42 protein-coding genes, 5 tRNA genes, 1 rRNA gene and 1 other annotated feature (1 of these 49 only partly in view) are annotated in these 44,234 nt (G+C 41.3%); of the genes, 4 read left to right on the plus strand and 44 right to left on the minus strand.

Features of this window, described 5'->3' with window-relative positions:
- The 19 genes from rplL to C4S54_RS05720 all read right to left on the minus strand — a co-directional run.
- On the minus strand, positions 1–180 hold the 5' end (the start) of the coding sequence (gene rplL, locus C4S54_RS05630) for a 50S ribosomal protein L7/L12 (protein ID WP_022774674.1). Its footprint begins 195 nt before the window's first position; 180 of the gene's 375 nt are visible here — the first part of the coding sequence; the start codon lies at positions 178–180; its stop codon lies off the left edge, out of view.
- A gap of 70 nt (positions 181–250) precedes the next feature.
- Positions 251–823, minus strand: coding sequence for a 50S ribosomal protein L10 (rplJ, locus tag C4S54_RS05635; RefSeq protein ID WP_022774673.1), 573 nt, complete (start codon positions 821–823; stop codon positions 251–253).
- Positions 824–843: 20 nt separating this feature from the next.
- Positions 844–973 (minus strand) — a sequence feature (ribosomal protein L10 leader region).
- An 82-nt stretch (positions 974–1,055) separates the two neighbouring features.
- On the minus strand, positions 1,056–2,306 hold the full coding sequence (locus C4S54_RS05640) for a CapA family protein (protein ID WP_103868654.1): 1,251 nt from the start codon (positions 2,304–2,306) through the stop codon (positions 1,056–1,058).
- 129 nt (positions 2,307–2,435) lie between these two features.
- Positions 2,436–3,125 (minus strand): 50S ribosomal protein L1, encoded by a 690-nt coding sequence (rplA, locus tag C4S54_RS05645; protein WP_022774670.1) that lies wholly within the window; start codon positions 3,123–3,125, stop codon positions 2,436–2,438.
- A 13-nt stretch (positions 3,126–3,138) separates the two neighbouring features.
- The gene (rplK, locus tag C4S54_RS05650; RefSeq protein WP_022774668.1) at positions 3,139–3,564 is read right to left on the minus strand and encodes a 50S ribosomal protein L11; all 426 of its coding nucleotides are present in this window, start codon (positions 3,562–3,564) and stop codon (positions 3,139–3,141) included.
- Positions 3,565–3,787: 223 nt separating this feature from the next.
- Positions 3,788–4,411, minus strand: coding sequence for a transcription termination/antitermination protein NusG (gene nusG / locus C4S54_RS05655; RefSeq protein ID WP_022774667.1), 624 nt, complete (start codon positions 4,409–4,411; stop codon positions 3,788–3,790).
- Positions 4,412–4,426: 15 nt separating this feature from the next.
- On the minus strand, positions 4,427–4,723 hold the full coding sequence (gene secE / locus C4S54_RS05660; protein WP_103868655.1) for a preprotein translocase subunit SecE: 297 nt from the start codon (positions 4,721–4,723) through the stop codon (positions 4,427–4,429).
- Positions 4,724–4,755: 32 nt separating this feature from the next.
- On the minus strand, positions 4,756–4,905 hold the full coding sequence (gene rpmG, locus C4S54_RS05665; RefSeq protein ID WP_013281689.1) for a 50S ribosomal protein L33: 150 nt from the start codon (positions 4,903–4,905) through the stop codon (positions 4,756–4,758).
- A 134-nt stretch (positions 4,906–5,039) separates the two neighbouring features.
- The gene (locus tag C4S54_RS05670) at positions 5,040–6,086 is read right to left on the minus strand and encodes a glycosyltransferase (protein ID WP_103868656.1); all 1,047 of its coding nucleotides are present in this window, start codon (positions 6,084–6,086) and stop codon (positions 5,040–5,042) included.
- Positions 6,083–7,924 (minus strand): hypothetical protein, encoded by a 1,842-nt coding sequence (locus C4S54_RS05675; protein WP_103868657.1) that lies wholly within the window; start codon positions 7,922–7,924, stop codon positions 6,083–6,085. Before C4S54_RS05675 ends, C4S54_RS05670 begins: the two co-directional genes overlap by 4 nt.
- Positions 7,925–8,066: 142 nt before the next feature.
- The gene (gene fliD, locus C4S54_RS05680) at positions 8,067–9,371 is read right to left on the minus strand and encodes a flagellar filament capping protein FliD (protein ID WP_160110690.1); all 1,305 of its coding nucleotides are present in this window, start codon (positions 9,369–9,371) and stop codon (positions 8,067–8,069) included.
- A 183-nt stretch (positions 9,372–9,554) separates the two neighbouring features.
- Positions 9,555–10,754, minus strand: coding sequence for a UDP-galactopyranose mutase (gene glf / locus C4S54_RS05685; RefSeq protein ID WP_103868659.1), 1,200 nt, complete (start codon positions 10,752–10,754; stop codon positions 9,555–9,557).
- 141 nt (positions 10,755–10,895) lie between these two features.
- Positions 10,896–11,231: a hypothetical protein gene (locus C4S54_RS05690; RefSeq protein ID WP_022774658.1), complete on the minus strand. Its 336-nt coding sequence runs from the start codon at positions 11,229–11,231 to the stop codon at positions 10,896–10,898.
- Positions 11,232–11,602: 371 nt separating this feature from the next.
- Positions 11,603–12,175: a hypothetical protein gene (locus C4S54_RS05695; protein WP_146059964.1), complete on the minus strand. Its 573-nt coding sequence runs from the start codon at positions 12,173–12,175 to the stop codon at positions 11,603–11,605.
- Positions 12,176–12,343: 168 nt separating this feature from the next.
- A complete protein-coding gene (locus C4S54_RS05700) occupies positions 12,344–13,888 on the minus strand; it encodes a glycosyltransferase (protein WP_103868661.1) in 1,545 nt (514 codons plus the stop codon).
- A gap of 3 nt (positions 13,889–13,891) precedes the next feature.
- Positions 13,892–14,815: an NAD-dependent epimerase/dehydratase family protein gene (locus C4S54_RS05705; protein WP_160110691.1), complete on the minus strand. Its 924-nt coding sequence runs from the start codon at positions 14,813–14,815 to the stop codon at positions 13,892–13,894.
- Positions 14,815–16,164, minus strand: a complete 1,350-nt coding sequence (rfbH, locus tag C4S54_RS05710; protein WP_103868663.1) for a lipopolysaccharide biosynthesis protein RfbH — start codon at positions 16,162–16,164, stop codon at positions 14,815–14,817. Before rfbH ends, C4S54_RS05705 begins: the two co-directional genes overlap by 1 nt.
- Entirely contained in the window at positions 16,164–17,201 is a 1,038-nt protein-coding gene (rfbG, locus tag C4S54_RS05715; RefSeq protein WP_103868664.1) for a CDP-glucose 4,6-dehydratase, read from the minus strand. The genes rfbH and rfbG overlap by 1 nt, the downstream gene beginning before the upstream one ends.
- Positions 17,201–18,223 carry a glycosyltransferase gene (locus C4S54_RS05720; protein WP_103868665.1) on the minus strand — a complete coding sequence of 341 codons (1,023 nt, stop codon included), beginning with the start codon at positions 18,221–18,223 and terminating at the stop codon, positions 17,201–17,203. Before C4S54_RS05720 ends, rfbG begins: the two co-directional genes overlap by 1 nt.
- Positions 18,224–18,351: 128 nt before the next feature.
- Here C4S54_RS05720 and C4S54_RS05725 point away from each other — a divergent pair, with 128 nt between their 5' ends.
- Positions 18,352–19,491, plus strand: a complete 1,140-nt coding sequence (locus tag C4S54_RS05725) for a hypothetical protein (RefSeq protein ID WP_103868666.1) — start codon at positions 18,352–18,354, stop codon at positions 19,489–19,491.
- Here the strand turns inward: C4S54_RS05725 and C4S54_RS05730 are convergent.
- The 9 genes from C4S54_RS05730 to C4S54_RS05770 all read right to left on the minus strand — a co-directional run bounded on the left by C4S54_RS05730 (position 19,488) and on the right by C4S54_RS05770 (position 30,378).
- Positions 19,488–20,582, minus strand: a complete 1,095-nt coding sequence (locus C4S54_RS05730) for a hypothetical protein (RefSeq protein ID WP_103868667.1) — start codon at positions 20,580–20,582, stop codon at positions 19,488–19,490. The genes C4S54_RS05725 and C4S54_RS05730 overlap by 4 nt on opposite strands.
- Positions 20,575–21,699 carry a DUF58 domain-containing protein gene (locus tag C4S54_RS05735; protein ID WP_103868668.1) on the minus strand — a complete coding sequence of 375 codons (1,125 nt, stop codon included), beginning with the start codon at positions 21,697–21,699 and terminating at the stop codon, positions 20,575–20,577. The genes C4S54_RS05730 and C4S54_RS05735 overlap by 8 nt, the downstream gene beginning before the upstream one ends.
- The gene (locus tag C4S54_RS05740; RefSeq protein ID WP_103868669.1) at positions 21,699–22,637 is read right to left on the minus strand and encodes an AAA family ATPase; all 939 of its coding nucleotides are present in this window, start codon (positions 22,635–22,637) and stop codon (positions 21,699–21,701) included. Before C4S54_RS05740 ends, C4S54_RS05735 begins: the two co-directional genes overlap by 1 nt.
- 1 nt (position 22,638) lies before the next feature.
- On the minus strand, positions 22,639–23,721 hold the full coding sequence (locus tag C4S54_RS05745) for a GGDEF domain-containing protein (RefSeq protein ID WP_160110692.1): 1,083 nt from the start codon (positions 23,719–23,721) through the stop codon (positions 22,639–22,641).
- 114 nt (positions 23,722–23,835) lie between these two features.
- Positions 23,836–24,978: a peptide chain release factor 2 gene (gene prfB / locus C4S54_RS05750; protein ID WP_103868671.1), complete on the minus strand. Its 1,143-nt coding sequence runs from the start codon at positions 24,976–24,978 to the stop codon at positions 23,836–23,838.
- Between the two features lie 35 nt (positions 24,979–25,013).
- Positions 25,014–27,581: a preprotein translocase subunit SecA gene (secA, locus tag C4S54_RS05755; protein ID WP_103868672.1), complete on the minus strand. Its 2,568-nt coding sequence runs from the start codon at positions 27,579–27,581 to the stop codon at positions 25,014–25,016.
- A gap of 166 nt (positions 27,582–27,747) precedes the next feature.
- A complete protein-coding gene (gene buk, locus C4S54_RS05760) occupies positions 27,748–28,812 on the minus strand; it encodes a butyrate kinase (protein ID WP_103868673.1) in 1,065 nt (354 codons plus the stop codon).
- A 34-nt stretch (positions 28,813–28,846) separates the two neighbouring features.
- Positions 28,847–29,755, minus strand: a complete 909-nt coding sequence (ptb, locus tag C4S54_RS05765; protein WP_103868674.1) for a phosphate butyryltransferase — start codon at positions 29,753–29,755, stop codon at positions 28,847–28,849.
- 116 nt (positions 29,756–29,871) lie between these two features.
- Positions 29,872–30,378: an acyl-CoA thioesterase gene (locus C4S54_RS05770; protein ID WP_022774634.1), complete on the minus strand. Its 507-nt coding sequence runs from the start codon at positions 30,376–30,378 to the stop codon at positions 29,872–29,874.
- Between the two features lie 145 nt (positions 30,379–30,523).
- Between C4S54_RS05770 and C4S54_RS05775 the strand changes: the two genes are divergently transcribed.
- Positions 30,524–31,546 carry a glycosyltransferase family 2 protein gene (locus tag C4S54_RS05775; RefSeq protein WP_103868675.1) on the plus strand — a complete coding sequence of 341 codons (1,023 nt, stop codon included), beginning with the start codon at positions 30,524–30,526 and terminating at the stop codon, positions 31,544–31,546.
- A 60-nt stretch (positions 31,547–31,606) separates the two neighbouring features.
- On the opposite strand, the gene C4S54_RS05780 is transcribed toward C4S54_RS05775, so the two are convergent.
- Together C4S54_RS05780 and C4S54_RS05785 are read right to left on the minus strand one after the other, a co-directional pair.
- Positions 31,607–32,977: a sodium-dependent transporter gene (locus C4S54_RS05780; protein ID WP_242973748.1), complete on the minus strand. Its 1,371-nt coding sequence runs from the start codon at positions 32,975–32,977 to the stop codon at positions 31,607–31,609.
- A gap of 79 nt (positions 32,978–33,056) precedes the next feature.
- Entirely contained in the window at positions 33,057–34,889 is a 1,833-nt protein-coding gene (locus C4S54_RS05785; RefSeq protein WP_160110693.1) for an acyltransferase family protein, read from the minus strand.
- Positions 34,890–35,070: 181 nt separating this feature from the next.
- On the opposite strand from C4S54_RS05785, the gene C4S54_RS05790 reads away from it, so the two are divergent.
- On the plus strand, positions 35,071–36,594 hold the full coding sequence (locus C4S54_RS05790; RefSeq protein WP_103868678.1) for an alanine/glycine:cation symporter family protein: 1,524 nt from the start codon (positions 35,071–35,073) through the stop codon (positions 36,592–36,594).
- Here the strand turns inward: C4S54_RS05790 and C4S54_RS05795 are convergent.
- From C4S54_RS05795 to C4S54_RS05825, 8 genes are all read right to left on the minus strand, one after another.
- Positions 36,531–37,637: a hypothetical protein gene (locus C4S54_RS05795; RefSeq protein WP_103868679.1), complete on the minus strand. Its 1,107-nt coding sequence runs from the start codon at positions 37,635–37,637 to the stop codon at positions 36,531–36,533. The two genes, C4S54_RS05790 and C4S54_RS05795, sit on opposite strands and share 64 nt — an antisense overlap.
- Before the next feature lie 21 nt (positions 37,638–37,658).
- Positions 37,659–38,543: a DUF6033 family protein gene (locus tag C4S54_RS05800; protein WP_103868680.1), complete on the minus strand. Its 885-nt coding sequence runs from the start codon at positions 38,541–38,543 to the stop codon at positions 37,659–37,661.
- A 126-nt stretch (positions 38,544–38,669) separates the two neighbouring features.
- Complete coding sequence (locus tag C4S54_RS05805) at positions 38,670–39,437, minus strand: hypothetical protein (protein WP_103868681.1); 768 nt, start codon at positions 39,435–39,437, stop codon at positions 38,670–38,672.
- On the minus strand, positions 39,430–39,924 hold the full coding sequence (locus C4S54_RS05810; protein ID WP_103868682.1) for an HIT family protein: 495 nt from the start codon (positions 39,922–39,924) through the stop codon (positions 39,430–39,432). Before C4S54_RS05810 ends, C4S54_RS05805 begins: the two co-directional genes overlap by 8 nt.
- 308 nt (positions 39,925–40,232) lie before the next feature.
- Positions 40,233–41,414, minus strand: a complete 1,182-nt coding sequence (locus tag C4S54_RS05815; RefSeq protein WP_103868683.1) for a MerR family transcriptional regulator — start codon at positions 41,412–41,414, stop codon at positions 40,233–40,235.
- Between the two features lie 124 nt (positions 41,415–41,538).
- On the minus strand, positions 41,539–42,018 hold the full coding sequence (locus tag C4S54_RS05820; RefSeq protein ID WP_103868684.1) for a DNA-deoxyinosine glycosylase: 480 nt from the start codon (positions 42,016–42,018) through the stop codon (positions 41,539–41,541).
- 3 nt (positions 42,019–42,021) lie between these two features.
- On the minus strand, positions 42,022–42,183 hold the full coding sequence (locus tag C4S54_RS15950; protein WP_160110694.1) for a hypothetical protein: 162 nt from the start codon (positions 42,181–42,183) through the stop codon (positions 42,022–42,024).
- A gap of 256 nt (positions 42,184–42,439) precedes the next feature.
- On the minus strand, positions 42,440–42,811 hold the full coding sequence (locus C4S54_RS05825; protein ID WP_103868685.1) for a hypothetical protein: 372 nt from the start codon (positions 42,809–42,811) through the stop codon (positions 42,440–42,442).
- Between the two features lie 105 nt (positions 42,812–42,916).
- Between C4S54_RS05825 and C4S54_RS05830 the strand changes: the two genes are divergently transcribed.
- Positions 42,917–43,258, plus strand: a complete 342-nt coding sequence (locus tag C4S54_RS05830; RefSeq protein ID WP_103868686.1) for a helix-turn-helix domain-containing protein — start codon at positions 42,917–42,919, stop codon at positions 43,256–43,258.
- A gap of 35 nt (positions 43,259–43,293) precedes the next feature.
- On the opposite strand, the gene C4S54_RS05835 is transcribed toward C4S54_RS05830, so the two are convergent.
- From C4S54_RS05835 to C4S54_RS05860, 6 genes are all read right to left on the minus strand, one after another.
- Positions 43,294–43,379, minus strand: a tRNA-Leu gene (locus C4S54_RS05835).
- 60 nt (positions 43,380–43,439) lie between these two features.
- Positions 43,440–43,512 (minus strand) — tRNA-Val (locus C4S54_RS05840).
- A 29-nt stretch (positions 43,513–43,541) separates the two neighbouring features.
- Positions 43,542–43,615 (minus strand) — tRNA-Ile (locus C4S54_RS05845).
- 4 nt (positions 43,616–43,619) lie between these two features.
- Positions 43,620–43,691: transfer RNA gene (locus tag C4S54_RS05850), tRNA-Glu, on the minus strand.
- 132 nt (positions 43,692–43,823) lie between these two features.
- Positions 43,824–43,896: transfer RNA gene (locus C4S54_RS05855), tRNA-Asn, on the minus strand.
- Between the two features lie 113 nt (positions 43,897–44,009).
- Positions 44,010–44,234, minus strand: a 23S ribosomal RNA gene (locus C4S54_RS05860); the annotation flags it as partial.

Raw genomic sequence — 44,234 nt, forward strand, 5'->3', positions numbered from 1 at the left:
TACGTTGAACTCTGTCTTCTCTTCACCAGCTGCTGCTGCTCCAGGAGCTGCTGCAACTACAACGCCTGCTGCTGCAGATACGCCGAACTCTTCCTCGCAAGCCTTTACGAGATCATTTAACTCAAGAACTGTTAACTCTTTGATAGCATCAATAATTTCTGCTGTAGATAACTTTGCCATTTTATATACCTCCGTATAGTATAATTAAAAATTATTTGTTTTCATTTTCTAAGCACATGGTGCAAGCAAATTACTCTGCTGCTGGTGCCTCTGCTGCAGGAGCTTCTGCCTCTGCAGGTGCTGCAGCTTCCTCAGCTGGAGCTTCCTCTGTAGCGCCTTCGCCATCCTTCTCTGCGATCTGTTTGATAACGCGAGCGAAGTTTGTAATAGGTGACTGCATAGAACCAAGCAATCTTGAAAGAAGGACATCTCTTGAAGGGATAGTAGCAATTTCTGTCATTGCTGCTGCATCATAGAACTTACCTTCTATAACACCACCTTTAATCTCGAGAGCCTTAGCAGTCTTAGCAAACTCATAAAGAACACGAGCTGGAGCTGCTGGATCTGTTGCAGATACAGCCATAGCGCTAGGACCATTAAGGAGATCCTTAAGCTGCTCGAAATCTGTTCCCTGGAATGCGAAGTTCATCATCGTGTTCTTGTAAACCTTATATGTTACGCCTTCTGCACGAAGTTTCTTACGAAGCTCAGTATCCTGTGCAACAGTAAGTCCGCGGTGATCTACAAGTACGACAGCCTGAGCGTCTTTAATCTTCTCTGAAATTTCTTCAACTACAGGCTTTTTTAATTCAACCTTTGCCATCTTTTTACCTCCTTATAGAATTAACCGCCGAAAAAAACCTCTCGAAGACATCGAGAGGTAAAAAGTCATGTTTTAACTTTTCCTCGGTAGGCGATTGCTCATTATGTTCAAAAGAACACCTACTGTCTTCGGCATATATTATCGTCTTTTTCGACGACCTTAATAAAATAACATACTCAAATATTCATGTCAACACTTTTCTACTATTTTTTGTTTATTATTTCAATTGCGCTCACCTCATAGATATATATCCATTTGTATCAAGAGTAATCCCCGGTGACATTCCGGCCATTTCATTAAGTATCCTAAGTCTCTCATCATCAGCGGGTTCATATACTGAACAACCACTCTGTATCGCCGGTACAAACTGGATATTCACAACGCCATCTTTATGCAGCGTTGTCAGGATCATTCCAGTATCCTGTGTCTTGGAGTTAAAAATGTAATTGCCAAGGCTGTATATAACCGGAACACCATTCACATAATCAATTTTTTGAAGCACATGTGGATGAGCTCCAACTATCAGATTGGCCCCTGCATCAGCAATTTCTTTTGCCTGATCCACCTGAAGATAATCTATTTCAGAAGTACTCTCTGTTCCCCAATGAATAAAAACGATAACATAAGCATTCTTTTCTCTTGCCTCTCTAACTTTTTGAAGCAACAGAGCATCATTTAGACATCTGAAAACACCGGGAGCAGACTCCGTAGCCCCTTTTGTATCAGGATTATCAAGTCTTTCTATCTGAGTTGCGCATATGATAGCGATTCTCATTCCGCTACTTGTAATGTAGTACACAGGGTGTGATGCTTCCTCTATGTTGTTACCCGCTCCTGCATAAGTAACGCTTACACTGTCAAGCGTATCCATTGTATCAAGAAGAGCCTGTTCTCCATAGTCATAGGCATGATTGTTTGCAAGGCCAACAATATCAACTCCCATCTCATTAAGAATTGAAGCTGTTTCAGGTCTAGCTCTGAAGGTATAAGTTTTTCCCTCAGTAGGAGTTCCTCCATAGGAATATGGAAATTCGTTGTTAACCATCATAATATCAGCAGCTCTCATTTTTTCAAGAAGGCTCTGACTCACAACTCCTTCAGCAGAATTCCCTGCATTCTTGAACGCATTGCCAACTGCATAATTATCATCAAACAGAATATCTCCGGCAAAACCAATAGTAACAGAATCGTCAGATGAAGTCTCAATCACATGAGTGTATGCTTTATCTTCTTCAGGAATAATCAATTCTTCTTCCGCCTGCTCACCTTCGGATACCACAACGTTTTCGACCACTCCGGCTTCAGGTATTTTTTCCCATCCACTTGCCAGCTTTACTTCTCCGGCATCATCATGCTCACCAAGTCTCTTTATGACAAACAAAGAAGGAATTCCAACTATAAGTATGATCGACAAGGTTAATAAGAATACCCTTATAGCAGAAGTTCCGTTTGTGTTTTTATCATAGTCATATTCATGTCTCATTATTTTATAATACCACAATATATTGTGGTTTTCTAATATTCCATAATCAAGAAGACTACCCTGCTCAATTCTGAATATAAAAAGAAGCGAACCGCAATGCGATTCGCTTCATACTTGCATTTATGCAAATTAATACTTGTTTGATACAACCTTTACGCCAGGTCCCATTGTTGTAGCAAGAGTAATGCTCTTGAGGTACTGACCCTTTACAGATGAAGGCTTAGCCTTTGAGATAGCATCCATAAGTGCGTTAAAGTTCTGTTCAAGCTGCTCCTCTGAGAAAGAAGCTTTTCCAACTGGAACGTGGATGATGTTAGCCTTGTCAAGTCTGTACTCGATCTTACCAGCCTTGATATCGTTAACAGCCTTTGTAACATCCATTGTAACTGTACCAGCCTTAGGGTTTGGCATGAGACCCTTAGGTCCGAGAACTTTACCAAGACGTCCTACAACGCCCATCATGTCAGGTGTTGCAACTACAACATCAAAGTCAAGCCATCCTTCGTTCTGGATCTTTGGAATAAGTTCCTCACCGCCAACGAAATCTGCACCTGCAGCCTGAGCCTCGTCAAGCTTTGTGCCCTTAGCGAATACAAGAACTTTAACAGTCTTACCTGTTCCGTTAGGAAGAACAACTGCGCCTCTGATCTGCTGATCAGCATGACGGCTGTCACAACCTGTTCTGATGTGAACTTCTACAGTCTCATCAAATTTTGCAGTAGCTGACTTCTTAACAAGAGCTATTGCATCAGCGGCTTCATACTGCTGTGTCTTATCAATAAGCTTAGCAGCTTCAACGTATTTCTTTCCGTGTTTCATCTCTCATCCTCCATCAGTCTTCTACTACGATTCCCATACTACGTGCTGTACCAGCGATCATGCTCATAGCACCATCGATGTCAACAGCGTTGAGGTCAGGCATCTTTGTCTCTGCAATCTTTCTAATTTCTTCCTTAGAAATCTTTGCAACCTTAGTCTTGTTAGGAACTCCTGAACCCTTCTGGATCTTAGCTGCCTTCTTAAGAAGAACTGCAGCAGGTGGAGTCTTTGTGATGAATGTGAAACTTCTGTCTGCATAAACTGTGATAACAACAGGGATGATAACGTCACCCTTATCTGCTGTCTGTGCGTTGAACTGCTTTGTGAATTCAACGATGTTTACACCATGCTGACCAAGTGCTGGTCCAACTGGTGGTGCTGGTGTTGCTTTACCAGCCTGGATCTGTAACTTAATGTATCCTTCGACTTTCTTTGCCATAATGGCACCTCCTGAAAATATGTGGTCGGACGCAATCCCCACAATGGTCTTGCTCCCAGCGGTTCGGTTCAACAGCCTCGAGAAAACCTCGGCTGGAACCTATCGCAGGGGCAAAACCAACATCGAGCGGAATACGCTCGATGGGTTTTGCTCCCACTCAGCGGTTACGTGCAATCTGTGATTGCTATATATTCAAATGCTCACGCATCGAATATCTAAAATATTATGAATCAATCTTTCTAACTTCTGCGAAACTGATCTCAACCGGAGTCTCGCGGCCAAACAGATCAACATTGATTGTAGCTGTCTGTTTACCAAAGTCCATTCTCTGAACAACACCGGCAGTGTCTTTCCAAACACCGGCAACAACAGCGATTTCATCACCAACTGAGAAATCAACAGAAATTGTATCAGTCTTGATTCCGAGAGGTTTAATCTCTGCATCTGTAAGCGGAACTGGTTTGCTTCCCGGTCCAACGAACCCTGTAACTCCACGTGTATTACGAACTACGTACCAAGTTTCGTCATTCATATCCATGTTGACAAGAACATAGCCAGGGAACATTTTTCTCTGCACATTCTTGCGCACACCATTCTTAACTTCAACAACATCCTGCAGAGGAACTCTAACCTCAAAAATCTGATTCTCAAGATGTCTATTAACAATAGCGCTCTCAAGATTGGCCTTTACTTTGTTCTCATATCCTGAATATGTATGAACAACATACCAATGAGCATTCTCGTTGACAGACTCTGCAACAGGTGCTTCAGCCTCCTCATTAACAGGAGCTTCTGCATTTTCTAACTGCTCATCAGATTCAAAAGACTTTTCCATTTCTTCTGACATATTATCTCCTTTAAATTAGAATATAGATGTTATGAAATTCATACCATATTCAAACACATAGTCCAATACAGCGATAAGAGCACAACAAATGATTGATACAGCAACAACTGCTGTTGTCTGTTTGATCACATCATCCTTAGTTGGCCAAATAATCTTACCAAACTCCGCCTTAACCCCAGTAAAGAAATCACCAATCTTAGTGATCACTGCACCGATCTTTCCAAGAAGTCCGTTTTTTGATTTCTTGTTTTTCTTGGCAGAAGAGCTCTTAGTCTGCTCAGACTTGTTATCTACTACCTTGGTCTCTTCCATACCCGTAGTCTCCCTCCTAATAAGGAATGAAATTACTTTGTTTCCTTGTGTAATGTATGCTTCTTGCAGAATGGGCAGTACTTCTTCATCTCAACACGATCAGGATGTGTCTTCTTATCCTTTGTTGTGTCATAGTTACGATTCTTGCAATCTGTACATGCTAATGTAATTCTTGTACGCATAATCTCACCTCCGGTGTGTTCTAATTATCTTAACTTTGCGCCTTTTATCATCATTTTTTTGCATAAAAAAAAGACGTAAATCTTTAGTCGCTTGTCTAATATATCATAGTAACTAATCTTAGTCAATGACTTTTTTATTTATAAACAATTTCTCTCTGAACGATAAAGCTAAGCAAAAACAAGACGCAGTCAACAGGCACCTTAACAACTATTTCCGGCACACCGCCAAACAATCCATGTCCTACCGTTACAAAGAAACCGCTAAGAAGCATAATGCATACTGCAAGAACAAAATATTTGACCGCAGCATTAAATTTACTTCCTTTTCCTTTGAATACAATGCCATAATTAATTGCAAAATTGTAAATCGCAGAAATAACTCTGGCCAGGATTGTTGAGAGCATAATATACCCGATTGCCATCGGAACGTTTCTGAATATGGCGCAGAATATACTGAACATCACCATGTCGACAACGCTTGACGACAAAGAAGAAAACAAAAACTTAAGGAAAATAGCATAAATCCTGATTGAATCAACTATCGGATTAAAGTGGCTGGACTTATTCTCTTCTAAATATATAGTGCTGATAGGCACCTCGATTATAGGCACTCCCTGATCCTTTGTAGCTATCAGCATATTAGTCTCGAACTCAAAGCGTTCCCCATCCTCAGTCAAAAGATATTTCATAAAGGAAGGCCCAATTCCCCTGAGCCCGGTCTGAGTATCACTGATCGATAGTCCCACAAGCAGCTTCATTATCCTGCGTGTAACCTTGTTTCCAAATACGGACCTTGCAGGTATTCCGCTTTCATCAAAATTTCTCACGCCCAGTACAAGAGCCTTAGGATCAGTCAAAAGAGCTTCCATACACTTTTTAATATCTGAAACCGTGTGCTGTCCGTCGGAATCAGCAGTGATAACTCCCGCCAGATCCTCATATTCATTAAGGCAATAGTTAAAGGCAGTCTTAAGTGCTCTGCCCTTTCCCATATTGACCGCATGCTCAAGGACAATGGCCCCGCTCTTTTTAACACTGTCAAAAATGTGGCCAAATTTTACTTTATCCGAGCCATCATTTACAACAACAACGGGGCCTACTGAAGCGCTATTTAATTCATCCACCAGCTTTATCAGCTTCTCATCCGGTTCGTAAGCCGGAATTATAATCGGTATATTCATATTGAAGTAAGAACAACTCCCTCTTCACTTATTTCAATTTTATAAACGGTGCATGGAGTAAACTCTTCTCCTTCCTTCATCAGGGGAGAAAAAAGATCTTTTGCCATTCCATCCGCATCTTCCACATATAAATATGAAGCATGGCTTGTTACTATCTTGCCCGCCATGTCCGCAGAGCTCTCCTGTTCAGCCAGATAACCGTCATATACAAGGGCCACAGGTGAAGCCTCTTTACTTATATAAGTGTCATGAACCCATGTGTATGTATGGCCGTCTCGCATGACAAGAACACGTTTTCCCCAAAGGCTCTCATTTTGCGCAACTTTATCCACTAAAATCCTGCCTTCATCACCAACCATATCATAACAATAATTTATGTTTTCCTCTACACTTTTTCTGTAGCCAAGCAAGTGCTTGTAAACGCCCGTATAATCAGCAGTCAAAAGAACAAACAAAAGAAATGCGATTCCTATCCTCATTCCACTCTTTTGCGGTATCTTACCACTCCTGTCACAAAAAGCCCCCATTAAAAGATAGAAACCTCCAAGAGCAAAGGGACAGGCATACCTTGCGATGGAAACAGCCATGGCATAAGCATCCAGGTACTGATCTTCCGTCTGAAATATAGAAATATGAGCAAGGAATATGATCCCGTAGCATAAAAGTCCAGATATCACCAGAAAAATCGCAACTTTCTTTGCCTCTGTTTTCTCAAAGATTCCACTTTTCATTAAGACAAAAAGAAATACTGCCAGAACCAGGACTGCAACGCCTGTAGAGATATCAAATGTAAGATTTGAATCCGCATGCATAGGCATTGTCCAAAATCCCTCTATGAAGTATCTTGCCTTTTCCATTGTGTTTTGTGGCGCAGTGTAGGTTCCGGATGTTGCCATACGAAGCCCCGCTCCGGTCAGCTTTGCAACTCTTCGGTTGATAAGGCAGAACAGCAGCCAGCTTACATAAAATCCACCTGATACAGCACCGGTTATCAGTATTTTCCAGCTCTTTTTCCTGGTTATAAGGTAAAAGAGAAATGCAAATATCGCCCACTCTACGCCCACAGACTTAGTCAGGAAAAGAACTGCCGAGTACAGCGTGATCCTGATATAGTAAAAATTCTCGCCAACCATTTCCTGTTCATAAATGGCAAGAAGAAGGGCTCCGTACACAATTCCCATGGTTATATCAGCAGGTGTTCCGTAATATATTATCCCATTAAATACCCCGGGCAAAAGAGCTACCGATGCAAAACAAATCAACAGAAGAGCGGCTTTTTTTGCCCCTCTGCAATTAAATCCATCCTCTGCCCACTTTTTCAGCCTGCCTGCTAGTGGCATGAGAAAAGTTAGATTTAATGCAAAATAGCCTGCAAATTGGAGGCTCTCATTATAACTTCCGGAACTTATCTGTAAAAAGAGCCATTTAAATATTGATGTAACAGGTGGATAATCCCCAAACTCAGGAGAAACATTTCCATATTTTCCCGGAAATCCATTCATATAAAAAAGCTGTTTGGCATCAGATGACCAAAAATTAATGTCATCCCACCAGGAGAAAACCTGCTGCCCTGTAAGAAGGGTAACTGCAGCCACCGTTACCACAAACATAAGCAAAAGCGGGTCAAATACATATTTCTTTAGCCTAAATACCACCACAACAAATATAAGTCCAATAACCCCAATCAGCTTCATGCCCCTAAAAAAAGCAAGAACATAAAGAAGCAGAATTGTAACCGAGCCGGAAAGGGCTATTCCATCGCCAACACTCACTTTATATCTATCAGCTATGCAGACACTTAAAAGCAGCATAGCCACAATCGTCATCACAAATATCATCAGTTTTTTACCTCACTTACGCCATTATACACGATAGAGTAAATCCCCACAAATGCAAAGAAGCGGCATACACATGATGTACGCCGCTTCTATATATTATTTCAAGTCACCTTCCTGCAGAAAAGGTAACTTAAGCGCGATCTCAGCAATAATTATTGAACATCATTCCTGAGTACTCGCTTGTAATATACGGTGATGCTGTGTTGTCCCTGCTGTCCGGATTCTTATAATTAACAACCGGCCTGTCGACATATTTCATAGGGTCAACAGCTATATCTTTTGCCTTATTTATAAGTGCATCTGTAAAGTTTCTGATCGGCTTAAGCATTTCATCATTCTGAAGCCCTGCTACCGCCTGATGCAGCATTTCGTCATCTATAGAGATGGTTCCTTCACCCTCAAGCTTAATTCCCATATCCTCTATGCCTGACATATACTGCCTTGCAATGCCTATTGCCTCACTCTTTAGCTTGTCACTCTTAAACTTCGCATCCTGCTTACCTGATGCTTCGAGCACGAACTTATTGTAATTATCAACAAGAGACGAAATATGCTTTACCAGCGCCTCGTTATCTCTTTTAACCCCTACACTTACAGGCGATGTAGTAATATCTTTTATCTGAATATCAAACTTACCGCCAACCGTAAAATGATTGGATATAGCCATCCTGTCTTCACCATTCAAGGTAAAGTGCGCGTTTGCTGCAGGTGAGGATATCTGGTCAAGTCCAAGAGCTGCAACAGAACCTGTCGCAAGTTCGCCGGAGGACTCATAAACTTCAAACTGACTGTTCTCACCGGTCCTGATACCGGTGTGGGTGCCTCCTATCTGAAGCGCCGCCCTGTTATCACCGCTCTCTACAACCTCGGCATTAAGCCCTATTCCCGCCCTGTTAATGAGCTTTTCAAGCTTCTGAAGAACATCTATATTCTTATCAGACTGATAAACACTGAACTGGAACTCATATTCCTGTTTATCAATCCTGACATCAAATGCGTAATTATCAGGTAAAAGAACTGACGAAGAATCCTTTACTATAAATTTACCGGTATTGGTCTGACCTGTAGCAAGCTGCGAAACTTCAATATCAAAACCTGCGCTGCCAACATCGTCATCCGGAGTTTTGCCAATATAAGAAGCATCCACCTTTTCGTCGTCTGACGTAAACGCAGAGGTATGATTAAGCGAAGACTTATCTTCCTGATTACTAAGGCTAAAGATATTGCCCTGAAGAAGTCTTGCTTTTTCTTTTATCTCAATCGCATCGTTGCGGGTTATATCATCGTCCGTTAACAAATACAGAGGGGACTGTTTATTGATTTTTGCAATAGATTTATACACATCCCGAAGCTCATCCTTGCGATGCGCATCAGCCTGTGTAACATCTTTAGAAACGTAATCTTGTATGAAATGGTTGTAAACGCCATTTAAAGAAACGCCTGCCATATGTAGCCCCTCCTTTCTTCCTTGATAACGTACGAGTCCTTTCCTCTGCCATTCCATTGGCATCTATCGCACGAGGGCACATCTAGCCACCTTTAGTTACTTATATATTCACCTAAAAGTGCAAATAAGTCAATAAACATATTCGAAATAAAAATTAAAAAAGCATAAATTATTGTAATATGATTACTGCTCTGCAACCATATCAAGAGCAGCCCTTATAACTTGATCCATATTGTAATACTTGTACTGGCCAAGTCTTCCGCCAAAGAGGATGTTCCTGTACTCGCCGGCAAGTTCTGTGTACTGTGAAAAGAGCTTATTATTCTTTTCATCATTCATTGGATAATATGGCTCATCGCCATGCTTCCAGTTTGCAGGATACTCTCTTGTTATGATAGTTCCTTTGCCCGTGCCGTACTCGAAGTGCTTATGCTCGATCATCCTTGTATAAGGAATATCTCTTTCTGTATAGTTGACAACCGCATTGCCCTGGTAGTTATCAACATCAGGAAGTTCCTCAGTCTCGAATCTAAGTGATCTGTACTCAAGGGTTCCAAGCTTGTAACCAAAGAATTCGTCAATCATACCTGTGAAAAGAATCTTCTCGAAACTGTCACCATTTACTGATTCAAAAGGCTGCGCAGGAAGATTGCCCTCCATCTTTACAAAGTCATAATAATCAGTATCTGTCTTAACAGTTATAGAACCTGAGACAAATGGCACTTCTCCCTCTTTTCCGATCAAAAGAAGCTTCTCAACAAGTGCAGTGTAACCTCCCATAGGGATACCCTGATATCTGTCATTGAAGTAGTTGTTGTCATAGATATATCTCATAGGAAGTCTCTTGATGATAAAGGCAGGAAGGTCCTTGCAGTCTCTTCCCCACTGCTTCTCAGTATAGCCCTTAACAAGTTTCTCATAGATATCTCTACCGGCAAGAGAAAGAGCCTGCTCCTCAAGGTTGTCAGCAACAAACTCAGTTGTGCCCTTCTCCCTGTTCATTCTCTCTATTTCTTCACCGGCCTGCTTGTCAATAATAGCCTTTGCTTCAGCAGGAGTCTTGATTCCCCACATCTTACTGAAGGTGTTCATGTTAAATGGAAGATTGTAAAGTTCATCCTTATAAGAAGCTACAGGGCAGTTAATATAGTTATTGAATTCAGCAAACCTGTTAACATAGTCCCACACCTCTTTATCTGAAGTGTGAAAAATGTGCGCGCCGTACTTATGCACATTTATTCCCATTTTGTTCTCTGTATAAATATTTCCGGCCACCTGTGACCTTTTGTCTATAACAAGGACACTCTTGCCCTTAACAGCCATTTCATGCGCGAACACAGCTCCGAAAAGCCCCGCTCCAACCACCAGATAATCGTATTTCATGATACTTCTCCTATCTCAATTTATGATTATATCTGCTACATTATAACAGAAAAAAAATAGCTATGCGACTTATGTCACATAGCTACTTAAATTTTCAATATAAAGCACTTACCTGTATATGGTCATGCGCCACTTTTGAAATCAGTCAGCCTGGTACTTATCAAGCTGTGAGAAGTCACCCATCATATCAAGGATTTTCTTGCGTCCAGCCTTGTTAAGCTTAACATACTGCTGCATAACGCGGTTCTCAACAATCTTCTTGCCAAGATCAGTTCCCTGCTCCAGTGTTGAAAAATCAACTGGATTCAAGTTAAGACGATCGCACATCTTTATAACTGTACCGTAAGCCATACCCTCGATCCCCCTATCAAGTGCTGTAACAAGTGTGCTATATGGAATAGACATATCTATTGCGAACTGTCTGACACTCTTATACTGCTGTAAGATTTCTCTTTTTAAAATTTCTGCCTTTGTCATGTCATACCTCCTATTTATTTTTTATCTTGTGAATAATCATTCTTTTGGCAAAGTAAAGTCTACCACATTAACGTTTTTTCGTCATTCACTTTTTAGGGGAATTTTCTAATAAATTTTCATCAAGTTTGACGAGGGTTTTTTGGCATTTTAACGAAAATGCATATGATAACAAGAATTTGCGAAAGTGTTCACACTTTTTTCACAATTCATTGTTACAATGATGACTTTTTTACGTTAACAGCATATTGACGCACATTCGTTAACCGAAGGAATTATCAGAACAATTGACGAAAAAACAAACAGCACCAGAGTGCTGTTTATCATCATATAATGTATGTTATTTTGTTTTGTGTCTATACCTGAATTCCGAATTATCCCCTTATTTCCTGAATTCTATTGGTTAAATATACCATAATCTCATTGTAGGTATCTTTCGGAATACTATAAATTTTATGAACATTTCCCTCACATTGAACGTCTATAGCGCCCATTTTACGCCTAACTGCGACGATTTTTATGAAGTCAGTCACATCAGTTTTATTTATCCTGTCAGGAGAAAACTCCATCCTGTCGCCGTAGATCTTAAGTTTTCCAACCATAAGTCCACTTGTAGCTTCTACATCATAGTCAGGCTCTTCCTCACCGAGGATCATCTGGAATCCCTTTTCTCCAATATCTGAAACCATTTTAGGCTCGGTAAACTGCTCAGCCGCAATCTCTTTAGGAGTATGGCCAGCTCCTGTTCCCTCCAAAGGATTCACATTTGTCTCAATAAGGCTTGTGAGAGAATTGAAATAAGCCCTGATCTCAAAGTCAGAATCTATAAGGATCTGTATTACTTTAGTCCTCACACCGCTTCTGAACTTGATAGTATGAAAGCCTCCGTTGATATTAAAAAAAACACCATTTCCGGGCGTAGCCTCATAGAGAATTCTCTCATCCACAAAGATAAGCATCTCCCCGGCAACATTTTCTCTTTGCCCCACACTGTAAATAGTGATAAAAAATGTTTTGCTCTCGTCAAAGAGGCGAGTCCCGCAAAGGGGACAAAAATTTAGTTTTGAACTTATTTTATCATCTAAGATCTGCTTGCAATTATGACAACGCATTGACTACTCTTCGTCTCCTTTGAAAAATTCCTCATCTATAATGATACCATTTTGTTTGACAAATTGTGAAGCCCTCACCTTGCACACGTCAGTCCTGTCTATTAAAGCCACGTCAAAAGAATGATTCTTCCAGGGCAGTCTGCAGAGATTTAGATCCCCCCAGGCGACCGAATCGGCCATATTTCTTGCGATGCTTGCTGCAAAAGGCACCCTGCAAACGCCCGCCACATATATATCAGGAATTTCATGTTTTAAAAACGATGCAGTAGCCCCAAATCCGCAGGTAAAATCAATTACTCTCAGTGGTTCTTTTCGCTCATTATATAGCTCCACTATTGCCTTACAGGCTTCATCCCAGTGAAGGCTGTAGCCCCAGACATCAAATCCCCACTTGTCTATAAACTTCTGTCGTCCTTTTTCCATGGCGTCATTATGCCCCTCAAAACCGCTGCCTCCATGGTGATAGATAAAGCTGTTATCGCAGACAAGCTGCATAAATCCCGCTCTTGCAAGCCTCATTCCAAGGTCATCATCCTCAAAATACCCCGGGGAGAAGAGTCCGTCAAACACATCCCTTCCAGGTGCCACCACATCAAGGGCTTCTTTGGAGACCATAAGTGCAAAGCCTGTAAGTCTAAAACGCCTGATATAAGGATCATGCTTTGGTATACTCATATCCTTTGAATAGCTATTAAAGATCCTAAGGCTCTCCTCAAGAGGAAGTTCCTTGTGCCACAGCTGTCCCAGGTCTCTCCCTGCATACTTTTCAAAATTCTTTGGCTCTATTTCCTGAAGTGATGCGCTGTTTGACAAAGCCGACACTGCGCCGACATTTCTGTCCTCATAAAGTCCCATTCTAAGGAAGAACACAGCGTTTGGCATAAGTACCGCATCATTATTTAAAAAGAAAATATCCCTGTCCTTATCACAGTTTTTGGCTCCTAGGTTGCAGCCTAAGGGAAAGCCCATATTTTCTTCATTCTCAATAAGCCTAAAGTCATATGAAGCAGAGCCTTCCTTTTCTCTCAGATACTCTTTTACCATTTCATCAGTGGAATTATTATCCACGACCACAACCTCTGTATCCTCAAGAAAACAGGTATTTTCAATGCTCTCAATGCACTTTTTCAAAAGCTCAGGATCATTGTAAGAAAGTACCATTATACTTAGCTTTTTTACCCTGAGCGAGCAGTCTTTTTCCAATTCAAAAAGCATATCTCTGATAGCCGCAGCATCCTCGGGCACCTCACAATAAAGAAGTGCCTGCTGCACACAAAGATATGCTTTATTAATGTTTACGTCCTTATAAAAAAGTCCCAACATGTAAAAGAGCTCATAGTTTTGGGGATCATACTTCATCCCCCTTGCTATAGCATCAAATTCTGCAAAACTGTCCTCAAGCGCCTCCCAGAGAGAGGCCTCAAGAAGGCAAAGTCTGGCCGCATCCTCATCAGTCTGCCGGTCAATATGAAGAAACTCCTCCTGGAACTCGTAGAGGGCCTCCTTGTAATCTCCGCTTGAAATCAGCTCCTGCAGTCTTTCGTACATGTCTCACCTTACAGTTTGATCATAGTTATCGATAGAATCCAAAAATGAAGTCTCAGCTCTAAATCCGGTATCTTCCATGAGCTTTTTCACCGATGGTTTAAAAGAAACATAGGGCATTGGATCATTTCCAAAGTGCAAAAGCTTTTCATCTGCCCCAAGATGATCTGCTGCCTCTTTTACAAAGGCTTTCAGCTCCTTATAATCGCCGCTTGCAATATTGTAAACTTCGCCATCTCTTCCTTTTTCTCCAAGAAGCATAATGGCCCTGGCTGCATCTTTTGCATCCAGATAGTCCCAATACTGTCTGCAGGAACTTAAGAATACATCTTCGCCTCTTTTTAGTTTCATCACCAGATCCGGCAGCATTCTGCCAGATGGCTCATACTTTCCTATGAGGCTGAAAATTCTGCCCCACACAAAGTGTATTTCGGCTTTTTTCGCTTTATTCTTTAGAAGATGGTAAGCTGCTGCCTTTGCAGCTCCATAGGCGGAAAACGGCTCTAAAAGCGCATTTTCATCAAGCTCTTTTGAATCAGTCTTAACACCATACTCCGCCTGAGATCCAATGCCGACAAAGGCCACTTTAGCCCCTTTTTTAGCAAAAGAAATAGCGCTGTCCATAGCTTTAAGGCTTCCGTCTATGTTTTTTAGCTGAGCATCAAAGTCATCCCTTCCACCGCCCCAGGACAGGTGAAAAAAGATAACCTCTTTATCCTTAACATCCTCTTCATCAATAAGAGTCCCAATCTTGTCGTAGTCCTCCATATTGATGAAGCGTGATTTCAAATTTTGAACATTTCCAAATCTGTCATTGTGGAGTGAACCTTCTCTTCCAATGGCATAAACAACATAGTCATTTTCCAAAAGTTCCTCTACAAGATTGACACCTGCAAATCCAAATGCGCCTGTTACAATAGCAGTCCTCATCATTCCCTTCCAAGGGCCTTTCTGATAATGCTGGCCATAAACTTAATCTTTTTCTCATTCATTCCCGGATAAACGCCTACCCAGAATGCATTGTTCATAACTCTATCTGTAACTTCAAGAGAACCTACAACTCTGTAGTCTGTGCCCTCTTTATACTCAGCAAAGCAAGGATGTCTCAAGATATTTCCAGAGAAAAGAAGTCTTGTCTGAATATTGTTTGCTTCAAGAGCCTTTGTTATATCATTTCTTGATACACCGCTCTCCTCTTTTACGCACATGATAAAGCCAAACCATGAAGGATTGGAGTTCTCTGCTGCCTCAGGAAGAATAAGAACATCGCTTACGCTCTCAAGCTCTTTTTTAAGCATTTCCCAGTTATTTCTGCGGGCATTTGCAAAAGGAATAAGCTTATCAAGCTGAGCACATCCAACTGCTGCCTGCATATCTGTTGCTTTGAGATTGTAACCAAGATGGCTGTATACGTATTTGTGGTCGTATCCAACAGGAAGGTCTCCAAACTTGCCGTCAAATCTGTGGCCGCAGAAGTTGTCTTTTCCGGGAGGACATACACAGTCTCTTCCCCAGTCTCTGAAGCTTCTTACCATTCTGTGCAAGAGTCCGTTGTTGGTATAAACGCATCCGCCTTCTCCCATAGTGATATGGTGTGGCGGGTAAAAGCTTGATGTTCCGATATCGCCCCAGGTTCCTGTAAATCTTGTTTCACCGTCGATCTCATATTTTGAGCCGAGAGCATCACAGTTATCCTCAATAAGCCATAAATTATGCCTGTCGCAGAACTCTCTTACATGCTTTAAGTCGAAAGGATTACCTAAGGTATGCGCGATCATAACTGCCTTTGTCTTTTCACTCAAGGCCTCTTCAAGCCTGTTCACATCAATGTTGTACTGAGGAATTGTAACGTCAACAAATACAGGAACTGCGCCGTACTGGATGATAGGTGCGATAGTTGTAGGGAATCCGCAGGCAACTGTTATTACTTCGTCGCCTTTTTTCACTCTTCTGTCCCCAAGTTCAGGAGCTGTAAGAGCCATAAATGCGATGAGGTTAGCTGAAGATCCGCTATTTACAAGGCTTACGCCCTTTACTCCAAGGAGCTTTCCAAATCTCTCTTCAAATTCATCTGTATATCTTCCAGCTGTAAGCCAGAAATCAAGGGATGAATCCACAAGGTTTTTAACTTCTTTCTCATCGAAGACTCTTCCTGAATAGGGAATCCTGTCACCTTCTTCAAAGCCTGTATTATCTACCTTCAAAAATTTATCATAGTAATCTGCCACAAGATCCAAGATTTGCTTTCTTGCAGCCTTTTGTGCTTCATTGTCTATCATTAATTAAAATACTCCTTTATTTCTTTTTCCATAACTTCTATTGCGTGCCCCTCAAGGTACCCACGGGTCCACTCAGCCGTCTTTTCAACAGCCATATCAATATCCCACTTTGGCGCCCAGCCCAGTCTGCTCTTAATTTTTGAGCAGTCGAGCTTAAGATAATTGGCCTCGTGAGGTCCATTATCAGATTTAATCTCAATATCAGGCTTGCCATATTTTTCCTTAAATAACCTGGCAATCTTAAGGGTGGTAACAGCATCAGACTCGTTGGGACCTACATTATAGTAGCCCGCATAACCACCATCTTCATACTGCTTCTGAGCGATCAAAAGATATGCTGACAAAGCCTCAAGTACATGCTGATATGGCCTTGTAGAATCAGGATTTCTAAGTGTTATCTTTTGTCCGCTTCTGGCCGCTCTTACGCAGTCAGGAACAATCCTGTCTTTTGCAAAATCACCGCCGCCTATAACATTTCCGGCTCTGGCTGTGGATGTAGCAATTCCAAGTTCCTTAAAAAAAGAATTGATATATGAATGAGTGACAAGCTCAGAACAGGACTTGCTGTTGGAATACGGGTCATAGCCGTCCAGCTTCTCATCCTCTCTGTAGCCCCATTCCCACTCATTGTTCTGATAAACCTTATCAGTTGTAACATTCAAAAAAGATCTGACAGTGCCTGACTCTCTCACGCACTCGCAGATATTTACCGTACCCATGACATTTGTTTCATAGGTATAGCGCGGTCTTTCATAAGAATCTCTGACAATGGGCTGGGCAGCCAGATGAAAAACTATCTCCGGTTTTGCCTCGTCAAAGAAACTTTTTAATTTGTCAAAATCTCTGATATCTCCAATACATGAGCAAATATCATCACCCACTTTGGAAATCTCAAATAAATTCTCATCTCCCTCAGGAGATAATGCATAGCCATAGACTTTAGCTCCGGCCATGACCAGGATCTTGGTCAGCCAGCTTCCCTTAAAGCCTGTATGCCCGGTGACAAGCACCCTTTTTCCTTTGTAAAACTCTAACATTACTCTTCCTTTTGTACTTCTAAAGCTTCCTTTTCATAATCTTCTGCAAGCTCACTGTTGCCAAGGGCTCTGTAGCATTTGGCAATCGCAAGCCTTGGAAGCTCTTTTGATTTTTTAACATCCAGAATGCTCTCGCACTCGTATGCTGCATTATAATACCACACTATAGCCTCATCATAGTCCTTTTGGCTATAGTAAAAATCACCAAGTTCGTAGCAAACCTCACTGGACATTTCAGTTATTGCGTCTTTTAAGGCATACTTCAAAAGAGCTGACACATCTCCCTCTATCACAGCAATATGCGACAGAATGCAGCTTCCCTCTTTTATCTCATCAAGACTTCTGTGGGTATCCTTTAGTGATTCTTCAAAAAAACTTTTTGCTTTCAAAAAGTCATCATCAGTTCCGGCCATCATCAGCTCTCTTGCATACATCCCATAAAGGCGCCTTGACAGGAATTTCCCATCTGCGATGGCCTTTCTGAATGTATTCAAATCTCTGGCAGAGTGATTCTCACCGGGATTGTGTATGATCTCAATCTCAGAATTAACGATAACAGGATCCAAAACCACCTGTTCATGAATAGGGTCTTCCCATGTAAAATACCTGACTCTCTTAAAGAGCTTTGGTCTTAATTCTCTATCAAAGTTATAAACCGTCCTAAAAGACAACTGGTTACAATAGTACATCTGTACGATGTCAATATCAAGCTCTTCCAGATCTCTTTTCATCTGCAAAAACCTTTCCCTGTTTGTCTCATCCAGCTCCTCATCTGCATCTGCCGAATATATGTAGTCACAGGTTGCCTTGGAAAAAGAGAAATTTCTGGCCTCACTAAAATCTCCGGTCCACTTAAAGTCGTAAACTTTAGCACCGAAGGCATTCGCAATTTCTTTTGTCCTGTCTGTAGACCCGGTATCAACCACAATCATCTCGTCAACAAGGCCTTTTAGGCTGCCAAGGCACTTCTCAAGGCAATTTTCTTCATTTTTAACTATCATACAGAGACTGATCGTAACCATACTATACCCCCTGGATATGCGATATTATTATAATAATCGTAACGTTTTATAGTATATTTTTCAATATCCTTTACCTTGAAACAAACATAATGTAAACTAAAAGGAGTTTTGAAAAGGGACATATTTTAATGAAAAAGACATTTTTACATAAAACAACAGGCCTTATCTTGGTCATTTCAATGCTCACAGGATGCCAGATTTCAGGTGCAGACTCTGTTTCAGCGCCTGCAGAAACCAGCCAGGCCTCTTTTGCTTCAACTACTCTGACTCCTTCATCACCTTTTGATGGAACAACATATATCAAGGAATCAAGCCTTACTTCACTCGGCCAGGAGCTTGCAGAGGCAGAGGACGACGTTGACATTGAAGATGCTATAGCAGGCGTAGACGTTGTACAAAACTACGACACCGAGCTCAGCGTGCCAACTTACATTACCAGGCAGGATGATACCTGGTTCATAGTAGACTGCTACCACAACAGAGTCATTTACTCAGACGATCTGAATGCTCCACTCGATGAGTGGTACATCATGTCAGGAGATGCCACACAGCCTCACACAATTGCAAGCGACGGCTCCGTCTACATGATCGATGACACAGAGAATAACAGAGTTCTCATCTATGAAAAAGTTAATGACAAATTTGTCCATACGCAGACCTTTTATGATATAGGAAACAGGCCACATTACACCGTTTACAACGATATCACCGACACCTTCTATGTATGGAGTTCTACGACCGGGGAGCTTTACTGCTTCAGACATACATCCGATTCCACAAGGATGTATCTCACAGATATAAAGAAAATCAACGAGCTTGACGGGATCTACGTCCGCTCATTCTCTATAATTGATGGCTACATATACTTTGTTTCAGGAGTTTCCGATACAGATTCCGCCGAAGCTTCCAACATCATAATGTGCGACCTCGATACCTTAGAGATAAAAGAAAAATACACCGTCCCCGCAGAAGTCGCAGGAATGGTGCAGATTACCAAGATCCAGGATTACTATTATATTTCTGTTTCAACAGACACAACAGGTTCACAGGATTACGCAACCATAATAAAAACCCCTTCCCTGTATGACCTGAGCCAGGGAAAATATGAAGATATCTACTCAGAGTACTTCATTGGAGGCGGAACTCCTTACTACATCTCGAATGTAGACGATACCTATTTTCTTACAGAGCACAGACTTAAGGGCCACTCAATCTGGTCATTTAAGGTGACTGACAACAGCATCACGGATGTCAGCTCCATATTTTAAAAATCCTGCCCCTTTACAGCTTTTTTAATATTTTTCAAATCTTCAGCGGTTACCTGATGTTCACTGTATCTAGCCTTTTCATAGATACTAAAAGCCGCAGACGCCCTTCCATTTGAAGTTTTTTCAAGTTCACTTGGCGTCTGGCTTTCCCTGACATCAGCATAGCCGCTTCCGTTTTTAATATACTTCTTAAATAGGAGCCTTACTCTCCCCTCGTTGCTGAGCCTCATCTGCAAAAAAGATCCGCTTCCGTTGCCGGATTTTCCGCTTTCTTTTTTATCAAAGGGGCTTAAATACTCAATTTTATCACGCATAAGCTTATCTTTAAGAACGTTCCTTGAGTTTTTAAGCGTCCTGTAGAGTCTGCCTATTCCCCTTATCAAAAGAACTATCGCAGCAATAAGGACAACCGTTGCCAGAACCCAGTACAGAATTTCCCAGATGCTGTGCCAAATAGAATCATCCTCATAATCTTCAGGCAAAAGACTCTGAAGCTGCCCAAATTCCTGCTTCTCCTGTAGAGGTACATATTCTTCATGCTCTTTAAACTTAAAAAATCCAAAAAGCCACCTGAGAAAGCTGATAATCAGGTACTTTGCCGCAGCCGCTATCTCTTTTCCGTAATCAAGCAAAGTACAGATAAACATTGAAAGAGCCACCGCTGCCACTGACAAGCTGACCATCTTGCCATTATTCTTTTTTACCATGTCCATAGGAACACTTGCTCCGTCTTTAAATGGAACCATTGCATCCAGTATCTGCCTGGCGTTGTAATACAAAACCGCCAGAATCCCCCATACAGCCTCACCTGCAAGAACTATGATCACGCCTTCCTGAATCTTTGCGATCCTGCAAAAGATATAGAGAACGATAAAGAAAAAAGCCTCAGAGATCTCAGGATAAAAAACAAGGTTTTCTCTCACTCTCTCAAGAGCAGTTATTATCAGCACCAAAAGTAAAGTGATCCCCAAAAATACAATGACCACTTCCTTTTTGAGGCCAAGCCCAAGTGACATAATCCCCAGAATATTCAGGCTCAGGGCTATGACTATGTTGTTTATTATCCTTAATATTTCTATTCGCTTATTCATGTATGACCACTTTGAAATCAATCTTAGAATCTGCAGGACACTCCTTCTTCATGTCCTTGGTGAGTGGACACAGCCACAAAAGTTTCCCTGCCTTTTGGGCCAAAAGACCTGCTGCCTTTAAAGAATCATCGCCTCTGGTGGTAGAAATATAGCAAAAGGTAGTATTTTCTATATCAACGTTTGCCACTTCTCTTTCCACAATTTCAGCCATAGAATTGGGAGTTGTCTTTTCAAGGTCGATCCTTGTAAGAGCTCTTTTGACGCTGACCATATGAAGTGCTGAAGCTCCCGCCATCAGAGATATGTTTTCCCCTGTAACCTTGTCTCTTCCATTAGTCAAAAGAGATACCGGCACATTTTCTGAAATAAATCTCCCAGCCAAAGACATGGTAAGCCTTATACAGTCCTCCAAAAGTTCCCTTTCGAACAAAATCCCAGGCTCATCCACATTTAAAATAAACTTCACTTCCTGAGAAGAGGTGTGATCATGCAGATTTACCTTCAGATCCCCAGTCTTGGCAGTTGCCTTCCAGTTCACCATGTTCTGTGGATCAGTCCTGGAATAATCCCTGATTCCGCGAAAAGTAAAATTATCTTCATACAAAAAACGCTTTGAAAGCACATCCCCCATAAGCTGCCTGAATGGCACTTCTGTCTTACTGACAGAAAGCGGCGCCGGATAGACATAGAGATTTGTGTGCTGTTCAAAGGTGTTGTATCTGATATCAGGGCTAAAAAGATCTGACGCCTTAAGAGAAGTCTTCAAAATGCTGTAATACCCTCTTTTTCGGCAATCAAGCTCCAGCCTTCTTGTTATCTTTTCATATAGTCCAAGACTGAACACATCCGTCACATTGACCCTGTCAGAGACAGAGGAATTGGTCCCATCGGAAAACTCAAGACCCTTATCAGTCTGGAAGCTGACCTGCAAAATGTGAAGAGGCAAAAAGTTCCTGTTCGTGATAACCTCCTGCAAATGAGCCTTATCTCCCTCATTTACCGCTTCTTCCACAAAAACAAGTCTGGCCATAAGCCCTTTGTCCCAAAAGTTGCCAAAAAGCCATTTTTCAAAACGATATAAAGCAAAAATAACTATCGGTATAAGTATAATAGGCATCAGAAATCCTCAGTCGGTACAGAGATCTCATCAAGAATGCTCTGAATTATTCCACTTGCATCAGCATTTACCCCATAGCCGGAAGAAAGAATAAGTCTATGGGCCAGAACAGGCACTGCAAGCCTCTTGATATCCTCAGGAACAACATAGTCCCTGCCCTCAGCATAGGCCAAAACCTTGGCGCAGTTAAGAAGCGCAAGACTTCCTCTTGTGCTGACACCGGAAGACACATCCCTTCTGTTTCTGGTGGCAACTATAATGTCAGCAATGTACTCTTTTATCTGAGGATGCACTTTCACCTTCATAGCCTCATCATGCATTTCTTCTATCTCTTTTGGACCTGCTACAGGGCCGATCTTTTCCAAAGATTCACTGCTTCCACTTCCGTCAAAGCGCTCTAATATCTTTATCTCCTCAGCTCTGTCAGGAAATCCTACAGACAGCTTCATAAGAAATCTGTCCAGCTGTGCCTCCGGAAGAGGGAAGGTTCCGCTGGTCTCAACAGGGTTCTGAGTTGCAATAACAAAGAAAGGCCTCTCAAGAGTTCTTGTCTGCCCATCAATTGTTACCTGCCTCTCCTCCATACACTCAAGAAGTCCCGCCTGAGTTCTGGGTGTTGCTCTGTTTATCTCATCCGCTAAAAGAATGTTACAAAAAACCGGGCCCTTGTTAAAAACAAATTCTCCCTTAGACATCTGATAAACATTAAGTCCTGTAATATCAGATGGGAGAAGGTCCGGTGTAAACTGAATTCTTTTAAAACTTCCATCTACTGATCTGGCCAGTGCCTTAGCAAGCATGGTCTTGCCGGTTCCGGGAACATCCTCTAATAGAACATGTCCACCGGCCACCATAGCAATCACTGTCAAAAGAACTGTCTCGTCCTTACCAACTAAGACCCTCGCTACATTATCTCGAATATCTTTTATGCTCCCCATATTAAACAACCACTACCTTGTTTCTTCCTGTATTTTTAGCCTTGTACAAAGCTGAATCAACGTTCTGTATACTCTTTGCAAAATCGCCCGTGTACTTGGAAACGCCCACAGATACCGTAAAGGGAACAGGTGTATCTGTAGCAGCCTCTATATCGCGCCTGAACTGTTCCATTCTTGCGCAGGCATTATTCACATCGCAGTTCTTGAAGATAATAATGAATTCCTCACCGCCAAATCTGATAACATAGTCATCACCGTGAGTTTCTGTTGAAAGCTTTTTACCGATATACAAAAGTGTAAGGTCCCCTGTATAGTGACCATGCTCATCATTGACCTGCTTAAAGTAATCGATATCAAGCATTGCTATTGCGATAGGCTCCTGAGCATCAATAAGAGCATTCTTTGTTACAATTTTTTCCAAAAGGTGTCTGTTATAAACCTGAGTGAGCGGGTCTGTAACCATCGCAAGTTCAAGCTTCTGGCGAACCCTGTAATGATCAAGGTAATACAATGTCAGAAGCACATGTGAACTTATAACCGCAAGACCAACCGGGATCTGCAGCGCAAGAATAATATCAAGATTTGGATAGTGATTAAAAGTGTTGGTGATAAGGATCTCAAGAATAAAGATCACACTGGAAAGAAAGGTATATCTTGGTCTTGAAACAAATCCAACTGTCAAAAATACCACGTTCATGATTATGAAGCCTTCACTGGCATGAACCTTGATATCAAGATGATAGATGGACCACATAGTCGCAAGCACTATGCAGTGCGCAAGGGCAAAATCCAAAAAGGTGATGAGTTTGCTGTCGCGCACAAAATTAATGAGCACCAGAAAAAGCGCCAGCGCTACAAGTATTGAAAATCTTGGAATAAGTGTCGGAAGATAAGTGCCATTGAGCAAATAATCAGAGAAAATATATGTAATAGAAAAAAATGCGCCAACCACTAAACTGATAGCGACATAATTCTGATAATAATCACATTTTGACTGGTAAAAATCAGCCAGATCATCATCATTCATAGAACGGTAATCTTTAAATAAATTCAATAAAGCCTTGGCATTTTCAATAATTTTCATAAGTACAACTCCCCTAATACAATATTGTACTAGGAATAGGTAAATTTCGAAAGTCATTTTTTTGAATAAAAAACATCAAAAAAGGATGCGGCATAAAAGTCGCATCCCCTGTAATTATTCTTCCGAAGTATCTCCAACCGGCTTACCACCTGTTGCAAGCCACTTAAGATATGCATTGATAAATGGATCAAGATCACCATCAAGAATGCCATCCGCGTTTGATGCCTTAAATCCTGTTCTTGTATCATTTACCATTGTGTATGGCTGAAGTACATAGGATCTGATCTGGCTTCCCCATGCATTATCCTTTACTTCACCACGGATTCCGTCAAGCTTTGCAGCCTGCTCTTCCTGTTTCATAATGAACAGTTTAGCCTTCAACATCTGCATAGCCTTATCTTTATTCTGGAACTGTGAACGCTCATTCTGGCAGGCAACTACAACGCCTGTAGGAATATGTGTGATACGTACAGCTGATGATGTCTTATTGATGTGCTGTCCACCGGCACCACTTGAACGATATGTATCAATTCTAAGATCATCAGGATTGATCTCTACATCTACATCCTCTTCAATATCAGGCATAACATCGCATGATACGAATGATGTCTGACGCTTAGCCTGTGCATTGAACGGACTGATACGAACAAGTCTGTGAACACCGTGCTCTGACTTTAAAAGTCCATAAGCATTTGTTCCTGAAATCTGGAATGTAACTGACTTGATTCCGGCTTCATCACCATCGAGAAGATCGAGAACTTCTGTTGTGAAGCCCTTTCTCTCTGCCCATCTAGTGTACATACGATAGAGCATGCTTGCCCAGTCACAAGCCTCTGTTCCGCCTGCTCCTGCGTTGAGTCGAAGGATTACATCATATTTATCATAAGGCTGGTTGAGAAGATTGCTGATACGGATATTCTCTAAAGTCTCCTCAAACTCATCAAGCTCTGATCTAATCTCAGCAGCCATATCATCATCATCTACGCCTTCTGCATTCTGCATATCGATAAGATCAATAATATCGCCGTACTGATTGTTAAGTCTTTCGATGTTTTCAACAAGATCCTGCATATTCTTAAGATCTTTTGTCTTCTTGTTGGCCTTTTCTGCGTCATCCCAGAAACCAGGCTCTTCCATCTCACGACTAAGCTCTTCAATTATCTTTTTCTTAGACTCAAGGTCAAGAGAAGCAGTAACTTCTTTTAAAGTATCCTGCAGGTTCTGGATCTCAACCTTCATCTGATCTAAAACTACCATAAACTTACCTTTCTATAACAAACTTCTCAAACGTATTACTGTACTCTTCCGTGACAATTCTTGAACTTCTTGCCACTTCCGCATGGACATGGATCATTTGGATAAACCTTAGCTTCAACTCTCTTAACAGGAGTCTTTGCAACTGAATCATCCTTATTTGTTCCTGTAACCTTGGCTACCTGCTCACGCTCAACCTTCTCCTCGATATGAACATGGAAAAGAAGTCTCACTGTATCTTCCTTGATGTTTCTGGTCATATCATCAAACATCTCGTAGCCTGCAAGCTTGTACTCAAGTTTAGGATCTCTCTGGCCATATGCCTGAAGACCGATTCCCTGACGGAGCTGATCCATATCATCGATATGATCCATCCACTTTCTGTCAATTACTTTCAGAAGGATTACACGCTCGATCTCACGGATTGTTTCAGGTTCAGGGAACTCTGCCTCTTTTGTCTCGTAAAGCTTAACTGCTTCCTCTTTTAACTGCTGAAGAAGTCCTGCTTTTGTAAGAGTCTCGATACGTCCTCTTGTGATCTTCTTAAGTGGAACAGTTGGAAGCAAAAGCTCATTGAGCTCTGCAAGGTTCCAGTTATCAGGATCATTCTCCTCGCCTACAACTGTCTCTACCGCATTTTCTACAATATCAGTGATCATCTTGTAGATTGAATCCCTCATGGAATCTCCATCAAGAACTTTCTTACGCTCTGCATAGATGATCTCTCTCTGCTCATTGTTAACCTGGTCATACTCGAGAAGGTTCTTTCTGATAGCATAGTTATTGGACTCGATCTTCTTCTGAGCAGATTCAATAGCCTTTGAAAGAGATGAGTGCTCAATTTCCTGTCCATCAGGAATCTTAAGAGCATTGAACATTGCTATAAGTCTCTCTGAACCAAAGAGTCTCATAAGGTTATCCTCAAGTGAAAGGTAGAACTTGGATTCACCAGGATCACCCTGACGTCCGGCACGACCACGGAGCTGATTGTCGATACGTCTGCTCTCGTGTCTCTCTGTACCGATGATCTTAAGTCCGCCTGCTGCCCTTGACTCTTCATCAAGCTTAATATCAGTACCACGACCTGCCATGTTAGTAGCAATAGTAACTGCGCCGTGCTTACCTGCCTCTGCTACTATCTCAGCTTCCATTTCATGGAACTTGGCATTAAGTACCTGATGCTGAATACCACGTTTTCTAAGGAGCTTACTTATTTCCTCAGAAGACTCGATAGTGATGGTACCAACCAGTACAGGCTGTCCCTTTGCATGAGCTTCTTCTACTGCATCGCAGATAGCATTTAATTTCTCTTTTTTAGTCTTATAAACTGCATCCTGAAGATCCTTACGGATAACAGGCTCATTTGTAGGAATCTCGATAACGTCCATTCCGTAGATATCACGGAATTCTCTTTCCTCTGTAAGAGCAGTACCTGTCATACCACACTTTTTCTCGAACTTGTTAAAGAAGTTCTGGAAGGTGATAGTAGCAAGAGTCTTGGACTCTCTCTTAACCTTAACATGCTCTTTTGCCTCGATTGCCTGGTGAAGACCGTCTGAATAACGTCTTCCCGGCATTACACGACCTGTAAACTCATCAACGATAAGAACTTCATCATCCTTAACGATGTAGTCGTGATCTCTCTGCATAAGGTTGTTTGCACGAAGAGCAAGGATGATATTGTGCTGGATCTCAAGATTTTCCGGATCAGCAAGGTTCTCAATTCTAAAGAATCTCTCAACCTTGGCAACACCCTGTGCTGTAAGGTTTACGATCTTGTCTTTTTCATTGACGATAAAGTCACCGGTCTCTTCTCTCTCAACACCCATGATGGCATCCATCTTAGTGAGGTCTTCCATATCCTCACCACGTGTCATCTGCTTGGCAAGGATGTCACATGCCTCATAAAGCTTTGTTGATTTATCGGACTGACCGGAAATAATAAGAGGTGTTCTGGCTTCATCAATAAGGATAGAGTCTATCTCATCGATGATGGCATAGTTAAGTCCACGAAGAACACACTGCTCTTTATAGATTGCCATGTTATCACGAAGGTAATCAAATCCCAATTCGTTATTTGTAACATAAGTGATATCACAGTTATAAGCATCTCTTCTCTCTTCAGAAGTCATGCTGTTCAAAACAACACCAACAGTAAGGCCAAGGAACTCATGAATCTTACCCATCCACTCAGCGTCACGCTTTGCAAGGTAATCGTTAACTGTTACTACATGAACACCCTTGCCCTCAAGAGCGTCAAGGTAAGAAGGAAGTGTAGCCACAAGTGTCTTACCTTCACCGGTTCTCATCTCAGCGATTCTGCCCTGATGAAGGATAACTCCACCAATGAGCTGTACTCTGAAGTGCTCCATTCCAAGAACACGCTTACCTGCCTCACGAACTGTCGCATATGCCTCAGGCATAATATCATCAAGTGTTTCCCCATTTGCCAGTCTCTTCTTGAACTCATCTGTTTTGCCTCTGAGTTCCTCATCAGAAAGAGCCTGCATCTTTGGTCTCATAGCCTCAATTGAATCAACAGTGCTGCGGATTCTCTTAAGTTCTCTTTCGCTATGTGTACCAATAATCTTATCAATAATACTCATGTTTTATTCCTCATAAAAAAGGGCATAATAACCCAATATTTTAGCAAAAGTCCGTTGTACATTGTAGCAGATTAATGATAGCTTTTCAATACGCTTGTCACCTTAGTAAATATCTAATTGCAGCAAAAAGGTGCCGGTCAAAATGACCGACACCCTTGATAAATCATCAATATTCTTTTGCCTGTTCCTCACCGTTCATAACGCGGATAGCACCCTGTGCAAGAGCAAGAAGCTCGTCCTCACCAGGATATACAGTTACAGGGCAGATCCAGTCAACTCTCTCTTTGATGGCATCTGTGATCACCTGACCGTAAGCAATACCACCTGTAAGAATAATCTGATCAACTTTACCCTTTAATACTGTTGCGCAAGCACCAATGTTCTTGCAGATCTGGTAAATAAATGCATCGCGGACAAGAATTGCCTTCTCATTGCCCTCTTCACACATCTTGTTAACTTCTCTCATATCGTTAGTTCCAAGATATGCATTAAGTCCGCCGCCTCCGACGATCTTCTTTTTCATCTCATCGTATGTGTACTTACCTGAGAAGCACATATCTACAAGAGCCTTTGCAGGAATGCCGTTTGCTCTCTCAGGTGAAAATGCGCCGTCACCGTTAAGTGCTGCGTAAACATCTACCATCTTGCCGTTCTTATGAACACCTGTTGATGTACCACCACCCATGTGTACAACAATTACGCTGATCTCGTCATATTTTTTGCCGATCTCTTTTGCATATCTTCTTGCAACAGCCTTCTGGTTAAGAGGATGATCGATAGATACACGCTCAATTTCAGGAACACCTGAGATACGTGCTACAGGCTCCATCTCGTCAACTACAACAGGGTCAACGATGTAAGAAGGAACACCGATCTCATCACCGATCTCTCTTGCAAGGATACCGCCAAGGTTAGAAGCATGCTGGCCCTGAACGCCCTTTTTAAGATCCTCTAAAAGAGCATCTGTGCACTCATATGTACCACCAGGGATAGGTCTTAAAAGACCGCCTCTTCCAACTATTACATTAAAAGACTTAATATCAATACTCTCTTTTTTGAGGAAATCGAGAATGATGTTCTTACGGAAATCCTTCTGATTGATTATGCTTGCGAACTGATTGATCTCCTCAGTGCTGTGTCTTAATGTTTCCTCTTTTACAAGAGTCTCATCTTCAAAAATACCAACCTTTGTAGAAGTAGAACCCGGATTTATGATCAAACTTTTTATCATGATTATTCTCCTTAATGTAGTTACGCCTCTTGGCTTATTTATTAGCTACAACAGCAGCAAGTGCGATTGAGTTAACCTTAACTTCAACAGAATCTGATCTTGATGTAAGGATTACAGGAGCCTTTGTTCCTGTAAGAATGTTACCGTTCTTAACCTTTGCAAGTCTTACGATAGTCTTGTATGTAAGGTTTCCTGCGTGAATATCAGGGAAAAGAAGGATATCAGCGTCGCCGACAATCTTTCTGTCAAGGGCGCCAGCCTTGTGCTGAGCTGCCTCAGGGTCAATAGCAAGGTCCATTGAAAGAGGTCCGTCAACGATACAGTTCTTGATCTCGCCCTCTTCATTAAGTCTTGTGAGCTCTGCTGCCTCAACAGTAACAGGCATCTTAGGGTTAACAACTTCAACTGCTGCAAGTGGAGCAACCTTAGGGCACTCAACGCCGCAAGCTCTTGCAACATCTACTGTATATTCAATAATAACTTTCTTATCTTCAAGTGTTGGATATGGCATGAAAGCAACGTCTGTAAGGAATAAGAGACGGTCAATGCCTGGGATTTCAAATACGCAAACGTGAGAAAGTGGACGGCCTGTACGAAGACCAACTTCTTTATCAAGAACGCTCTTAAGGAAGTCTTTTGACTCAAGAGCACCCTTCATATAAATATCAGCCTTGCCTGATGATACAAGTGAAACTGCTGTGCGAGCTGCCTCGATAGTGTCCTTAACATCGATGATATCGAAGTCAGAAAGGTCCATTCCAACCTCTTTTGCCTTCTCCTCGATCAGGTCCTTATCACCAACAAGGATAGAATCTACGATTCCTCTCTCTTTTGCAATCTTGACAGCCTCAAGAACGTGTGTGTCCTGTGCAACTGCAACAGACATTTTCTTGGTGCTTGCTGTCTTAAGTTTAGCAAGAATGTCGTCAAAGCTCTTACTCATTTTAATAAACCTCCATTTGTCTATAAAGTAAAGAAAGTGTTAAACTTCGCCATATGACAAAAGTTTAACACTCCCTATTGTTAATTTCAACGTCTTTATGAATTTTTTATTAGAATTTAGAAGCCTTCCATTCTGCGCTGTTTGCGGAACTCACGCCTCTTGATGGCACCCTCCCACTCAGCCTTTTCATTTTCAGTCTTTATATTAAGTCCGTAAGGAACAAGGCATGGTGTCCCGTCGTCATCGATGCACACCTCAGTAAGATATGCTCTGTTGAGCACATGGCGCATTCCCGTCTTAACATCCTCAACATAGGTATCTACCCTTACTTCCATTGAAGTTTTGCCAACATATGTGATCTTGCCTATCATCACAAGAACATCGCCCAGAACTGCCCCCTGCTTGAACTGCATATTATCGATTGCTGCAGTAGCTATTGGGTTTCCTGAATGTCTGACAGCCACAGTTCCTGCAACCTCATCAATCCAACTCATAAGTTTTCCGCCAAAGAGTCTGTCCTCGGCATTGATATCATCGTACTTAACCACCTTAGTCCATTCAGTGATGGAATCCTCAACATTTTTGTTCGCTATTTGCTTATCAACATGAAATACCTTGCCCATACCCTGTACCTCCAAAGAGAGATTTTTATATGACTATTTTACCTTAAATTGCCGAAGTATGCTATCATATCTGAGTTGATTTGTGGTTAAAAGAACTGCCCTGTGTTAATATAAGAAAAGAAATTTTATTGGAGTTTAAATATAAATGGCTAAAATAAGTTTTATTATTCCGGTTTATAACACCGCTAAATATCTTGATGATTGCATGACCTCAGTGATGGGCCAGACCTATGAAGACATTGAGATCATTCTTATTGATGATGGTTCAACTGACGGTATAAGCCCACAGATGTGCGATGACTATGCTTCTTTTGACAAGCGCATCAGAGTCATCCACAAAGAGAACGGTGGCCTCATGTCCGCATGGATAGCAGGTGCCAAGGCTGCTACATCGGACTATCTCACCTTTGTCGACAGCGATGACTGGGTTGAATTTGATCTGGCAAAAGAGCTTGTGGCTCACATAGACCCTGCTTTTGCCGATTCAGAGATCATCGCAAGCAACTATATTGTTGAGAAGGCTGGCGAGCGCAGAAAAGAGACACAGTCTCTTGCCCCCGGCGTTTACATGGGAAAAGAGCTTGAGGCTCTCCACTCACATATCCTTGGGGATGAAGTCCGTCCCGTTACTATGTCCAGATGCATGAAGCTCATTTCCAGAAAGCTTTTGCTTGATAACCTCAAGTATTGCAATCACGACATTACAATGAGTGAAGACGTAAACATTACTCTTCCTTGCCTTTTGGACTGCAAAAGACTTGTTATCCTAAAAGACGCGTATAATTATCACTACAGACTTGTAGGCAGCTCCATTGCTCATTCCTACAACTCAAAGCTCCTTCAGAACCTGGAGCTTACCGATAAAACCTTCAGGGATATTTTTGCAGATAAAAACATCGAAAACTATGATAAACAGATGGACAGAGAGTTTATTATAATGCTGTTTGTCATTCTTAAAAACGAATTGCGCTGCCCTGAAAAAGACACACTTAAAAGAGTAAAGAATCTCTTTTTACGACCTGATATAAAAGAAAAAGTGACATCTACAAAAATAGATATCACTTCAAAATCAAACAAGCTTCTCTATACATGTATGAAACATCCAAATGCTGTCACTGTTGGCATCTGCAAGCTTATCATCAACATGTATGACAAAAAGACAAACTGATAATTGGGTATATAAAAATTGCGGCACAGATCATCGATCAATGCCGCAATTCCTTTTTTATCACATACTGATAATACCAAAAACATTAAGTATCGCACTTACCAGAATAATAAGTACAAATAAAGGACAAAGGAATCTGATCATAAAAGAGAAGACTCCTTTTCTTTTAAATGGATGTCCATCCTGCTCAACTTCCGCTTCGAGCTTCTCAATTCCCATGAACCTTGTTATAAGGATACATGTAGCAACAGCTGCAATAGGCATCATAACTGAGTTTGTAAGGAAATCAAAGAAATCAAGGAACTGCATTCCAATTATTGTCACAGAGCTAAGAGGCCCATTTCCAAGGGATGAAAGGCTTCCAAGTAAAAGCATGATGACGATCATTATTATGCTTCCCTTTTTTCTGCTCCACTTAAACTCATCGGCAAATGTGGAAACTGCGCTTTCTGTAAGTGCAATGGCACTTGTAACTGCCGCAAACAGGACAAGTGCAAAGAAAAGGATTCCTATGATCTTACCAAAACCCATGCTCGCAAAGATTTGTGGCATAGTTATAAACATAAGTGATGGTCCTGCCTTGAGCATGCTCTCATCACCGTGATAAAAAGAGAATACTGCAGGAATTATCATAAGGCTGGCAAGAACAGCTATGATCGTGTCAAAGAACTCAACCTGCTTGGTTGAGCCTTCAATGCTGACTTCCTTTTTTACATATGAACCGAAAGTGATGAGGATTCCCATCGCTATTGATAAGGAATAAAACATCTGGCCCATGGCCGTAACTATAGTCATGATGGAAAAGTGCTGGAAATTAGGGACAAAGAGATACTTTACACCCTCCAAAGCTCCCGGTCTTGTTACTGAGTAAACGCAGATAATAACTGCAAGTACCACAAGAACAGGCATAACCATTTTGGATACACGCTCTATTCCGCCCTCAACTCCCATGAATATTACTATCATGACAAGAGCAGCGAAGACTATAAACCAAAGTTCTGACGCAATACCATCAGTTATAAAATCGGTAAAAAAGGTATCACTTGCTATCACGTTAACATCATTTGTAATGTATTCAAAAAGATATTTACATACCCAACCGCCAATTACTGAATAATAGGGAACGATCAGGATTGGGATAATGGCATTGATCCATCCGCCAAGTCCCATCAATTTATTGTTACTGATACTGTTAAATGCTCCAACCGGGCTTTTCTTGGTATATCTTCCAATAGCAGTCTCAGCAATTATCATGGTATATCCAAATGTAAGCGCCAAAAGAATATACACGATAAGGAAAATGCCTCCGCCATACTTAGCGCAAAGATAAGGGAATCTCCAAATATTTCCCAAGCCTACTGACGCGCCTGCCGCAGACAATACAAAGCCTATTTTTCCGGAAAAAGATCCTCTGTGTTCCTGTTTCAAAATACTACTCTCCAATCTATAACAACTTCTTTAAAAAACATAAAGAAGATTATACACTAACGCCCCAAAATACGCCACTGGTTTAACGCAATAAAATCCAGACAACAGGTCTTATTGCTCCACCTGGCTTATTTACTACTTTTTCATCCATAACGATTGTTCCGTCAACTGTTACAATAGGCGCAGTTATACATGGAGTTGTATTTTCACCTCTAAGCCACCACCAGGAGGACCTGTAGCCTTTCATATCCCAGTTGTTGACCTTGCTGGGAGTGTTGATGTTCACTCCGTTTCTGGCCGCAACATCTGTTATTGCAATTTGCCTTGCTTCATCACTTTCAAAAAACTCTTCTGCCTCCTCAGGGGTTAACAAAGTCAGCATATCCCCGTCATTTTGAATGATGATATCCGCTTCTTTACCACTAAAGATTCCCGTGAACTCTTTTGAATTGATAAGTCTTCTTATATCTGAATCTTCCCAGGTTATCTCCTGATGATGCTGATTGTAGTAACTTCCTGCAATTCCATACTCACACATAAGGCACAGCTTATCTTCCTGCCTCTTTACAACTACCCAGGTCAGCCTTTCTTTCCCGGGATTATTAAGCTTTGTATTATAATGCCCAAACTTTACTACGTCGCCCACCTGCGCATCCTTAAAAACAGCGCATTCTTCACTGAATTCTTTTGAAATAACAACTGAATGGATTACAGGGATTGCTATTACTGCCAAGCCGCACATAAGAGCTAAAATGATCGCCACCTTTTTTAAATTTGCTTTTGGGGTCTTCGTTGTTCCCACTGCTGCCTTTGCTTCAAAAGAAGTGTTCAAAAGTTCTTTTACAGCCTTGACAGCAAAATTTGTAACCGGCGCTATAACAACCGAAAGCGCTATACTTACGCCGATTATTATCACATATCTTAATAAGTCACTTACCCTGATATCATGCAAAAGAGTATTCACCACATACCCATGTACCAGAAACAGCGGAAGCAAAATGCTCCCAAGATACTCAAGTATTCTGCTTTTTAGCGGAAATCTCATATTGAGAAGAAGTACAAAGGTCGTAAAAACAATACATGTGACCATCTGTACAAATAGAGTTATCGCTGCAAAACTCGCCCCATCATGCACCCATTCACGATAATAGCCGTAGTGATCAAGGCAGTAGATATTGCCTGCTGTCATGAGCAGCGTAAGAATTCCCATCACAACAACAATTGGATAGTAAGCTCTTTTTAATAAACTCTCTATCTGTTCCTTGAATCTTGCATATATAAGCCCATAGCAGAAGCAGATCGTCGAATTGTACCACCACTCGCCTCTAAACCAGTGGACCTTTCCTTCATATGGATCATGGCCCTGGAAAAAGCTGAATCCAATCAGTGCAACCGTCAAAAGACACAGCAAAAGCAGCGCCATGTCCTTGTTCTTCATAACTAAAAAAACGCCATAAAACAAAAGATACAAAATAACAATCTCTATCACAAACCAGCCATTACTGTTTACCAATATAAGGCCAAGTATCTCTTTTGCCCCCTTGACTAAACCAAGGGATTCTTTTTTATAGAACAACTGAGCCAAAACAATCAGAAGATTGGTGATCCAAAAAGGGATAAGCACCGCCGGAAGGCGTTTTTTAAAAAAAACTCCAAGATAGTCCTCTTTACTTAGATAGCTATAGATAAGCCCATATCCGGAAAAGAAAAAGAACAGTGCTGTGAACATAAATCCTATGTAACTAAATACAGTGATGGGTCCTTTAGGATTATTTCCATATGACGTTATCTGCTGTGTGACGTGATGTATCATGATTCCGATGCACGCAAGCGCCTGGATTTGCTTACTCTGCTTCAGATTTAGATAGTCCTGCGAAAACTGTATCTTTCTTCCCCTAAAGATGCCTTCCTCCATTGTCCAGAATCCCCCACTCATAGTAATATGCTTTTTTGCTACATTTATTATAAACACGTTTTCTTTTTATCGGTAGCATGTATTGTTGCAATATTTTTGTATACAATTATACATTTTACTTTTCTTTCTCATTTTAATGTGATAAAGTTAAAAAAACTTTTTTAATAGGATGGAGAGTCGTATGGAGAAATTTTTATCAACTGTTGAAAACGTCAATAATGCTGTTAACGGATTTGTTTGGGGACTTCCAATGCTTGTTCTTTTAGTAGGAACAGGAATTCTTATGACATGTCTCACTAAATTTTTCCAAATATCCCATTTTAAACATTGGGTTTCGAACACGATCGGTGGAATATTTAAAGACTCACATGTCACTGCACATACAAAAGAGAATGACACTCAGATATCACAGTTCCAAAGCCTGTGTACAGCACTGGCAGCTACAATCGGAACAGGTAATATCGCCGGTGTCGCTGCTGCCATCGCTTCCGGTGGTCCGGGTGCTATTTTTTGGATGTGGATTGTGGCATTCTTTGGAATGATGACTAACTTCTCAGAAAACGTACTTGGTATTTACTACCGCCGAAGGAACGAGAGAAATGAGTGGTGCGGCGGTGCTATGTATTATCTTCGTGATGGCCTGGGTTCCAAGCCCGGTTGCAAGGTTGCAGGCTCTGTCCTGGCAGTTCTTTTTAGTATCTTCTGTATCCTTGCTTCATTTGGTATCGGCAACATGGGTCAGATCAATTCAATCGCAGTCAATATGAACACTGCCTTTGGTATCCCAAGCATTGTTACCGGAATCTTACTTATGATCCTTGCAAGCCTTGTTATCGTTGGCGGTCTTAAGAGAATCGCCTCTGTCACAGAAAAACTTGTTCCTTTTATGGCTATCATCTATATGGTTGGCGCAATCATAGTCTGCATCATGCACATTGACCAGCTTGGCGCAGTATTTACATCAATCATCAAAAGTGCCTTTGGCCTTCGCGCTGTAGGCGGCGGTATTGTAGGCAGCGGCGTAGCAATGGCTGTTCAGTGGGGAATGAAAAGAGGAGTATTCTCTAACGAAGCCGGACTTGGCTCATCAGTAATCGTTCACTCAAGCTCAAACGTTCGTGAGCCTGTAGTTCAGGGAATGTGGGGAATTTTCGAGGTATTTGCAGATACTATAATTGTATGCTCCATCACAGCTTTTGCAGTTCTTTCAAGTGGTCTTGTGGACCTTGAGACCGGCGTTGTAACTTCAAGTCAGGTATCAACCGCTCTTGTTGCTGAAGCTTTTTCAACTGTATTTGGTAAGTTCGGATATGCCTTTATCGCAATCGCTATTTTGCTCTTTGCCTTCTCTACTACTCTTGGCTGGAGCCAGTACGGAAGTAAAGCTTTTGAATATCTTTTCGGAAGAAAAAATATAAAGTTCTACCACATAATTTTCGTGGTATTCATCGTATTTGGCGCAACTATGGATCTTACACTTGCCTGGGATCTTTCAGATACATTCAACGGAATGATGGCAATACCTAACCTTATCGGCGTCCTTTCATTAAGCGGCACAGTTATGAAGATTACCCACAACTACGTTCAGAGAGTCATTCTCCATCAGGACGTAAAGCCTATGCTCTCTGCAATTGACGACATTCAGGCATTACATGAAAAAGAACTGGCTGATAAAGAATTAGAGCCCATAGCTTCAGGAGAATAAAAAGACACATTTCCACTCACTATGGGAGCTGCATTTTGGCCTCCCATAGTGGGTATATGTCCTGCTTTTCCAAGTTCATGTTTTACCATATCTTTAAGATATTCCATATTAGCCTTTGTGATGGCTTTTTCCTCTGAAGCCCTGTGCTTTCTCTTAAGGTCTTCAAGGTCCTCCCTGCTCATGTGAGGATCTACAACTTCCATTGTTTCAAGCATTTCCATGGCTTCCTGAAGCTCTTTTAGCTCTTCCTCTCCAAATTCTGAGATCATCTTATTAAGCTCAGCCATCATTTCATCCGAAACAGCTTCTCCGCTTTCTTCTATCTGCGCAAGTGCTTCTTCAAGCATTTCCTCACGCTCATCAAAGATTTCATCTTCTTTTTCAGTGATCTTTTCTTCTTCAGCCTGTGTTATGGCACTTTGCATACCCTGAACAGCATCCTTTTGCTGGTCTAAGCGCTCGTCTCTCTTCTGAGTACGAGTCACCATTTCTTCAAGCTCCAAGTGATGTTTCTTTTTCTTTGCTACCATTTCCATGCGCTTTGCATGGGTTAAAGCCAGCTGCAGTTCCTCAGGGTCTCCATCCCCGGAGGAAATCTTTCTCTTTATCTGCGTGACAGCTCTTTTGGCCGCAAGCACAGCCTGCCCCGCACTGTTTGATGTCTTGGCACTGCGTATCTTGGATGCAACTTCTTTGTAGTTGTACTTTTCAGCGCTTTCCATCTCTGTTTCTGCTGCATCAGGAGCACCTGACGTCTCCAGAAAATCATTTACCTTTTTATTATTCTGATTCTGCAAGGAATCCTGCTTCAGAGTACGGATCATCTGCCGCATCTGCTGTGATAAGCCGTTTCTATCTTCCGCTGCTCTGTCTGTGATCTTATCAAAACTTGAGGCCATAGGGTTTACAGGACTCTTTCCCATAATGGTGTTTTTCGAAGCTCCGCCCTGCTTTCCTACCTGATTTTGGGCAAAAAGACTCCCCTGGGCATTCTTCATGTAGGATGAATAGTATTGGTTATTGGTATTAAAAGATATATTCATACCGCACCCCGCTTACTTCCATCAGCCTCTGAAATCTATCTTTGTTCCAACCATTTTCTCTGACTCTGTCATGACAGTTCCGGACGCATTATTGTAGGAGTAGGCCTGTACATTTGAAAGGAGTTCATCCATAGAATCTGCTTCAAATGTTACATATTCCTCATCATTTTGAATTTCAGTATTTTCTTTGTCCTGATCTGCCTTTTCAGCCTTTTTATCCCTTGCCTTCTGAATACGCTCTTCCTGAGCCTTCTTTTCTGCTTTCTTCTTGTCCTGATGCTTTTGTGCTTTCTTTTCAGCGGCCTTCTTTTCAATGCGCTTCTTCTGAATATCTGATGATTTAGTCACTGTGGCAAAGAAATTCTCTTTTCCATCAGAATCGACGCTCATTCCAAAGTTCTTTATATTAGCGCCACTACTTGTAAGCCCCATCTTGGCCTGCAACATCTTAGCCTGGGATGAAGCAATTATTCCTTCGTATTTCTTGCGGAAGTTCTCATCCGTGGCCATTCTCTCAAGTTTTTCTTCGTCAATAAGAACCACCATTTTGTTGGCATTACCATAAGCCGCAGCATTCTGCTGAACCTGCGCCTTCATATCCTTGCTGACCGTTATGAACTCCATGTTATGGAATTTCGACTGCAGCTTTCCAAGATAGTCTTTTGCCTTATCCGAAAGCTGAACATCACCAATAGTAGCGCCAAACTCTGTCATCTTTGGCACCAGCGAGCTCTTTGTATCAATCGGACTCCACGGTTTTGTATTTGTTTTTGTTGCCTGAGAAGCATTGGCTGAACCAGCCTGATCTGTCTTACCTGTATTAGAAGTCTTCGATGCTACTGATTTCTCATTATAGACACCATGACTACTCTGCTGATAAGTGGAAACACCATTAATCCCTGCCATACTGATCTACCTCCTTGTAAAAAAGCCGACATCCATGAACCTGTAAACCTAAAAATCTTCCTGTTTTTCCTTATCAACAAATATATCGACACAAATCCACTTAAACTTAACCCCCTTCGGGTGGTCCTAGGGGACGGGGTTTGTGGTCCATTCCCCCATAATGATTTTCAAAAGATCCACTACACCAATATCTTGTCCGGATTCATATTTCTCAAGTTCAGCCATATCATCTTTCCCAAAAGAAATCAGTCTATCAACCTCATTACTGCCTGTCTCCTTCTTAAAGGAATCAAAGGCATGTTGAATTGTTTTTGAATCAAGGTTTGAATAAAAAACAAATGGAAAGCCATACTTATTGTCATTAGTAACAAGATACGATTTGCCTATATCAGTAACGCTATCCCTGATTTCCTTTCCAACCTCTTCTCCAAGCTCTCGAAATGCTGTCACTAAAGGTGATAACTTGTTATTATCTGTACTGCCATCCTCATGTATGGCGCCACCAATAAACCTGTCAGAAGGGTCCATAACTCCACCTATTCCCTGAATCTTTCCTACAAACTCTGAACCTACGCCATTTAACGAAACAAATAGTTTTTTGTCAGATGAAACTAATATGCAACCGGCATACATACTTCTACATGCATACTCTCCAAGATCCTTGATCTCACTGTATTTGTAATGAGCATAATCAGAAGGCTCACAGGTTATCGTGACTATGCCGTCATCATTTTCCATATTGATTACAGAATATAACGCCCCATTAAACATCCCCGGATACTTTGCTGTAAGTTCATTCCAGTAAACTTGTACTCTTTCTTCAATATCCTTAGGAAGCTCTCTTGCTGCAGTTTCTTTTATTTTTAGCTCTTTTATCGGAATGATTTTAGTCATATTTGTCTTCGCTTTCTATGTATTTCTTGATTTCTTCGGCAGTCCTTATCACGTTCTCAATATCCGCATAAGAAGCATTATCTTTGGCAAAAGCATTGATATCACGCAGATACTGCAAACCATATCCAAATTTTTCCAGCATCCACTCCTGATTAGGAAAAATCCATATATGGAAGTGCTTGGAGCGTTCTTCCTGAACCAATGTAACAGTTTCGGCAATTTTCAGATCCTTTACAGCTCTTTCTGCAATTGCTATTGCATTTCCTATCTCAGCTCTCTCGTCTACAGTTAATTCCGCAAAAGACTGAATGTGTCTTTTACTTGTAATTATTAGAAAACCGGGAATTGGAATCTCAGGATCTGCGGCAAGAATAATCGACTCCCCATCATAAATTATTCCCCCAGGAAGTTTCATCTCGCCACGCACAATTGCGCATCCTACGCACTCAGACTTAATTTCATTCCCTAATATATCTTTTCTGTTCATAGCTTCCCCTTTGCATATTAGTTTTCAACTATAAGGATAAAGCATGCCCTTAGGGCAAGGTCAATATTAGTTGTCTTTTTTACACAAAAGTCAGTCCATTCAATCCTTTTTCACACATTTTATGAGCCACTTATTACAACCTATAACACATTTCATTATTATTGTTATGACGCCAGCATCACATGCATAAAGACGATTATTTTTACATCTGTACCGTTTTTGATTTATTATAAAAAAGCTTCAAACATAGATAAACTCTAAGTTTGAAGCCACATACAATTACTGCCGGTTCATATTTAGCTCACATGTCACTTAAAACAATGATAGAACACACTGTCCATATCCACAGTAACAGGTCCGTCACCAAGCAAGGCACTATCAAAATATTTCTCAATTTTCTCTCTGTTATCCTCAAGGTATTTTCCGCCTTCTGGATACTTTTTCAGCACTCTGTCAAAAAGAGCACCTGCATTATCAAATACAAGCGGTCCCGGAAGCGCTATCTTTTCTACTCTGTCAAAACTCTCTGATAAAAGCGCTTCAAACTCTACGTCTGCCTGCCTTCTCTCATCTCTCTTTTTATGGGCAAAAGAAATATCAAGTCCCGCTTCAGTTAAACACTTTTCCCAAAAATCATATTCCTTAACCGCTTCACCATAGTGATTCACAGAAAACATGCCACCTGCTGCCAGTACCTGCGCCACATTCTTGATAAAATATGCATCATCATGCAGGTAAGATAAAAGATAATGAGCAATAATCTTTGAATACCTCTTCTCTCTTATCTTTTCCCAGGTATCATCTTTTTCAAGGTTACTAAAAATGACCTGTATATCAGAGCCTTTAGGAAGCGTCTCGCGGTTCTCTTCAAGATAATTATAGAAATCATCAGCCCAGTTTCCGTGGATGTCTACACCTTCCACATTGAAATTCTCAGGAATGCGCTCCCAGTTCTTTCTCCATAACAAGCCGTAACTGCAACCTAGGTCAAGAACAGTATCATTTTCCTCAAAGGATAACGAATTAAAAATCTTTTCATACCACTCGATTCCGTCAGCTGCATGTTCTTCAGCATACCACCTGCGTTCATCCGCCCCCTGACTCATTTCCATCTTCTTGATGATATCTGCAATATCGTCCCAGTCAGGATTCTCATCAAACCTTGCAAGTGCTGATTTGATGCACTTCGCAGACTTTTGAAGCTCATATATTTTCTGATTCATCATTTCAAGCTGCTTTTCAAGGATTTCCCTTATGGAACTCTGATCATCATTCTCAAGACTGCTCTTTATCTCTTCAAGGCTAAATCCAATATGCTTAAGCGCAATGATCTTTTCAAGAATAATTAATGAGCTTTTATCATAGAGTTTGTAATTCCCTTCAGAAAGCCCAATAGGCTTAAGAAGCCCTTTTTCGTCATAAACACGAAGCGCCTTTGTTGATACTCCTGCCTGCTTTGCAATTTCTCCGGATGTCATTTTTTCTTTCATATCGTTGCCCTCCATTTAGATAAAAAAATCTCCATTACTATTAGACCAAACAGATGATATTAACCTTCTTATCATGTGATGGCTTAATGTTAAGGGCTGCCCCAAGGGCAAGGTCAATACTTTTTTATATACATTTTATGCACTTCCATTCTTCCAGAAGCTTTTCCATATTCCATGCGGCATTTGCAGGGCTCGTCGAAGGAAGACATATTGCAGGCCTTTTGATCACTGGCTCCGTATACTTTTCATAATACTTAAGTGCCGTTTTACCATTAGCATATATTGCCTTGATATCCGCTGTATTTAAAATAACGCTTAGATCGTTCGGTACTACATTAGTGATACTGGAATCCGATGATCCTACAATATCGCAAGACTTTATAACATCCCATAATGCAATCTTATTTCTTAACAAAAGAGCTTTCTTCTCCTCAATTGTCACTGGCTCTCCCTCTTCAAATACTTCAGAAACAACCTTCCAAAATCTATTCTGCTTGTGTCCATAGAAAAAACCTTCTTCTCTTGATTTAACAGAAGGAAAGCTCCCTAGAATAAGAATTTTTGAATTTTTATCATAAACAGGTTTTATCGGATGTATAACCATTTTTCACGCTCTCTTAATCATTAGAATAGCTTTGATCGTGTGGAACCAATCAACCTTATCAAAAACCTGGCAAAGAACGCCAGCCTTTCCTTTACGGCCTATTTTTATAAGATATTCCGTATTTAACAGTTTGTCATATGAGCTTAAAGATTCTAATACTCCCATTGTATCTCCCCAAAAATATAGACCTTGTATTTGGTTACAAGGTCTTTTAGATAATTTTCTTTCGGATAATCCTATCTGGTTTGTGGTTATTTATCGAACCCACCTAGAACTCCATCAAAGAAAGCGTTCCAGAACCCTCTTTGATTTCGACGTTCAAACGAACCTCAAGTGTCCGCTGTTAAGATTATAGTATTGTAATCAAAACCTTAAGTCAAGAATATAAAGAGATAATTCATAGGAATTTCATTGCACATTTTTATGCTTCCAATCCATAATCCTGAATTCTCTCTTTCCACTTTTTGTACTTCTTGTACTGAATATCACCCAATTCCCAGAAATTTACTTCAGGATCACATTCGCCAACTATTTGCTTTTCACCAACCAGTTTATAACCTAGCGCCTCAAAAAAGTTCTTTATGTAGTTATACCAGACAGAAGGTTCCGCAAATTTACCAGCTATCGATTCTAATCGGTTATCCTCATTAAAAAACCACGGATTTGGAAAGTTTTCATCCATTTTTTCATATGGATTGATCCTATTTGAAAACTTTATGTACTCCTTGATCAATGTCTCATCTGGCGCAGGAATTATCTCTAGTTCACCTGCCCCAATCATCCAACATCCCATTTTTATTCCTCCTTGATAAATGTAAAATTTAGGCTATAATATAACCATCGGTTATTGTATGATACATAACCATTGGTTACTTGTCAATAGTGAAATGAGGTCCATATGAAATTCAAAGCTGAAAGAATAATCCAAATTCGTGAACAATTAGGTATGAACAAAGCTGAAGCAGCAAGAAAACTCAACATGTCTGCAATGGGTTACGGTCGTTATGAAAATGGGCAAAGGGAGCCATCATTCCAAACAGTATGTTTCATAGCGTCAATGTTCAACACTACTTCTGACTATCTTTATGGCTTAACAGATGATCCAAATCCAAGTACAATAACGATTTCTTCATCTGAAGACCCAGAACTCTTTTCATTTGTAAACTCTCTACAGAAGGATAAATCCTTAGAAAAAAGGTTATTAGAATACTTTAATAAACTGACTCAGCAAAATAAATGAACGCAAAAAAAGAAGCATCACTGCTTCTCTCTTACTGCCGGCGACCGGGGTCGAACCGGTACGGGTATCACTACCCACGGGATTTTAAGTCCCGGGCGTCTGCCTATTCCGCCACGCCGGCATTTACCATATTAAGTTCTGGTAAAAAATACGCGATATGCTATATACAACATATCGCGAATGGGGCCTACAGGGCTCGAACCTGTGACCCTCTGCTTGTAAGGCAGATGCTCTCCCAGCTGAGCTAAGACCCCATATACTGGGTTAAGTTCTAAAGAACTAATGGAGATTCAGGGACTTGAACCCGGGACCGACCGGTTATGAGCCGGTTGCTCTAACCAACTGAGCTAAATCTCCTAAATGACTCCGACGAGAATCGAACTCGTGTTACCGCCGTGAAAGGGCGATGTCTTGACCGCTTGACCACGGAGCCATATGCTTTGCAACCGTGCTACGGTGCTTTGTGCTTTTCGCTCTGCCCACTCTACTAAGCTCGTGAGAAAACTCGCTAAGTAGCTGTGCAGGCTTCGCACCAAGTTCGACAATACCTCACTAGGTGCTCTAACTCCCCCTGTCGGACTCGAACCAACGACACTTCGGTTAACAGCCGAATGCTCTACCGACTGAGCTAAGGAGGATTATAAGATACCTTATATACAAAATACCATGCTTCTGCATGGTCTTTCATATCTCTTGTACCTTCAAAACCGAACACTGATTTATCTAAATCCAATTCTCTATACTTACCTTTATGGATAAGCCCTCGACCTATTAGTACACATCAGCTGAACACGTTACCATGCTTACACCTTGTGCCTATCTAACCTCGTACTCTACAAGGGGTCTTACTGGACAAGCCAGGGATATCTCATCTTGAGGGGGGCTTCACGCTTAGATGCCTTCAGCGTTTATCCCTTCCGGACGTGGCTACCCAGCCTTATGCATCTGGCGATGCAGCTGATACACCAGCGGTCCG

Origin of the sequence: Butyrivibrio sp. Su6 (genome assembly GCF_900108105.1) — a bacterium.
GTDB lineage: Bacteria > Bacillota > Clostridia > Lachnospirales > Lachnospiraceae > Butyrivibrio.

What these genes read in the sequence shown, in the direction of transcription:
- C4S54_RS05675 (WP_103868657.1), bottom strand. Translation starts at nt 7,924, where the DNA reads ATGATATTTGTGATGACGATTGTGGCTATGCTGCTTTTAAGTGTCTGC.
- nusG (WP_022774667.1), bottom strand. Translation starts at nt 4,411, where the DNA reads ATGTCAGAAGAAATGGAAAAGTCTTTTGAATCTGATGAGCAGTTAGAA.
- secA (WP_103868672.1), bottom strand. Translation starts at nt 27,581, where the DNA reads ATGAGTATTATTGATAAGATTATTGGTACACATAGCGAAAGAGAACTT.
- ptb (WP_103868674.1), bottom strand. Translation starts at nt 29,755, where the DNA reads ATGAGTAAGAGCTTTGACGACATTCTTGCTAAACTTAAGACAGCAAGC.
- rfbG (WP_103868664.1), bottom strand. Translation starts at nt 17,201, where the DNA reads ATGTTAGAGTTTTACAAAGGAAAAAGGGTGCTTGTCACCGGGCATACA.
- C4S54_RS05720 (WP_103868665.1), bottom strand. Translation starts at nt 18,223, where the DNA reads ATGGTTACGATCAGTCTCTGTATGATAGTTAAAAATGAAGAAAATTGC.
- C4S54_RS05800 (WP_103868680.1), bottom strand. Translation starts at nt 38,543, where the DNA reads ATGGCAGGGATTAATGGTGTTTCCACTTATCAGCAGAGTAGTCATGGT.
- C4S54_RS05735 (WP_103868668.1), bottom strand. Translation starts at nt 21,699, where the DNA reads ATGCCTATTATACTTATACCGATAGTTATTTTTGCTTTATATCGTTTT.
- C4S54_RS05825 (WP_103868685.1), bottom strand. Translation starts at nt 42,811, where the DNA reads ATGGGATGTTGGATGATTGGGGCAGGTGAACTAGAGATAATTCCTGCG.
- rplA (WP_022774670.1), bottom strand. Translation starts at nt 3,125, where the DNA reads ATGAAACACGGAAAGAAATACGTTGAAGCTGCTAAGCTTATTGATAAG.
- C4S54_RS05785 (WP_160110693.1), bottom strand. Translation starts at nt 34,889, where the DNA reads ATGGAGGAAGGCATCTTTAGGGGAAGAAAGATACAGTTTTCGCAGGAC.
- prfB (WP_103868671.1), bottom strand. Translation starts at nt 24,978, where the DNA reads ATGGTAGTTTTAGATCAGATGAAGGTTGAGATCCAGAACCTGCAGGAT.
- C4S54_RS05795 (WP_103868679.1), bottom strand. Translation starts at nt 37,637, where the DNA reads ATGAATATATCTTTTAATACCAATAACCAATACTATTCATCCTACATG.
- C4S54_RS05790 (WP_103868678.1), top strand. Translation starts at nt 35,071, where the DNA reads ATGGAGAAATTTTTATCAACTGTTGAAAACGTCAATAATGCTGTTAAC.
- C4S54_RS05770 (WP_022774634.1), bottom strand. Translation starts at nt 30,378, where the DNA reads ATGGGCAAGGTATTTCATGTTGATAAGCAAATAGCGAACAAAAATGTT.
- C4S54_RS05810 (WP_103868682.1), bottom strand. Translation starts at nt 39,924, where the DNA reads ATGAACAGAAAAGATATATTAGGGAATGAAATTAAGTCTGAGTGCGTA.
- C4S54_RS05705 (WP_160110691.1), bottom strand. Translation starts at nt 14,815, where the DNA reads ATGAGGACTGCTATTGTAACAGGCGCATTTGGATTTGCAGGTGTCAAT.
- C4S54_RS05740 (WP_103868669.1), bottom strand. Translation starts at nt 22,637, where the DNA reads ATGGGGAGCATAAAAGATATTCGAGATAATGTAGCGAGGGTCTTAGTT.
- C4S54_RS05745 (WP_160110692.1), bottom strand. Translation starts at nt 23,721, where the DNA reads ATGAAAATTATTGAAAATGCCAAGGCTTTATTGAATTTATTTAAAGAT.
- C4S54_RS05820 (WP_103868684.1), bottom strand. Translation starts at nt 42,018, where the DNA reads ATGGTTATACATCCGATAAAACCTGTTTATGATAAAAATTCAAAAATT.
- rplJ (WP_022774673.1), bottom strand. Translation starts at nt 823, where the DNA reads ATGGCAAAGGTTGAATTAAAAAAGCCTGTAGTTGAAGAAATTTCAGAG.
- C4S54_RS15950 (WP_160110694.1), bottom strand. Translation starts at nt 42,183, where the DNA reads ATGGGAGTATTAGAATCTTTAAGCTCATATGACAAACTGTTAAATACG.
- rplK (WP_022774668.1), bottom strand. Translation starts at nt 3,564, where the DNA reads ATGGCAAAGAAAGTCGAAGGATACATTAAGTTACAGATCCAGGCTGGT.
- buk (WP_103868673.1), bottom strand. Translation starts at nt 28,812, where the DNA reads ATGATAAAAAGTTTGATCATAAATCCGGGTTCTACTTCTACAAAGGTT.
- C4S54_RS05815 (WP_103868683.1), bottom strand. Translation starts at nt 41,414, where the DNA reads ATGAAAGAAAAAATGACATCCGGAGAAATTGCAAAGCAGGCAGGAGTA.
- C4S54_RS05830 (WP_103868686.1), top strand. Translation starts at nt 42,917, where the DNA reads ATGAAATTCAAAGCTGAAAGAATAATCCAAATTCGTGAACAATTAGGT.
- rpmG (WP_013281689.1), bottom strand. Translation starts at nt 4,905, where the DNA reads ATGCGTACAAGAATTACATTAGCATGTACAGATTGCAAGAATCGTAAC.
- secE (WP_103868655.1), bottom strand. Translation starts at nt 4,723, where the DNA reads ATGGAAGAGACCAAGGTAGTAGATAACAAGTCTGAGCAGACTAAGAGC.
- C4S54_RS05775 (WP_103868675.1), top strand. Translation starts at nt 30,524, where the DNA reads ATGGCTAAAATAAGTTTTATTATTCCGGTTTATAACACCGCTAAATAT.
- C4S54_RS05670 (WP_103868656.1), bottom strand. Translation starts at nt 6,086, where the DNA reads ATGAATATACCGATTATAATTCCGGCTTACGAACCGGATGAGAAGCTG.
- C4S54_RS05805 (WP_103868681.1), bottom strand. Translation starts at nt 39,437, where the DNA reads ATGACTAAAATCATTCCGATAAAAGAGCTAAAAATAAAAGAAACTGCA.
- glf (WP_103868659.1), bottom strand. Translation starts at nt 10,754, where the DNA reads ATGAAATACGATTATCTGGTGGTTGGAGCGGGGCTTTTCGGAGCTGTG.
- fliD (WP_160110690.1), bottom strand. Translation starts at nt 9,371, where the DNA reads ATGGCAGGCGTTTCTTTAAATGGCGTTTACAACCATTTCATACAAGAT.
- C4S54_RS05725 (WP_103868666.1), top strand. Translation starts at nt 18,352, where the DNA reads ATGAAAAAGACATTTTTACATAAAACAACAGGCCTTATCTTGGTCATT.
- C4S54_RS05700 (WP_103868661.1), bottom strand. Translation starts at nt 13,888, where the DNA reads ATGTACGAAAGACTGCAGGAGCTGATTTCAAGCGGAGATTACAAGGAG.
- C4S54_RS05640 (WP_103868654.1), bottom strand. Translation starts at nt 2,306, where the DNA reads ATGAGACATGAATATGACTATGATAAAAACACAAACGGAACTTCTGCT.
- C4S54_RS05690 (WP_022774658.1), bottom strand. Translation starts at nt 11,231, where the DNA reads ATGACAAAGGCAGAAATTTTAAAAAGAGAAATCTTACAGCAGTATAAG.
- rfbH (WP_103868663.1), bottom strand. Translation starts at nt 16,164, where the DNA reads ATGATAGACAATGAAGCACAAAAGGCTGCAAGAAAGCAAATCTTGGAT.
- C4S54_RS05730 (WP_103868667.1), bottom strand. Translation starts at nt 20,582, where the DNA reads ATGAATAAGCGAATAGAAATATTAAGGATAATAAACAACATAGTCATA.